Origin of the sequence: Primorskyibacter flagellatus (genome assembly GCF_048268605.1) — a bacterium.
GTDB lineage: Bacteria > Pseudomonadota > Alphaproteobacteria > Rhodobacterales > Rhodobacteraceae > Primorskyibacter > Primorskyibacter flagellatus.
Window position 1 is genome coordinate 1 of sequence record NZ_JBLWVF010000011.1, and the last position, 56,857, is coordinate 56,857.

Consider the following 56,857-nt stretch of genomic DNA (forward strand, 5'->3'; position numbering starts at 1 on the left):
GTTGATAAAGTCGGACATAAGGTCGGACTTACCATCAGATTGAGCCTGAGATCAGACGGCCGTCGCCGGAGGTTTACTTTTGAGGGTTTGCAAACCTTAATCACCTTAAGGGCATCGATGGTCTCAGAAACGAAGCCAGTGTCATCAACGTTGTATTTTCGACGTTAAGAGACTATATGCAAGATACGAAAGTTGCGGCTCTCTTCGGCATAGGCGCATTAGCCTGCCAGAGCGGACCACAACCCTCCATCATGAAAATTCAGCTGTCACGGCCTGTAGCAGGGCTCTGATGTTTGGGAAGGTTGCCGATGTCATCGCGCACGACCACGTCAGTTATGACATTTCATCATCAGTTTGTGGTCGCAGGATACACCGACGAACTGCCCGCGGGCGACCGCTGAGTGTTGGCAGACGATGATGTCATGCTCAGCCACAGCTTTGCGCCAGATCGACGGACAGCGACGTTTTTATTGATGAATTGGTCCGCTGGAAGTCAGGGCTGCGCGCAGTGCTCCACCGAGACCTAGAGTTGGCATTGGCGCATATCGGGCCAAGGCAATTACAAACGTAGTCAAAAATAGTGCGGCGGCGCTTTCTCCGTCAGAGGATTAAAAATGACATTTCCCGAATGGACGAAACCCGTTGTTTACGGCGCCTTGGTTGGCGCAGTTGCAGTCTCTATTCTTGGCTTTACATGGGGCGGCTGGACGACTGCAGGTAGTGCGGAGGAAATGGCTGATAGCTTTGCCGCAGAGCAAGTCACCTTGGCTATGGTGCCGGTTTGTCTAAGCCTTTCAGAAGCGGATGCGGAACGCGTTGAAATACTGGCAACGCTTCGAGAAACTTCCGGCTTTCAGCAGCGCAATGCGATGATGGAAACCGGCTGGGCCACGTTGCCGGGCACTAAAGCCCCGAGCCGGGATCTGGCCGACGCATGTCTTGCGAAGCTTGCCTTAGATGGGTCGTAAATCACAACTCACAGAGCCTCGCGGTCCATACCCAATCGCTGCCTTCGCTCTTACGCGAACACCATCAGTAATGGCCCTTTTTGTCGTTTCAATTTTCGCAGTCATGTTTTTTGTACTACCTGCCTTTGCCCAAACCGACACACATTCAATGCCTGAGAACGCCAGTGCCAAGAATTACAGTGAAGGATGGGAATGCAACGTTGGCTACCGGCTGAACGAAAATGCCTGCGTCGCTGTGATCGTGCCGCAAAACGCATTTGCCACGAACCGGACCTACGGTCCCGGATGGGAATGTCTTCACGGGTTTCGCAAAACCGATGACGTTGAATGTATTGCAGTCGACGTGCCCGAGGGTGGATTTTTGGACCCGTCGGGCGAACGTTGGCGTTGTTTACGAGGCTACATAAAGGTCGAGGATGCATGTAAGCAGATTGTTCTGCCAGCGAATGCGTATTTGGCAGATACGTCAGGTGGCTCTAGCTGGACGTGCGAACGTGGGTTTGAACCAGCTGGCGACCAGTGTACTGCCATTGCGGTTCCGGCCAACGCCTTTCTGAACGGATTAGGATACGGTCAGCCCTGGACATGTGAGCGCGGCTTCTTCGAACAGGACGGCCTGTGCGAAGCCGTCGTGATCCCCGACAACGCATATTTTGATGACACCACCTATGGCTCTGGGTGGAAGTGTGATCGTGGATATGCCGCCTCTGGCAAGACATGTGAGCTAACTGTTGTTCCTAAAAATGCGCATCTGGACAGATCGGGCGACCGCTGGGAATGCGACAGGAATTTTCAAAAATCGAAGGGGCAGTGCGTGCTGAAAAACTAGGCGCGAGCACGGCGCACCTACCCACTCCAAAATGCGCAGGTGAGGACGGTGCTGTCCTCCGCGCCAACGTATCAAGGGAAATCAAAATGGAAACCAAATCTGACACCGTGGATACCAACCGCGGCCCGACCAGGGAGGCGCAAGCGCCACGAAAAACACAGATCAACCCTGCAAGCCTGACGTCAGGCGGGCAGGTCTCAGGCTCACCGACGGCAGTCGTTTACTGTGAGGGAAATTTCGCGCAAATCGATGGCAAGACGGCAAATGGCCTTGTGCGCCATTCTCAAGCGTATCGCATCCTTTCCGTCATCGACAGCACCTATAGCGGGCAAGACAGCGGAACCGTCCTCGACGATACAAAGAACCACATACCGATCTTTCCTGATTTGGATGCTGCGGTTGCCCATGAAGCTGTCATTCCCGACGCGCTGATTTATGGGATGGCCCCCTCAACAGGGCGGCTCTCACCTGAGGATCGAAGCGTTGTTCTGAATTCGATCGGGCTTGGCATGAACATCGTGAGCGGGCTGCATGAGTATCTGAGCGACGACCACGAGATAACCACCGCCGCATCCGAACGGAATGTCACGATCCGCGACATCCGCAAGCCGAAACCCAGCAAGGACATGCGCCTGTTTGATGGCAGTGTTGCTGGTGTCAAAGCGCTGCGGATTGCCGTTCTGGGAACCGATTGCGCCATTGGAAAGCGGACAACGGCGACCGTATTGGCCCAGGCCCTGAATGCCAGGGGCATCAAGACGGTCCTTGTCGGCACGGGCCAGACCGGCCTGATGCAGGGCGCGAAATACGGTATCGCAATGGATGCCGTACCGCCCCAGTTTTGCTGTGGCGAGCTTGAAGGCGCGATTGTTGCAGCTTCTGAAGCGGAACAGCCCGATGTAATTTTGATCGAAGGTCAGGGTGCTTTGAGCCATCCCGCGTTTTGCACATCCGCCTTTATCTTGCGGGGGAGCCAGCCGGATGCTGTCATCCTTCAGCACGCGCCGAAACGTGCCCACCGCTGTGACTTTCCCAATATGCCGATGCCTTCTGCGGCAAGTGAGATCGCCTTGATCGAAGCCTTTGCCGACACAAAGGTCATCGGTGTCACGCTTAACCACGAAGGGATGTCTGAGGCGGAAATCACCGCCACCATTGCGGCCCAATCACTCAAACTTGGGCTGCCGGTCACCGATGCGTTGGCCCGACCTGTTTCACATTTGTTAGCGATGGTGGTCGCCGCATACCCCGGCTTGACACAAAGGCCTTCTATGGCCGCGATATGAGCTGCCCGCGGATCGAGGTGGATCTCAGTAAGATACGTCGCAACACGCAGACACTTGTCAAGCGCCTAGGCCCGCGTGGGATCGGCGTCACAGGCGTGACCAAGGCTGTCTGTGGGCATCCTGCGATCGCTCAAGCCATGCTCGATGGCGGAGCTGTGGGGCTTGCCGATGCGCGGATCAGCAATGTGCAAAGGTTACGTGCGGCAGGCATGACAGGCCCAATCACGCTGATCCGTTCGCCGATGTTAAGCCAGGCCGATCAAGTCATTCAGTCCTGCGAAGATAGCTATAACACCGAGATTTTGGTCATTTCGGCTTTGGCCGCTGCCGCGATCCGAAATCGTTCTGTCCACGGTATCGTCCTCATGGTCGAAATGGGTGATCTGCGCGATGGGATACTACCCGAGAACCTGAAAGGTATTGCACAGCAGGTCATGCAAATGTCAGGGGTTGCATTGAAAGGGATAGGCGCGAACTTTGGCTGTCTGAGCAGGCTTGCCCCTACTAGGTCGCAAATGTCCACTTTTTGCGACCTCGCGAATGAGATCGAGGGGGTATGTGGCCCGTTCCTCAAGGTCGTATCCGGTGGCAACTCAGCCAATTTGCCCTGGGCGCTTGGTGAACACGCGACGGGTCGCGTCAACGACCTTCGTCTGGGTGAGGCGATCCTACTGGGTGTTGAGCCAGTGTCTGGCGACCGGATCGACGGGATGTACACAGACGCCTTCACGCTTGTCGCAGAAGTCATTGAAACGGGTTCAAAACCTGCGCCTTCCGCCATCGCTCTGGTCAATCCAACTATGGCAAGACGTCGCATCGCGCACGCCAGTGGTGTTTCCAAGCGCTTTATCGTCGCTATGGGTCATCAGGACACCGACATTCTGGGGCTTTCAATGCCTTTTGGAAGCACATTGATCGGTGCGACCAGCGATCATCTTGTCATTGGAATGCCCGGCACCCTGCCAAAGATCGGTTCCGAGGTGAGATTCCAGATGAATTACAAAGCGTTGATGCATGCGATGGCTGCGCCGGACATCAAAGTGGAACTCATGGGCAATCCACCCACACGACCAACACGGCACACCCAAGACAAGGTCGACCACTTAGCGCTGGTTTGAAAGAGCTCGCTTGGTCCAGCTGACGCTAACCCAAAAAGGAAACTGAAAAATGACGAAACTCACAAAAAACAATCTGTTCAAGGTGTCTGACGCCAAACCGGAAACCCCGATAGATAAGACGACGCGTGTTGTCAGACAAATGGTCGACGAAGAAACGGAAAAACGTGACGCCAAGAATTCCCGACTGCGCGATGCTCGCCTTGAAAGAGATGCAAACACGCCACCTGTACCCAAAGATTCAGCAGCGTCAAAATTGCATCGCACGAAAGCCGCTTCAACGCAGTAGTTGAACTTCGGCGGTTTGCTAAGTGCTCCGCTGGAAAACCGGCACGTCAATCCGGCTGAAATCGGCCAAGGCTGTTCCCGGAACTTCCAATTGTTTCAGCCGATCATAAGGATCCATCCATGACAGACGCAGACCGTTCCCCAGAAAAAATCCACTATATCTGCCAGACCTATGTTGTAACCAAGGCTTGGCGCGATGGGCAAACAGGCCTGAAGATTGCCAAGCAATTTGAATATTCCACAGCGTCAGAAGCGACAAGCAGAGCCGAACGAGAGGCGCTATCCGAAGACTGCGCGGGTGCTGACGCCTACATGGTTACTGAAGATCCAGCGAGCGGAGAAGTCGGCGACCCAAGCTTCCTTGTTAGGCTAGGCAATTTTCCGGAATCTGACGAATTCTAGAAACCCGAAATTACTCACGGACTTCCCGAAGGCCGTAATCGACGCGGTATTCCTCGTTCCAAGTCCTGCGCACCAATAAAGCGGACATCTGTGCAAACGCGGCGAACTCTCACTTCGACCCACATTGCCGATCTTGGACCGCCAAAAATGCTGCGCCACCTACGAATGGCCGGAAGCTACTTCTTCATGCGCCTTTTAGATCCGGCCCTGTTGTCCGACTTGGTCCCAGAATGCGTGTTTGCGTGGAAACGAAAATCGTTTTCCACAGGAGGCCGTACTGATGGCGGTCCGACGTTTCTGCCGGTAAATGTTAAGATTTGTTAAGGTTCAAAATCTAAAAAGTACGACCTGCAATGTTGGTAAACTGAGTTAGTCCCCAAAATTAGGACACTTACGTAAGCTGCGATTTGTCGATTGCTGATCTTCAACGCAAGGAGCTCAGCAATGTCGAAACGGAATCTTGGGGACGATGAATCTTCACGAACTCCCGCCGCCTTCTCGCGGCACTCCATCGAATTGGCGTCTGGCTCTAGCTTCAACTTCGGGTCGCGATTCAGCTCGTCGGCGGACTATGTAGCGCCGCTGTCCAGCGCGGCCTCTCATGGAAGCGGTCCTGCTACTCGGCCCAGACACTGCGCACCTGCTCAATTTCGACACCGGCAGTCCTCGCGGAAACCAACGCTCGCGTCTTGGTCGTAAAGCCCTCCGGCTCAAAGCAATACTTCAAGCCAAAAAAAACACTCAAGCAGTCCCAAAACACGCGGAGCTACGCGAAAACGCTAAGGGGGATAATTGGGTGGATGAAGATTAAGATATATGAAAAAGATTCAACAAAAACAATAGGTTCATCTGATGATTTGGTGCCCAGGAGAGGACTCGAACCTCCACGGCCTTGCGGCCACTGGCACCTGAAGCCAGCGCGTCTACCATTCCGCCACCTGGGCAGGTGTCGTGGAGCAGGCGTTTAAGCCTGAGAGCAGGCCGTGTCAACGAGGTTTCTGAAGATATTTGCACGCGGTGCCTTGGCACCTTGTCTGCGACCTTGTGCATCGCTATTCAGGCAAGAGAATTGCTGTGCAAGGAGCCTACAGATATGACCAAGCTCGTGACCATCTATGGCGGATCCGGCTTTGTTGGCCGCTACATTGCTCTGCGCATGGCCAAGCTGGGCTGGCGCGTCCGGGTCGCGGTGCGGCGTCCGAATGACGCGATCTTCGTAAAGCCTTTCGGTGTGGTCGGACAGGTTGAGCCAGTTCTTTGCAACATCCGCGACGATGCGAGCGTGGCGTCGGTCATGCAGGGGGCTGATGCGGTGGTGAATTGCGTCGGGGTTCTGGCTGAGCGCGGCAAGAACAGCTTTGATGCGGTGCAGCACGAGGGTGCCGCGCGTGTTGCCAGGTTGGCTGCGCAGAACGGCGTAAAGTCACTGGTGCAAATCTCAGCCATCGGTGCGGATCCGGAAGCCAGCAGCGCGTATGGGCGTACCAAGGCGTTGGGCGAAGCTGCCGTGCTGGAGCATTTCCCGAATGCCGTGATCCTGCGCCCGTCAATCATTTTCGGACGCGAGGACGAGTTTTTCAACCGTTTCGCAGGCATGTCGCGCTTTGGCCCGGTCTTGCCGGTGATCGGAGGCGACACGAAATTTCAGCCGGTCTATGTCGATGACGTTGCTCGGGCCGCGGTGATGGGTGTGCAGGGCGAGGCGGCACCGGGCATCTACGAACTGGGGGGTCCCGATGTGATGAGCTTTCGGGCGCTGATGCAGGAGATGCTGAGTGTGATCCGCAAGCGTCGCCTAGTCCTGAATATCCCGTTTTTCTTCGCTAAAATCATCGCATGGGCTTTTGATTTGCTGGAGAAGGTGACTTTGGGCTTGATCCCCAACCCGGTTGCCACACGCGATCAGGTCAGAAATCTTGCGCATGACAATGTTGTTGCCGAGGGTGCCAAAGGGTTTGCCGAACTTGGGATAGAACCCATCGATATGGAGGCAGTGTTGCCCGACTACCTGTGGCGGTTCCGTCCATCCGGCCAGTATGACGCGATCAAGGAATCTGCGCGCAATCTTAAGGTTTGATCCACCGCGCCGCGCTACGGTTGTTCAGCATGAGTTCTGACATTGGTGCAGCAGATCGGCTTTATGTGCGACCATGGCCTTGGTCGCGGTGACGGGCTTCTGGAATACGCGCCGGTGGCCGCTTGCAGCGACCCATTCGGATATGGCATTTGCTGTCGCTATCAATGCGGGAAAGCCGCTTATTCTAGCAATAGCGTTCCGGCCCGATCCATTGTGCCTCAGTGTAGCGATCGCCATGCGCCCATCCGACTGGCAATGCGGCTTCGATACGCGCAAGTTCGGTGTCGGACAGTTCCATGCACGCTCCTGCGGCCAGTTCGCGCAAATGTGCCGGGTTGCGGGTGCCGGGTATCGGGATGACAGTCGGCGACTTTGCGATCAGCCAGGCGATGGCCAATGCGGCCGCACTGGTGCCGCTCTCTGCGGCCAGGCAACGCAAGGGCGCGCTTGCCGCGATGTTTGCGGAGAAATGCGGCTCGGTGAAGCGTGGGTTGCCGGCCAGAAACGCCGAGGCCGCGACGCGATCCTCGGTGGGAGGGCGATCGGTCAGCAAGGCCCGGCCCACGGGCGAGAAAGCCACCAACGCCGTGCCCTGACGTTCGCATTCCTGCACCAGTCCAAGTTCGGGGGCGCGTGTGGACAGCGAATATTCCGACTGCACGGCAGCGACCGGATGCACCGCAGCGGCGCGGCGCAACGTGGCGGGGGCGACTTCGGACAGGCCGATGGCGCGGGTTTTGCCCTTGCGGACCAGCGCTGCCATCGTGTTCGTTACTTCCTCGATCGGACGGGCGGCTTCGCGGCGATGGACGTAGAAAAGGTCCACGCACTCCACACCCAGCCGTATCAGGCTTTTGTCCAGTTCGGCTTCGAGATGTTCGGCGGAATTGTCGAAGTAGCGCACGCCAGAACCCGGATCACGCGTGATTCGGCTTTTGTCGCGATCAGAAAGGGGTTGCGGCCGCGACTGGCGATATAGCTGCCGATTATGGATTCTGATTTGCCCATCCCATAGATGTTGGACGTATCAAGATGGGTGACGCCAAGCTCGACCGCGGTATCCAGCAACGCGTGTGCCTCGGCCTCGGTGGTATCGCCGTAAAAGCCCGCGAAGGACATCGCGCCGATGCCGATGGCTGAAACCTGGGGCCCATGGCGTCCCAATCGTCGTGTCTGCATAAAGATCCCTCATGTTTCATGGGCACGGATGTTTCTGGCGCAGCGGCAAGCCAAATCGGCACCGAGCTATGGACAGTCTGGCTTGCTGATATATTACTATGTCAACAATAGCATGGCGACAACCGAGCCCTGCAAGCACGGTGTGGCTCGGGCCATGTCGCCGTTTGGCCAAAACGGTCAGGGACAGGGCGCGCCGGGTCTGGGTGTTGCCATGAACAGAAAGCACGAACATGTGTTCAGCATATTTTTCCTGCACGCAGGTCAGCAATGCTCGGCTGTTTAGAGGTGGCGTATGAACCAGTCGCGCAGTCTGCTTTCTGCGGCCATCGTCGCCATCATGGCGTTCGAGATCTGCGCGCGGCTCACAGGGCTGGATCCGCTGCGCTGGACGGCCTGGGCCGCTATGGGAGGCGTGATTGTCTTGTCGTTCCGGCACCTGAGCGGACGGGAATATTACCTGCTGGGCGCGAGCGTCTTGGCGACGGTCGTGGCGTTTTGGACCCCGTTCAACAAGCCGGGTGTGATAGAGGGCGCGCTGGATCAGGCGAGCTTTCTGATGGCCTTCATCCTGCTGCTGGGCTTGCTGCACGAAGCGGCTGCAACGTCGCCGTCGGTCAGCGAATTGGGCGGCTATCTGACGCGCCAGCCGCCGCGACGGCGCTACTATGCGTTGAACGGTGGCACGGCAATCATGTCGATCCTGTTCAACGTGGGTGTCGTCAGCTTTCTGGTGCCGTTGATCCAGCGCGGCATCCATCATGCGTCGCCCGGCGATCCGCTGAACCCGATCCGCGAGCGGCGTCAGCTAAGCGCCTTGCTGCGCGGTTTCGCCTGGAGCGTGATCTGGTCGCCTACCGCGATCGCGCCGCTGGTGTTGATGGAATTGATGCACGGCGTTGATCGCGGACGCTGGATTTTGTTGGGGCTTGGGACATTCTTTTGCGTGATGGCCTTGGGCGGCATCGAGGATCAGCTGCGCTACAGGCGAAGGCATGCGGCCCGACCGATGGTGCCACCCCCGTTCCCACGGCATGCCGCAGTGATGTTTCTGGCTGCGTGCTGCTGGTTGTTGGGCATGTCCGGAACGATAGCGTGGCTGACCGGCGATACCATCGTTTTTGGTCTTGTCGTATCCTGTCCGGTGATGCTGGTGGGCTGGTTATGGGCGCAAAACCGGGGCAGCGAAGGTTGGCCGTTCGTGCGGTCACGACTGGGCGGGATCTACCGCGACAGCTTGCCCAAGGCCGCGCCGGTTGCCGTGACGCTGGCCTGCTCGGGTTATATTGGCCGGATGTTGGCCGGGCTGATATCAGCACAGGAATTGGGGCAGGCGCTGGGGATCGACGCGGTGCCGGATTACGTCCTGTTGGGGCTGTTGCCGTCAGTCATTGCTTTGCTCAGCCTGTCCGCCCTCAGCCCGATTATGATGGCGATCTTTTTCGGCAGCCTGTTCGGCGCATTGCCGGTCATGCCCGCCGATCCAACCTTGATTGCATTGTCGATCTCCTGCGGATGGGCGCTGGCAATGACGTTTTCGCCGTTTTCAACGGTTGTGCTTCTGACCGGCCGGGTCAGCGGGCTTGCGCCAGTGACATTGACTTGGCGCTGGAACCTGACCTTCAGCCTGCTGGCCGCGGTGTTTCTGATTGGGGTGTTCCGCGTCCTGACGTTTCTCTGACTTTGTGGGCCGCCACTTGCGACCTTGCAAATCCTACAACTGTTCAGAAGTGAAATAGTCAGGGAATTCTTCTTGCAGCACGGAAATCCGCAGGATCGTCCCGGTCAGGTGTTTGCGCATCTGCTGCGCCGCGCCGTCGGCGTCACCCGCCTCTATCGCGTCCAGCACCGCCGTATGGCCGCCCAATATGCCGACCATTCTGCCCGCCTTGGGCAGTTCCAGACGCTGGCAACGCGCGAGATGGCCCAGCCTGCCTTCTAGATAATGGTGCAAGCCGATCATGCCGACGCCTGCGAACAGCGTCCGGTGAAATGCCTTGTCGAGATCGCTGAACATGTCGACCTGTTCCGGCCTGTCGCGCAACGCTTTCTGCATGTCCAAAAGCACTCGGGCGCGGTGCAAGGTCGGCGCATCCGGGTCAGTTGCAAGGCGTCGGACTACCTCGATTTCGACGGCGACGCGAAGGAACTGGGTTTCGTGCAACTGTTTGACGTCGATGCGGGCGACAACCGTGCCGGACTGCGGAAAAATTCGCACAAGCCCGTCTTGTTCAAGCTTTTGCATGGCCTCGCGAATCGGAGTCTGGCTGACGTTGTAATGCTTCGCCAATGCGTTGCGCGATAGGGTGCTGTCGGGTTTCAGCTCCAGGTTCACGATGCGCTGACGCAGGTTTGCGTAGACACGCTGGGCCGCAGACGCGCCGGGGCGCGCGCCGTCCGCAGCGGCAAAGAGGCCTTGTTCAGTTGTGCTGTGTGTCAGTTTCATGCGCGCCTCTCTACATCTCTGTGTCGCGCTTGTCCCGTGACCTAGGGCGAATGAGTCGTTGCCTAGCCTATCTCACTGATATATTAGTTGCCTAGTCGTTTCTGAAGAAAAGCCTGGAACGGATTGCAGGTGCGACGAGACTTTAGGGAGGAAACCAATGAAATCGTCTATGATTGTTTCGGTCGCTAAGGCCGTTACCCTGATTGCGGGCTTGACGCTTGCGGCCAACGCGGCAATGGCGGCGGATCGCACATTGAAGATCCAGACAAGTTCCAACGCCAGCCACGCATCGCTCGCCTATCTGAACGAGGAATGGGTGCCAAAGCTCGAAGCGATGACCGGCGGGTCCTTGTCGGTCGAATTGCTGCCGGTCGATGCCGTTGTGCCGCGCCGCGAAACGGCAGAGGCGATCGGGGTAGGGATCCTCGATGGTGATCTGACCTCGATCAATTATTTTGCCGGGATCGACCCTGCCTTTGCACTGATGGGCGACCTGATCGCGGGCTACGACTCTGCCGACCAGATCCAGGCGTTCTGCGCGCAGGGCGGCGGCAAGGAAATGCTGCAAAAGCTCTACGATGCCCACTTCCCCGGCGTGCATGTCGTGGGCTGCGGTGCCTATGCGAGAGAGGCTTTTGTCTCGAAAGTGCCGGTCAATGGCGTGGCTGACCTGAAGGGTTTGAAAATCCGCTCGCCCGAAGGCCTTGCCGCCGATGTGTTCAAACGCGCAGGCGCTGCTCCTGTGTCGATGTCGGGGTCGGAGACCTACGGCGCGCTTGAAAAAGGCGTGATCGATGCTGCGGATAACTCTGCCTATGCCAACAACGACTCCAACGGTATGCACAAGATCGCAAAGTTCCCGATCTTTCCGGGCATCCACTCTACCCCGATCCTGCAATTCACCGTGTCCGAGATGGTCTGGGAAGAGTTGACGGATGCGGAGAAGGCAGCGCTGGAGACGTGGTATCTGGCGGCCTATAACGGGCTGAGGCAGTATTTCGATCGTCTCGATCGCCAGTTGGTCGCGCGCGATAAGGCGGCAGGTGAACTGACGGTCATCGATTGGCCCCAGGCCGAGCGCGACAAGTTTCGCGTGATCGCTCAGGAAGCGTGGAGCGACTTTGCCGCGCAGACCGAACTGGCGCAGGAAGTCTATGATACGCATATCAAATTCATGAAAGATGCCGGGCTGCTATAATCTGACGTTGATGCAGGAAAACACCCGTCCCGGACTTGATCCGGGACCTCCTGTCAGCGAACACCGCCAGCGCGGAGGTCCCGGATCAAGTCCGGGACGGGTGACACGACGGATCGACTCGCCGGAACAGGTGGGCAACGGAGGCATCCGGCATGAGCCGTGAATATGACGAACATCTGGAGACGGCACCGCTGGAGGTGGCAGGAGATGACCCTCTGTACAGCGACGGAGATCTGAACCGCGACAACTACAATGTGGTCGACCATTTCAGTCACACATTGGGCATCGGCATTTCGGTGTTCTATCTGGTGGCAGCTGCCGCCACACTTTATGAGGTGTTCTCCCGCTACGCGCTGAACGCGCCCACCTACTGGGCCTTTGAGACGGTGATGATGCTGTGCGCTAGCGCCTGGATGCTGTCCTCGGGCTATATCACGCTGAAGCGGCGCCATATCGGCATCACCGTTTTTCATGTCATGGCGAGTGACCGGCAGCGCTGGTGGCTGGACCTGTTTGCGATGTTGGTTGGTATCGTGGCGCTTTACATGCTGCTCGCGGATGCGTCGATCCGGGCCTATGTCAGCATTGAGCGCGTCGAAAAGTCCGGTTCGGCCTTCAATTCCCCGCTGCCAATGGTGTTGAAGACCGTGATGGTCGCTGGTGCCTTCCTGTATCTCACCCAGTTGACGGTGAACCTGTATCGGCATGTGACATCCGGCGGGGCGCGACTGGCGGTCAAGCTGCTGGCTGGCTTCATGCTGATCTATTTTGTCTCGGCCTTGCTGGGGCATGCCTTTGATATTTCCTGGGCCGCGGCGATTTCGGATGGGTTTTCCGCCGTGGGCAAGGCGCTGGACCCGTCCAAGGCGCTGAACATGCGGGCGATGGATCTGGGCACCGTCTCGATCATCATGGTGCTGCTGTTGGTGACGCTGATGATGACCGGCATGCCGTTGGGCATCGTCACGTTGATCGTCTCGGTCATCATGGCGATCACCTTTTTCGGACCGCGTGGGTTGTTTCTGGTCAGTTCCAACGCCGCGGGTCTGCTGGAACACTACACGCTGGTCGCGGTGCCGTTTTTCGTGCTGATGGCGTCAATCCTGGAACGCGCAGGGATCGCCGAAGACCTGTTTGACGCGATGTCGATCTTTGCGGGCAATCTGCGGGGCGGTGTCGCGGTGCAAACCACCGTTGTGGCTGTCATCCTGGCCGCCATGTCCGGTGTGATGGGCGGCGAGATCGTGATGTTGGGCCTGGTGGCTCTGCCACAGATGTTCCGGCTGGGATATGACCGCAAGCTGACCATTGGCCTGATTTGCGCGGCGGGTGCGCTGGCGACGCTGATCCCGCCCTCGATCATTATGATCGTCTACGGGTTGTCGGCAGAGGTGGGCATCGGCGATCTGTTCATGGCGGGCGCGGTGCCGGGCATCATGCTGGCGGTGTTCTATGCTGGTTACGTACTGATCCGGGTCAACCTCAATCATTCGCTGGCACCCACCGCCGCCGAGGTTGCCGCCAAGACCGGCGGCGAGGAGAAACGCCTGTCCAAGGACCGGTTGACCGCGGTGATCCTGTGCATCCTGCTGATCGGCGCGGTGATGGGCTCTATCTATGGGGGCGTTGCATCGGTGACAGAGGCGGCTGCCGTGGGCTGCATCGGGTCGCTTGTCGTTGCGGCAGTGCGCAACCGCTTTAACTGGGAGGTGCTGTCGGCGGCGATGCTGGGCACAATGACCACGGTGGGCACGATCATCTGGCTGGTGCTGGGCGCGGTCAGCTTTGTCGGCATCTTCAATCTTGTCGGCGGCGCGGATTTCATGCGCTCGATGTTCCTTGGCCTCGGGCTTTCGGCGATGGGCACGATCATCGTGATGATGCTGATCCTGATGGTGCTGGGAACATTCATGGAATGGATCGCCATCGTCTTCATCACGGTCCCGGTTTTTGCGCCGGTGGTGATGACACTGGCACCCGAACTTGGTCTGACAGAGGATCAGGCAAAGATCTGGTTCGGCATCCTGTTCGTGATGAACATCCAGATCTATTTCCTGTCGCCGCCCTTCGGACCGGCCTGTTTCTGGCTGAAGTCGGTGGCCCCCAAGGATGTCACACTGCAAGAGATCTTTCTGGCCGTTTTGCCATTCATCGCCCTTCAGATCGTCGGTCTGGTGTTGGTGATGAGCTTCCCGCAAATTGCGCTCTGGCTGCCCGAAGCGCTGAACTGAGATGTGAATCAAGAAGGACGTTACACATGATTGGACGCGACTCTCGCGATGATATTGATGGCTATGGCAAGTGGCCGTGGATCGCCGGCGTCGTGCTGGCTGCTGTTCTGATCTGGGTGATGTTCACCTTCGCGACACCGATTTCCTGAGGTGATGATATGACCAAGACCAAAAAACCCGAAGACCTTCGTTCCGCGCGCTGGTTTGCGCCGGATGATCTGCGTTCCATGGGGCATCGCAGCCGTGCGATGCAGATGGGGTGGAACGCCGACGACTGGGAAGGCAAGCCGGTCATCGCCGTGATCAATACATGGTCGGACCTCTCACCCTGCCACCATCATCTGCGCGACCGCGCCGAATGGGTGAAGCGCGGCATCCTTCAGGCCGGTGGCACGCCGGTTGAAATGCCGGTGCATTCGTTCAGCGAACAATTCCTGAAACCGACGTCTATGTTGTATCGTAACATGGGCGCGCTGGAGGTCGAGGAAACGCTGCGCAGCCATCCGATTGACGGCGCGGTGCTGATGGGCGGCTGTGACAAGTCCACGCCGGCATTGGTGATGGGGGCGGTCAGCATGGGTATTCCGTTCATCTTCATGCCTGCGGGCGCGATGCTGCGTGGCAATTATGCGGGCGAGAAGCTGGGCTCTGGCACGGATGTCTGGAAATACTGGGATGAACGCCGTGCGGGCACCATCAACAAAGAGCAATGGGACGGTGTGCAGGGCGGCATTGCGCGCAGCTATGGCACCTGCATGACCATGGGCACTGCCAGCACGATGATGTCGATTGCCGAAGGCTTTGGCCTGACGCTGCCCGGCGCGTCCTCGATCCCTGCGCCGGATGCGGGACATAAGCGGATGGCGGCCGCCTGCGGGCGCCGCGCCGTGGAAATGGTATGGGAGGATCTGACACCTGACAAGATCATCACATGGGAAAGCACGCGCAATGCGGTGACCGTGGCGATGGCGACGGGGTGTTCCACCAATGCGATTATCCACCTGATCGCGATGGCGCGCCGCGCAGGCATCCCCCTGACGCTGGAGCATCTGGACGAGATCGGCCACACCACGCCGGTGCTCGCCAATATCCGTCCGACCGGCAAGGAATACCTGATGGAGGATTTCTTCTATGCCGGGGGGCTCCCTGCGCTGATGAAAGAACTGGGCGACAAGCTGGATCTGGGCGTGACCACAGTCACGGGCAAGACGCTGGGAGAGACCATCGCGGACGCGCAGAACTACAATGATGATGTGATCCGGCCGCTGTCGAACCCGGTCTATCACGAGGGCAGCCTTGCGGTGCTGAAGGGCAACCTTGCGCCCGACGGTGCGGTGATCAAGCCCGCCGCGATGGACCCCAAATTCCAGACGCATAAAGGCCCGGCCATCGTCGCCGACAGCTATGCCGAGCTCAAGAAGATCATCAACGACGAAGACTATCCGATGACGCCCGATCACGTGATGGTGCTGCGCAATGCAGGCCCGCAAGGCGGGCCGGGGATGCCGGAGTGGGGCATGATCCCGATGCCCAAGGCGCTGCTGAAGGACGGGCACCGCGACATGGTCCGCCTGTCTGATGCGCGTATGTCGGGCACGTCCTACGGTGCCTGCGTGTTGCATGTCGCGCCAGAGTCCTTTGTCGGCGGGCCGCTTGCCCTGATCGAAACGGGCGACTTCATCGAGATGGACATTCCAAACCGCAGCCTGAACGTCGTACTCAGCGAAGCAGAACTTGCCGAACGTCGTGCGCGGTGGCAGGCACCCGCGCCGCGCTACGAACGTGGCTATGGCAAGATGTTTTCTTCCCATGTCGAACAGGCCGACAAGGGCTGCGATTTCGACTTCCTCCGGACCGACTTTGGCGGCCCTGTGCCAGAGCCAGAGATCAACTGATGGCGGCTGCCCCGGTCACGGCGTCTCGCCGTTTTCACGGGATACCGAAAGAGATCGCGGGCGGGCGGATGCGCGTCCCTGATGGGCTTGGGTGGCGTTTAGCGTCGTTGACGCAGGCCTCCGACTGGACAGTAAGCCGCCGGGACAAGGTGCGGCTGTAAGATAATAACGGATGGTAGGACAATGAACACCGACACAATCGAACGGCTGCGCCAGGTTTCCGTCGCGACGTTGGCGACGGCACTGTACAAACGCGGACTTCGCAATCAGGTCATTCAGGACGTGCGCCCCGTGGCGCGCAAGGGCCGCAACATGGTCGGACCGGCGTTCACTCTGCGTTACATGCCCGCGCGTGAGGATCGCAACACTCTGGCAGAGTTCCGCAACCCCGAGCATCCCCAGCGGGTGGCGATCGAACAATGTCCCAAGGGGCATGTCCTTGTGATGGACAGCCGCAAGGATGCACGCGCGGCCAGCGCGGGTGACATTCTCATCACCCGTCTGATGATGCGCGGCGGAGAAGGCGTTGTAACGGATGGCGGTTTCCGCGACTCCATGTCGATCGCAGAGCTGGACATGCCAGCCTATCACAGCCGCGCGTCCAGCCCCACCAACCTGACTCTCAACGAGGCGATCGACATAAACGTGCCCATCGGTTGTGGCGATGCGGCAGTCTTTCCCGGCGACATCGTGGTGGGCGATGATGACAGCGTCATCATAATTCCGGCTGGTATTGCCGATGAGGTCGCCGTCGAGGCGACAGAGATGACCGCATACGAGGATTTCGTGGTCGAGCGTGTGCGTGACGGTCAGACGATAATCGGTCTCTATCCGGCAACCGACGAGGCCAACCTGGAACTGTTCGACGAATGGCGCAAGGCCAACGGCCGTTAAGTGCTGCTGATCTGAACCCGCAGGGAAACCGGGTTGACTCCGGCAGGTCGGTGGCACAGGTCTTGGGCAGGAAACCGTCACTGCCGCACTCTATCGAAGTATAATAGCCTTGCTCGACCAGTGCGGCGCGGGCATTCGACATGATATGAAAAGGAAGCGACCATGCTGGACAAATCGACATTCACGCCTCACGGCAAACATCTGATCGCAGGTGAGTGGGTTGCGGGCGATGCCACATTCTCTTCGGAACCGGCGCATGGCCCGGCGCATGACTACAGCGTCGGCACGCCTGCTTTGGTTGATGCCGCGTGCATCGCCGCAGAAGAGGCCTTCTGGAGCTATGGTTATTCGACCCGCGAAGAACGCGCAAAGTTCCTAAACGCCATCGCCGACGAGATCGACGCGCGCGGCGATGCCATCACCGAGATAGGCACGCAGGAAACCGGGTTGCCAGAGGCGCGGCTTCAGGGGGAACGTGGCCGGACCGTCGGCCAGTTGCGCCTGTTCGCTGATCACATCGTAAAGGGCGACTATCTCGACCGACGCCATGACAAGGCGCTGCCCGAACGCGAACCTCTGCCGCGCCCCGACCTGCAACTGGTGCAGCGTCCGATCGGACCTATAGCGGTGTTCGGCGCGTCGAACTTTCCGCTCGCGTTTTCGACCGCCGGCGGCGACACGGCCTCGGCGCTGGCGGCGGGCTGCCCGGTGGTGGTCAAAGGCCACTCCGCGCATCCCGGCACCGGCGAGATCGTGGCCGAAGCCATCCACGCCGCCATCCAAAGCTGCGGCATGCATCCTGGTGTCTTCAGCCTCATTCAGGGCGGCAAGCGTGACGTCGGCACAGCTCTTGTGCAGCATCCGCTGATCAAGGCGGTGGGCTTCACCGGGTCGCTGGGCGGTGGACGTGCGCTGTTTGACCTGTGCGCGCAGCGCGACGAGCCGATCCCGTTCTTCGGCGAATTGGGCAGCGTCAACCCGATGTTCCTGTTGCCCGAGGCGCTGAAGGCGCGCGGTGCGGCACTGGCGGAAGGCTGGGCCGGATCACTGACAATGGGCGCGGGCCAGTTCTGCACCAATCCCGGCATTGCCGTGGTGATTGACGGGCCGGACGCCGATGCCTTCATCGAAGCCGCAACCAAGGCGCTGGAGCCGATGGGCGCACAGACCATGCTGACCGACGGGATTGCGTCTGCCTACCGTCAGGGGCGCGACCGGGTTGCCGGTGTTACGGGTGTGCAGGAGCTTCTGACCTCGACCTGTGACAACCGCAATGCGACGCCCTATCTGTTTGCCACGACCGGCAAGGAGTGGATGGACAATGAGGCACTTGGCGAAGAGGTCTTCGGCCCGCTGGGTCTGGTCGTGCGCGCCGCCGATGTGGACGAGATGGTCACGATTGCCAAGTCTTTGAAAGGTCAGTTGACCTGCACGCTGCATCTTGAGGATGGCGATACCGAAGACGGCAAGAAGCTGATGCCGGTGCTGGAGCGCAAGGCGGGCCGTTTGCTGGCCAACGGCTTCCCCACGGGCGTCGAGGTGTCCGATACGATGGTGCATGGCGGGCCTTATCCTGCGTCCACGAACTTTGGCGCGACCAGCGTCGGCACGATGGCGATCCGGCGGTTCCTGCGTCCGGTCTGTTATCAGAACATGCCTGCCGCGCTGCTGCCCGGCGATCTGGCCTGACCCTTAACGACAATGCGGCCCGGAAATCCGGGCCGCATTCCAACGCACTCCCCGGAGACAGTGCCATGACTGACCTGCCGCGCAATCCTTTCAAACAGGCGTTGAAAGAGGGCGGGGTGCAGCTTGGCTTGTGGTCGATGATGCCCGATCCGTTCATTGCCGAGATGCTGGCCGAAACCGGCTATGACTGGGTTTTGCTGGATACAGAGCATTCGCCCTCGGATCTGCGTCTGGTGGCCAGCCAGTTGCAAGCGGCCCGTGGTGGATCTGCGCATATGGTTGTGCGTCCGCCGGTAAATGACCCGATAATTATCAAACAATTTTTGGACATTGGGGCACAATCTTTGTTGCTGCCAATGGTCAATACCGCTGAAGAGGCGCGCGCTGCCGTCGCGGCGACGCGTTATCCGCCTGAAGGCATGCGCGGTGTTGCCGGTGTGACGCGTGCGTCGCGCTATGGCAAAGTCAAGGATTACGCCCTCCATGCGGCCGAAGAGATCTGTGTTTTGGTGCAGGCAGAAACCCGTCAGGCGCTGGAGCAATTAGAGGATATCGCTGCGGTTGAAGGAGTTGATGGCATCTTCATTGGCCCCGCCGATCTGGCCGCAAGCCTTGGATTCCCCGGCCAGCCAACCCATCCCGAAGTGATGGACGTGATCGAGGACGCCACCGCACGCATCGCTGCTGCGGGCCTGCCTGCGGGCATCCTGACTTTTGATGCCGGTTTAATCCGGCGCGTGACCGCGCGTGGTGCTCGTTTCGTTGCGGTAGGTGTGGATATTTCGCTGTTGCAAGCATCGGCAGAGCAATTGGCGCAGAGTTTTTCTGATTTGAAAACGTGAACGCATATATTTTGTAGCTCCGCTCCTGCCCGTTTCGGCGGCAAGATACAGAACTTGGCAAAAATCGGGCCAAGCTTGCGGAAATATTATTCCGCGGATCAAAAATGACGGCTTTGTGCGCTCGCCTTAATGGAGTATTATTGTTTTGAGTTAATTTATTGCGGTTGTATGGGTTATTGACACGTTCACTCCGCATCTGGACGATGATGGTTCGGGTGTATTGCCCGGAAAAATAAGGAATACCTGACATGACCACGCTCTCTGCGGGTGATATTGCATTCATTGGATACACTGGGGAAAGCGTTTTAAGTTCGCTGGATGACAGTTTCGCCTTCGTGCTGTTGCGTGATGTAGATGCATCGACCGTCATCAATATCACCGATAGTGAGTATCAGGCCGGCGTCTTGCGCGGTGACGAAGGCAATATCCGCTGGGTGTCCGGGACTGCGCTGACGGCGGGGACCGTGGTCTCGATTGCTGCAAATGCAAATGCCAACACAATCTCCGCCAGCGTCGGAAGTGCTTCTTTTGATAGCAATGGCGGCTTCTTTCTCAACAGTTTCTCCTCGTCCACTGCGGGTGACCAACTCATCGCCTTCCAGGGCAACGCAGGCGCGGGCGAGACGCCGATCGCGGCGCTCAACACCCGCCCGTCTGGCTGGGATCTGGCCGCGACTGGATCGGATTCGCAGCTTCCTCCGGGTCTGACCGATGGCGTGGATGCGCTGCATTTTATTGATACCGGCGTGGTCGATGAATTCGACAACGGCTATTACAACGGGCCAACCAGCGGCACTGCCGAATTTCTGCTGGCCGCGATCAACACGGCAAGCAACTGGGTCGGTCAGAACACGGCTTACCCGACATCGCCGTTTGTCACGGCATTCTCGATCTCGGCCGATCTGCCGCCGCAGGAAATTGCCATTCTGGGCGGCGCGAACGAGATTGTCGACGGCGATTCCACACCCACCATCGTTGATGGCACAGTCTTTGGCGCGGTAGAGGTGACCGGCGGAAACGCAAGCCGCAGCTACTCTGTCGCGAACCAGGGGGGGGATCCGCTGAACGTGTCCTCGATCCAGATTACCGGGGCGCATGCCAGTGACTTCTCGGTCACAACGTCGCCGGTGGGGGCTATCGCGGGATCTTCCAGCGCGCTGCTGACAGTGCAGTTCAACCCATCGGCCGGCGGCGCACGCACCGCCACGATCACCGTCAACAGTGATGACGCGGACGAGCCGAGCTACAGCTTCGATGTCTATGCGTCCGGTGCCAATCCCGGCTCTGCCACCACGCTTGCTGCGGGCGATATTGCCTTTGTCGGGTATAACGCGGATCAGCCTGACGCATTCGCCTTTGTTCTGATGACCGATGTGACGGCGGGTACCACGATCAAGTTCACCGATGGCGGCTGGACCGGAACGACGTTCCGTTCAACGGAAGGGGCGGTGCAATGGACCGCGCCGTCGGATCTGAGTGCAGGCACCGTGATTACCTATGATGATGTTTCCGAAAATGGCGGGTTGGATTTCTCCGAGGCGGATACCGGATATTTTACGGGTAGCTTCGATATTGGCACCTCGGGCGACCAGATCATTGCCTATCAGGGAACGGCGAATGTGGCGGGCAATGCCAGCACGAACATCGCCGCGATCCACTTCGATTCGGACACGTTCGACAACGTCTATGTAGACGGGACCGGTGCCTCGCTTCTGCCGACCGGATTGGTTGACGGCGATACTGCGATCTCTTTCGGCAATGGTGCGTCAGAGTTTGACAGCGGCGTTTGGACACCCTCTGCCCAGGCGACCGAGGATCTGCTGCGCCAGTCGCTCAACAACGACAGCAACTGGACCGGTTCGGATACGCCACAAACGTTGCCTGCGGGGCCTTATGTGCCGACCGGCGGGCCGGTCGCACCGGAGATTGATGTGCTTGGAAATGCCGTTCCGATCGCTTTGGGCGACAGCACGCCGTCATGGGACGATGCCACGATATTTTCTCCCGTCGGGGTCGATGACGGCGGGGTCACGGCGACCTACACGATCCGCAACACCGGCAGCGGAACGCTGAACATCGCCTCCGTTGATGTGAGCGGTGCCGATGCCGCACAATTTTCCATCACAAGTGCCCCGGCATCCAGCGTGGCTGCTGGGGCCTCGACCACTGTGACGGTCACGTTCGATCCGTCAGCCGCCGGGCGGCAGGATGCAACAATCACGGTCAACTCTGACGACGCCGACGAAAGCGCCTACAGCTTCGACATCAGTGGCACCGGAATCGCCGCAGGTGGTGGAACGGCATTGTCGGCTGGCGGTGCCGCGATCATTGGCTATAACTCTACGGGGGCTGACAATTTCGCCTTTGTTCTGCTGAATGACGTGGTTGCGGGGACCGAATTGCGGTTTACCGATGGTGGCTGGACCGGGACGACCTTCCGTTCCGGCGAAGGTGCGGGGCGCTGGATCGCGCCCACGGATCTGTCTGCGGGCACTGTTATCACCTATGACGATCTGCTGACCAATGGCGGCGAGGATTTCTTTCCGGTCCTCAACGCATATTTCTCGGGATCGTTCGGCCCGTCGAGTGCTGGCGACCAGATCATGCTGTATCAAGGCGTCGCAGACGTCACCGGAGCATCTGTCAGCAACGTCTATGCGCTGCATTTCGATGCCACCAATTTTGATACAATCTACGCTGATACAACTGGAAATTCCCTTGTGCCGACGGGGCTGATCGACGGGGTCAACGCAATCTCTCTGGGCGAGAATCCAGTCGTCTCGATTCCCGAATATGAAAACGGCGTTTATTCAGGTCCCACCAACTTGTCATTTCCTGCATTACTGCTTGCGATCAGTGACGAGACCAACTGGACGCTCTCGCACACTGTTGCACAGACTTTGCCATCAGGCCCACTCGGCGACACCGCACCGACGGTAGATGTAAACACTGGGCTGGCTGTCTCGGAAGAGGCGAGCGTCACCCTGACGACCGCCATGTTGCTGGCTACCGATGCCGAAGGCGACACGCTGACCTATACCGTCACCAGCCTGCCCGCCGCCGGTACGCTGACGCTGTCGGGAACGCCGCTGGCAGCGAATGACACGTTCACGCAACAGGATATCATTGACGGCAACGTGGCTTGGGCCGATGGCGGTGCCGGGATTCTGTCGACCTATGACATTGTGCTGTCCCTGTCGGACGGGAGCAACGTGCAGGCTGTGACGGTGAATGTTGCGGTGACGCTGACAGATGATGTGCCACAACTGGCCGGATTGACCCCGGATCTGAGCGTTGCCGAAGATACCGTCGTAGGTCTGGACCTTAGTCAGCTTGACTATTCCGACGAAGAAGATGCGATCAACACCCTGACGATTGACGCCGCGACCGGCACGTTCCAAAGCGTCGCGGACGGGGCCGGGCTGGGCGTTACCGAGGTTCTGGTGGATGCTAATACCGTCACGCTGAGTGGCACGCAGGCCGCGATAAATGACTATCTGAACGTCGCGGGCAACATCCAATATCTTGGTCAGTCTGACTTGTCGGGTGACGATGCCGACGCGCTGAGTTTTGCCGGTTTTGACGGCGTCAACACGACACCACTGGGAAGCGTCGCGATTGACATCGTGAACGATCCCGAGCTTACGCTTACAATCGATCAATCCTCCATTTCCGAAAATGGCGGCACGGCCACCGGAACGGTGACTCGCGATGGTGCGACCACCGATGCGTTGATTGTCACGCTCGGGACAGATGATCCTAGCGAAACCTCTGTTCCGGCTACAGTGACGATCCTTGCGGGAAACAGTTCTGCAACATTCTCTGTTCAGGGCGTTGATGACGCGGTGTTGGACGGCACGCAGACCGCAACGCTCAGCGTGTCCGCCACTGGCTATACGGGCGACAGCGAAACGCTGGATGTGACCGATGACGACGTTCTGACGGCTGTTGATGACCTGTTCACCTTTGCCGATACGGTGACAGGGGTCGTCGCGGGGCTGGATGTCTTTGCCGCCAATCCCACGCTGATCGACGTGTTCGCGCCGCTTGGCGGGGTGGTGACGCAGGTCAATGGCAGTGCCCTTGGCGTCGGGGCGGATGTTTCGCTGGGTTCGGGGAACACCGTCAATCTGGGGTCCGACGGACAGCTGACCTACACGATCAATGCGGATAATGAATGGCTGCCCGTCGGCGATGTCCTGACCGAGACCTTTACCTATCAGCTTGGCGGACTCAGCACCGCGACCGTGACATTGCGCATCGAAGGTGTAGACAACGACGACCTGTTCACGCCGACTTCCGGTGCCGATACGTTCGATGGGGGCATGGGCACGAACAGCATTAGCTACGCGGCCGTAACGGCCGGAGTTGTTGTGGACCTTGCCAACTCTGCCAACAATGGCGGCGCAGCGCTGGGTGACGTGCTGGCAAATTTCCAGATCATCACTGGCAGTACCTATGACGACGTGCTTAGCGGTTCGGGCGGTGCGGAAGTGATCAACGCCCTGAGTGGAAATGATGTGCTGCAAGGGCGCGGCGCAGGGGATACGCTGAACGGCGGCGATGGGCTTGACTGGCTGTCCTATGCGGATTCCGCCTTCGGCGTAACAGTCGACCTGGGCGCCGGGACCGCCACCGGCGGAGATGCCGCTGGTGACAGTTTCACTGGCATCGAGCGCGTTCTGGGCAGCGCCCAAAGCGACACCCTGACCGGTTCTGCCGAGGGCGATACCTTGCGTGGCGGTGGCGCAGGCGACAGCATCGTCGGCGGTGACGGTCGCGACTGGGCCGATTATCGCGGCGCGGGCGGTGCCGTGCAGATCGATCTCAACGCCGGGACGGCTGCTGGTGCGGCGGGCAACGATACGCTTGCAACCATTGAAAACCTGATCGGTACCGGTTTTGCTGACGATCTGACCGGCAATAGCGACGCGAATGTCTTGCGCGGCGGGCTGGGCGCAGACAGGCTTTTCGGTATGGCAGGTGCCGACTGGGCAGACTATCGCGACTCCGGTGTTGCCGTCTCAGTGAACCTGGCCACCGGCGTGACGACCGGTGGCACTGCTGCCGGCGACGTGTTTAACAGCATCGAGAACCTTCTGGGTTCTGATGGCGATGACACGCTGACCGGGGACACCCTGGTTAATGTCCTGCGCGGCGGGGCAGGGGCCGATGTCCTGACGGGCACGGGCGAGGATTGGCTGGATTATCGCGGCTCAGATGCCGTGACCGTCAACCTGCTGACTGCGACTTTCCTGGGCGGCGACGCTGTCGGAGATACGGTTTCCGGACTTCCGAACCTGTTGGGAACCGCCGAAGCGGACAGCCTGACAGGCGATGCGAATGACAACATCATTCGTGGCGGCGGCGGCCATGATACGATGGACGGCGGCGCGGGGTTCGATTGGCTTGATTACCGCGATGCATCCGCAGCCGTCATGATCGACACGGGTACGTCGGTCGCAGCGGGTTGGGCGACTGGCGACAGCTTTACCGGTTTCGAGGGCGTCATTGGGTCAGACTTTGCCGATAATTTGACCGGGTCCAACTCTGCCGCCGTCGACGAGGTCTTTCGTGGCGGTTTGGGGGCCGACACGCTGGACGGCGGGCTTGGAATCGATTGGCTGGATTATCGTGGCGGCGCAGGGCCGGTAAGCGTTTCGCTGGATGCCGGGGTCGGCACGGACGGCGATGCCGCCGGAGACGTGGTGTCAGGTTTTGAAAACCTCATCGGCACCGGCTTCGGTGATACGCTCGAAGGCGATGGGAACGCGAACCTTATCAGGGGGGGCGACGGGGCGGACGAGATCAACGGTCTTGGTGGTGATGATACGCTGATGGGTCAAGATGGAGACGACACGTTTATCTTCGGGGCAGGCAGTGACGATATTTATGGTGGGGCCGGCACGGACACATTAAATGTGTCGGGCCGTAATTCTGCGGACTTCACGATTGTCACCAACAGCGCTACCCATGTCACAATGACCGACCTTACGTTCGGAGATGTGGACGAGCTTTACTACGTTGAAAGCATCGTATTCGCCGATACCACCCTGCTGATCTGACGAGATGACATTGCGCTTGGAGCATATACCAAAGCGCCAGGCGCAATGTGTCAGTGCGTGTTTCGGAAATCGCCGCTGTCCAACACCGGTGCCACATCCAGTTCTGCCGCATCCAGCATCGCCGCGATACGTTCCAAAGACGAGATCAACTGCGCCTGCTCCCATTCCTGCAATGCCTCGAACTGCCGCACATAGCGTTGTTGCAGAGCGTCCGGCGCAGTATCCACGGTTTCTACTCCGCGCGGTGTCAGCGTGATATTGATCTGTCGCCGATCCGCTTCGGATTTGGTGCGACACACCATGCCCTGCTTTTCCAGCTTGTCGATCAATGATGTGATGGTCGCTTGCGACACGCCCATCTGCTTGGAAATGTCCTTTGGCGTCATCATGGCATTTTCGGACACGATTTGAAGCACGCGGAACTGCACGGCGGTCAGCCCTGCGGCCGAGGCCAGTTTCCGCCCATAAAGCTCTGTCGCGCGCAAAATCTTGCGCAGCGCGATCAGGCTGATGTCAGTCCGGTTCATCTTCGCCAACTCTCTGCTAACCTGCTCTATCGTGGCAGAAGCAGTAGAATGTTTCAATTCAGCGAAGTGATTTGACAGTCGTTTGTGTTCGTTTTGTTGCATCATGGCCTAAAGCTAAGGAGTTTTGCGATAATTTCAAATAGTTTAAGCATTAAACGCAAAATATACTTTGCTTCTTGAAATTTCAGACCTCACACTATATTTAGCTAATCGAAGGAAATAATGAGAGCGTGAACTTATGACCAAGCAGCTAGAATTCCGTAAGCCGACAGCCAAGGACGGGTCCGACATCTGTGACCTCATTGAGGCGTGCAAGCCGCTCGACGAGAATTCAATGTACTGCAATCTGATCCAGTGCGACCATTTCGCCGACACTTGCATTGTCGCGGAGCAAGACGGTCAAATCGTGGGTTGGATCTCGGGGCATATTCCACCTTCGCAAGATGACACGCTCTTTGTCTGGCAGGTTGCCGTTCATCCGGACGCGCGCGGGATCGGTCTTGCTGGCCGTATGCTGGCAGATCTGATCGAACGTGACGAATTGGATGATGTAAAGCAAATCCAGACGACGATCACCGGGGACAATGATGCGTCCTGGGGCCTGTTCAAGGGCTTTGCAAAGCGCATCGGTGCGGACGTTTCGGACGAACCGCATTTCACACGCAAGGATCACTTTGACGGACGGCACGCGACCGAGCACATGGTCACCATCGCCTTCCGCGAGGCTCTGCGCAAAGCAGCCTGATCCACCTCTCACCCCCCAGTCTTTTCACTCGATTGCACAATCGAAGGATACCCCATGTCTACTGAAAACATCGCCGACACCACAATTTATACACGCCGCGAATCTGAAGCGCGCAGCTACTGCCGCAGCTTCGATACGGTGTTCGCCTCTGCTTCTGGTTCGGAAATGACCGATTCCAAGGGCGAAACCTATATCGATTTTCTCGCCGGCTGCTCGTCGTTGAACTACGGGCATAACGACCCGGATATGAAGGCTGCGCTGATCGACCATATCAGCCGTGACGGGATGAGCCACGCGCTCGACCTGCACACCGATGCCAAATCGCAGTTTCTGGAGGCGTTCGAGCGCCTTATTCTGAAACCGCGCGATATGGACTACAAGGTTATGATGACCGGTCCGACCGGCACCAATGCCGTTGAGGCCGCGATGAAGCTGGCCCGCAAGGTCACTGGTCGCCGGAACATCATCGCCTTCACCAATGCGTTCCACGGCATGACCATGGGCGCGCTTAGCCTGACCGGGAACTCGTCCAAGCGCGGTGGCGCTGGCGGTGGTCTTTTGGCTGACGTGACGCACATGCCCTATGATGGCGCTTTCGGTGAGGGCGTGGATACGCTGGCGCAGATCGAAATGATGCTGTCCAACGGATCGAGTGGTATTGATGCCCCGGCCGCGTTTATTGTGGAGCCTGTCCAGGGCGAGGGTGGTCTGAACGCCGCATCGACCGAGTGGATGCAGGGCATCGCGCGTCTCGCCAAGGAACATGGCGCATTGCTGATTGTCGACGACATTCAGGCGGGTTGTGGCCGTACCGGCACGTTCTTCAGCTTCGAGAAAATGGGGATTGAGCCGGATCTTATCCCGATGGCCAAATCCTTTTCCGGCATGGGCCTGCCATTCGCGGCACTGCTGATCAAACCAGAGCATGACATCTGGAAGCCGGCTGAACACAACGGCACCTTCCGTGGCAACACCCATGCCTTCGTGACGGCACGCGTCGCGATCGAGAAATTCTGGGCCGATGACGCTTTCCAGCAAATGCTGGGCGAAAAGGCGATGATGCTGACCAGCGGATTGCAGGCCATTGCCGAGGAAGTTCCGGGCGCGTCACTCAAAGGGCGCGGTCTGATGCAGGGCATCGACGTCGGCTCTGGCGAGCTGGCCTCTGAAATCTGCGCCCGTGCCTTCGAAATGGGCCTCATCATCGAAACATCGGGTGCCGAAGACGAAGTCGTCAAGGTTCTCGCGCCGCTGACCACGCCGAACCAACTGTTCCGCAAGGGTCTGGATATTCTGCTCGACGCCACCCGCGCCACCGTGGCGGGCCACCGTCTGGCAGCACAGTAAGAAGGAAAGCCGACAATGATTGTTCGTGACTTCAACAAGATCGTAAAAGACGAAAAGACCCGTGTGGTTTCTGATGCTGACTGGACATCCGTGCGGATGTTGCTGGCAGATGATGGCATGGGGTTTTCGTTCCATATCACGTTTCTCGACGCAGGCTCGGAGCACACGTTCGAGTACAAGAACCATTTTGAGAGCGTGTATTGCATGAAGGGCGAAGGTTCGATCACCGATCTCGCGACCGGCGAGACGCATGAAATCCGCCCCGGCGTGATGTATGCTCTCGACAAGCACGACCGTCACGTTCTGCGCGCCGAGAAAGAGCTGGTCATGGCCTGCTGTTTCAACCCGCCTGTGACCGGCAAGGAAGTGCACCGCGAAGACGGGTCTTACGAGCTCGTCGACTCTTGAACGCCAGAAAAGGCCCCATCGGGGCCGGGATGGATCAACTGATGACCAAAACATCGCATACTGTCGAGAAAATCGGCGGCACATCTATGAGTCGCGTGAAAGAGCTGCGCGACACACTGATCGCCGGACCGCATCGTCAGAACAACCTGTATAACCGAATCTTCGTGGTCTCTGCCTTTGGCGGGATCACCGATCTGCTGTTGGAACATAAGAAGTCCGGAAAGCCGGGTGTCTACGCATTGTTTTCCAATGCTGATGACGATCACGGTTGGCTGGATGCGCTGACAGAAGTTGGTCGCGAAATGTCCAAGGCGCATATGGATGTGCTGGATCACGCGGCGGATCGGCAATCGGCCGATGAATTTGTGCGCGACAGGATCGAAGGCGCCCGTAGCTGCCTGTTCGATCTTCAGCGGCTGTGCTCTTACGGGCACTTTCGTTTGTCGCACCACATGATGGTGATCCGCGAGCTTCTGTCCGGTCTGGGCGAAGCGCATTCGGCGTTTGTGACCTCGCTGCTGTTGCAGCGGCATGGCGTGAACGCGCGGTTTGTCGATCTGTCAGGCTGGCGCGACAGTGCCGAGGTTGATCTGGAAACCCGGATCAAGCAGGGTCTGGCGGATGTTGACCTAACGACTGAATTGCCGATCGTCACCGGGTACGCCCAGTGTTCCGAAGGTTTGATGAAGGAATTTGACCGCGGCTATTCCGAGGTTACATTCTCCAATCTTGCGGCACTGACCGACGCGAAAGAGGCGATCATCCACAAGGAGTTTCACCTCTGTTCCGCCGATCCGCGTCTTGTGGGCGAGGAAAACGCCCGCAAGATCGGTCGCACGAATTATGATGTGGCGGATCAGTTGTCGAATATGGGGATGGAAGCGATCCATCCGAAAGCTGCCAAGATCCTGCGCCGGGCTGAAGTACCGCTGCGGGTCACCAACGCGTTTGAACCCGAAGATCCCGGCACGCTGATTGACGAAGCCCCCGCAGATGTGCCGTCGGTCGAGATTGTGACAGGTCTGGACGTGGTTGCGCTGGAACTGTTCGAGCCGGATATGGTCGGGGTCAAAGGCTATGACACTGCGGTGCTGGAAGCGCTGCGCCGTCACAATGTCCGGATCGTTTCAAAGACGTCGAATGCCAACACGATCACGCATTATGTCGAGGCGTCGCTGAAAACCGTGCGCCGCGTGTCTGCCGATCTGGAAAAGCTCTACCCGTCAGCCGAGCTGCAGGTGCGTGCGCTTGCCATTGCTTCGGTCATCGGGCGCGATCTCTCCGGATTGAAGGTTCTGTTGCGTGGTCTGACCGCGATGGACCGCGAAGATATCGAGGTTCTGGGTGCCCATCAGGGGCCACGCCGTGTGGACGTTCAGTTCGTCATCGGCCGCGACCATCTGGGCGCTGCGATCAAGACCCTGAATGCCGAATATATCGGCCAGGCCGAGCTGCATGATGCAGAGGCGAACCTGGTCAAAAAGCGCGCCGCCTGACACGCGCGCCTTTTGGACAAACAAAAAGAAAGACCGCGCCGGATTATCTCGGCGCGGTCTTTTTTTTCGTTACGCTACAGCGCAGACCGGCGTGGTCGCTTGCCTAGCTGCGGATGCCCGAGAACTGCTCTTGCCAGCCTTCGCGCTCTTCATCCGAGATTTTTCGGAAAGTCACGTCGGGGACGGTGAAGGCGTGGCCGGGGGTCAGCAGTTGCAGGGCGCCGGGCACATCGTCGGGCCAGCTGTCATCCTCGGTCTGCATCGCCTCCATCATCTGCGCTGACGCGTCGGGGATGAAGGGCGCTGACAGCACCGCATAAAGCCGGATCAGGTTCAGCGCGAGGCGGATCTGCATCGCAGCGGCCTCGGGGTCTGTCTTGAAGGTCGTCCAAGGCGCGGCGTCTTGCAGGTATTCATTCCCCGCCACCCAGATTGCCCGCAATTCGCCAGCCGACTTGCGGACATCCATTGCCTCCATATGGGCCTCATAGGCGCGGATGCGGGTGCTCAGAGTCTCGATCAGCGCCTCTTCACGCGGGCCGTAAGCGCCGCCTTCGGGCACGGCTTCGGAGAATTTCGAGCGACAGAACTTGGTCACGCGGCTGACGAAATTGCCCAGCACATCCGCCAGGTCCTTGTTCACCGAGGTCTGGAAATTCTCCCATGTAAACTCGCTGTCGCTGCTTTCTGGCGCATGGCTGAGCAGCCACCAGCGCCAATAATCCGCAGGCAGGATTTCCAGCGCCTGATCCATGAACACACCGCGGCCCTGCGAGGTGCTGAACTGACCACCGTCATAATTCAGGTAGTTGAAGCTCTTGATGTAATCCACCAGCTTCCACGGCTCGCCCGACCCCAGAATGGTCGCGGGGAAGCTGAGCGTATGGAAGGGCACGTTGTCCTTGCCCATGAACTGGGTATAGCGCACGTCGTCGGCACCCTTGTCGGTCCGCCACCAGCGTTCCCAATCGGTGCCTTTGCCCGCATCCACCCATTCCTGCGCGGCGGCGATATATTCAATCGGCGCATCGAACCAGACGTAGAAGACCTTGCCTTCCATGCCCGGCCAATCCTCGGTGCCCTTCTTGACCGGAACACCCCAGGCCAGATCGCGGGTGATGCCCCGGTCCTGAAGCCCGTCGCCGTCGGTCAGCCATTTCTTCGCGATCGAGGTGGTCAGGATCGGCCAGCCCTCGCGCGTGTCGATCCACTCTTCCAGCTGATCCTTCATCTGCGACTGGCACAGATACAGATGCTTGGTCTCGCGGACTTCCAGATCGGTTGATCCTGAAATGGCGCTGCGCGGGTCAATCAGATCCGTGGGATCAAGCTGCTTGGTGCAATTCTCACACTGGTCGCCGCGCGCCTTGTCGTAGCCGCAGTTCGGGCAGGTGCCCTCGATATAGCGGTCAGGCAGGAAGCGCCCGTCGGTGTTGGAATAGACCTGTTTTTCGCTGACTTCGCGGATCAGCCCCGCATCGGCCAGACGTCCGGCGAAATGCTGCGTCAACACCTTGTTCTGCTCGCTGGAGGATCGCCCGAAATGATCAAAGGACAGCCGGAAGCCGTCGGCGATGCCTGATTGGACCGCGTGCATCTCTGCGCAATATTCGGCCACCGGCTTGCCGGCCTTCGCGGCGGCCAGTTCGGCAGGGGTTCCGTGTTCGTCCGTAGCGCACAGAAACAGCACCTCGTTGCCGCGCGCGCGTTGAAACCGGGCGTAAAGGTCTGCGGGCAACTGGCTGCCCACGAGGTTGCCGAGGTGCTTGATCCCGTTGATATAGGGGATCGCCGAAGTGATAAGATGGCGTGCCATGAAAGTCCTTGTCTTCAGTCCGCCTTCCTCTAACGTCTAACGCGGCCAAGGACCAGAGGGCAGGGCGGGCAACCGTCCCGCCCTTTCGCGGAAACCGCCATCAGTCGTTCGATGACAACGCTGGCGCGCGGCGCATAGACAGCGCGGGTGGGGCCGTCCGATTCAGGTCACGGGCATTGGTGCCAGAGCGAAGCAGGGATGCGACAGCGATCAACGGCGTCAGGGTGCTACTTGTGCAATTGCGCCGCCCAGGTCTTGCCCGACCCTGACAGTGTGATCCGGGGCGGGTGATTTCTTGGCAATCGCGACCAAAGCGGCCTTGCCAAGCTGAAGCTGTCCGGCACATCCTTCAGGGGAGCGTCATTTTATTGCAAGGAGTCCCGTCGTCGATGGAAAACCTGCCGCCTCTTTGCCTTACGCGTTCGGCGAGGTAGACCCGCGGCATGGCATTTCTTGGTCCAGATGAATGGCAGGCGGTAGCGCTGTCGCTGAAGGTGGCCTGTCTGGCGGTCGCGGCCAGCCTGCCATTCGGGCTGGGCGTGGCGTTGCTTTTGGCGCGTGGGCGGTTTCCGGGGCGTCATCTGCTGAACGGGATCGTGCATCTGCCGCTGATATTGCCACCTGTCGTGACCGGCTATGTGCTGCTTCTGGGCTTTGGCAGGCGCGGGCCAATCGGTGGCTTTCTGGAAAGCGCCTTTGGCATTGTATTGGCGTTCCGCTGGACGGGTGCTGCACTCGCCGCGGCGATCATGGCGTTTCCGCTGATGGTGCGCGCCATGCGACTGGCGATTGAAAGCGTCGATCCAGGGCTGGAAGAGGCAGCCGCGACGCTGGGTGCGTCGCGCCTGCGCGTGTTTTTCACGGTGACGCTGCCGTTGATCCTGCCCGGCGTGATCGCCGGTGCGATCCTCGCTTTTGCCAAGGCAATGGGAGAGTTCGGCGCCACGATCACCTTCGTGTCCAACATCCCCGGCGAGACGCGCACGGTGCCGTCGGCCATCTACGCCTTCCTGCAAGTGCCGGGCGGCGAGGCTTCTGCATTGCGGCTGGTCGTCGTGTCGGTCGTCGTGGCGATGGCGGCGCTGGTGGTATCAGAAGTAATGGCGCGCAGGGTCACGGCACGGGTCGCGGGAAGATGAGCCTGTCCGTCGCGATACGCCACAGCTTTGCGGGTTTCGCGCTGGATGTCGGCTTTGCCGCGCCTGCCGGTGTCACAGTGCTGTTCGGTCATTCGGGATCGGGAAAATCGACCGTGGTGAAGGCCGTCGCGGGGCTTCTCCGGCCAGATGCCGGGCGGATCAGCGTCAATGGCCGTGTGTTGCTGGACACGGCGACGCGGGTCTCTGTCCCTGTGCATCGGCGTGGGCTAGGCTATGTTTTTCAGGACGGTCGGCTGTTTCCGCACATGACTGTGCAGGGCAACCTGACCTATGCGCGTCGTGCGACGGGTGACAGGTTTGACAGCGTTGTCGATATTCTGGGACTGGGCCGTCTGCTGGATCGGCGTCCCGGCGCATTGTCCGGCGGCGAGGCACAGCGAGTGGCCATTGGCCGCGCGCTTCTGTCCGACCCCGCGATGCTGTTGATGGATGAACCGCTGGCCGCGCTGGACGCCCCGCGCAAAGCCGAGATCCTGCCCTTTCTGGACAGGCTTTGTTCCGAATCCGGCGTTCCGATCTTATATGTCACCCACGCCGTGGCAGAGGTCGCGCGCCTGGCAAATCACATCGTCCTGCTGGAAAACGGCCGGGTGCTGCGATCTGGTCCGGCGGCGCAACTACTGGCCGATCCCGCGTTGGTGCCGCATATGGGCGTGCGCGATGCGGGCGCGCTGCTGAATGCGCGCGTGGTCGCACATCATCCCGACGGGCTGACCGAGCTGGCCGGCCCCGGAGGGCCGCTGTTCCTGCCCGGTGTCAGTCGCGCGCCGGGCGACCGCATACGCGTGCGCATTCTTGCGCAGGACGTCATCCTGACGAGGACCCGGCCGAAAGGTCTGTCGGCGCTGAATATCCTGGAAGGCACGATCCGCACCATGCATCACGGGGACGGTCCCGGCGTGGTGGTTCAGCTTGCCGTGGGTGACGAACATTTGCTGGCGCGGATCACCCGCCGCAGTGCCGAGACGTTGGAACTGGCCACAGGACAGACGTGCTTTGCCGTGTTGAAATCCGTCGCCGTGTCGCAGGTCGATATAGCCGAGCCCGCACCAAACCCGTAACACGACCGCTGTCGCCAGAGCCACTCCGGCCAATGGTATCGGACGGCGCATTCGCAATTCAAACCCGGCGCGGCTCACCTTATGGTCTGCCGGGTTCGCAACAGGAGAATGACAGAATGAAGATGAAGCCGCTCGGCCGCACCGGTCTTAGCGTGTCAGAGTTTTGCCTCGGAAGCATGACCTTTGGCGTTCAGACGCCGCAGGACGAGGCGCATGCGCAGATCGACCGGGCGCTGGCCGCAGGTATCAACTTCATCGACACCGCAGAAATGTATCCGGTGAACCCGGTCAAGGCCGAAACCATCGGCCTGACCGAAGAGATCATCGGCACCTGGTTTGCCCGCACGGGCCGCCGACAAGAGGTGATCCTGGCCACCAAACATTCCGGCGAAGGGCAAAAGAAGGTCCGGGATGGCGCGCCGATTTCCGCAAAGACGATCCGCGAGACACTTGAGGGATCGCTGAAACGGCTGAAGACCGATTATGTCGACCTTTATCAATTCCACTGGCCCAACCGTGGCAGTTATATGTTCCGGAAAAACTGGCACTACGATCCGTCCGCGCAAAACAAGACCGATACCATCGCGGACATGGAAGAATGTATCGACGCGTTGCAAAAAGAGGTCGTGCGCGGCACGGTCCGGCATTTCGGCATGTCCAACGAAAGCGTTTGGGGCACGATGATGTGGAACGCCATCGCCGACCGGATGGGCGGCCCGCGCATTCAGACGGTTCAGAACGAATATTCACTGCTTTGCCGGTTGGCCGACACCGATCTGGCAGAGATGTGCGTCAATGAAGATGTGGGACTTTTGCCGTTTTCGCCCTTGGGATGCGGCTATCTGACCGGCAAGTATCAGGGTGGCAAGATCCCCGAAAAGTCGCGTATGTCGCTGAACCCGGACATGGGCGGACGCCGGAATGATCGTGTATTGACCGCAGTTGAGGCCTATCTGGACGTCGCGCGCAACTTTGGGTTGGATCCGGTGCATATGTCGCTGGCCTGGTCGGCGCGGCGTCCGTTTGTGGTTTCCTCAATATTTGGAGCAACGACACTTGCACAGTTGGATCACCTGTTGGGGGCGGCTGATGTGACGCTTTCGTCCGAGCTGCTCGACGCGTTGGATGTTGCGCATCGCGCGCATCCAATGCCTTACTGAGATTTGCCCCGGAATTGTGCAAGTTACGCCGAGACGGCGCGAGAGCTGCGACCGGTCTCGTGTTCTGAACACGATGTCTGGATTGCTCTGGCCAAGCCTCTGAAATCAAGGCAATAGAACCGGATGGAACCTTGGATAATCCTGGCGGTCGCGGCGGCGGCCTTTCAGACATTGCGCTTCATGCTGCAAAAGCACCTCAGTACCGGCACGCTGTCTTCGGGCGGGGCGACGCTGGCGCGGTTTGCCTATTCGTTGCCATTCATTTCCGCGTTGACCCTGGGCTATATCGTCTGGACCGGTGCGGACGTGCCGCAGCTGACGGGCAAGTTCTGGGCCTACGCGTTGACCGGCGGTCTGGCGCAGATCCTGGCGACATGGTGCGTGGTGGCGCTGTTTGCACAGCGCAACTTTGCCGTCGGGATCACCTTCAAGAAAACCGAAGTGATCCAGACCGTTCTGGTCGGGTTGCTGGTCCTGGGCGACCGGGTCAGCTTGCCAGCCTTCGGTGCCATCGTGCTGGGGCTGGTCGGCGTTCTGGTGCTGTCCGACAGCGCGGCAATGGCCGGGGGCTGGACGCGGCGGTTGTGGAACCGGGCGGCGGGGCTTGGGCTGGCGTCCGGTGCGTTCTTTGCGATCTCTGCCGTGGGCTATCGCGGTGCGACGCTGGAGGTTGCCAGCGACGATCCGCTGTTGCGCGCCGGGGTGGCGTTAGCGGTTGTGACCGTGGCGCAGACACTGGCGCTGGGTCTGTGGTTGAACTGGCGCGAACCGGGACAATTGGTGGCGTTGTGGCAAGCCCGGCGCACCGCCGTCTGGATGGGGATCACCGGCATGGCGGGTAGCCTGTGCTGGTTCACCGCATTCACGCAGCAAAACGCGGCCTATGTTTTCGCGGTTGGCCAGATTGAGGTGATCTTCTCGCTCGCGGCCTCTGTTCTGGTGTTCCGCGAAACGATCAGCCGTCGCGAGGGGATTGGCATCGGTCTGCTGACCGCCAGCATTCTGGGCCTTATTCTGCTGAACTAGGGGGGCGGCCACGCAGGCGCAAAAACAGGCTTTCCTCGTTATCGTCCCGGAAAAACGGCACGGAACTCGGCGGATTGCTGTCGTGAAGGCGCGCGGCAACCTCTGCCAGCACCACTTCGGTGATGAAGGGCAGGTCGAAATTCCGCACGTCGCTGAGCGAGATCCACTGAAGATGGCTTAGCTCGTCGCAGGCCCCGTCAAAAGAGTCCGGATCAGAGGCAAGCGCTTCGGCCCGCAACAGGAAGAAACGCGCATCGAAACGGCGCGGGCGTCCCGGCGGCGTTATCGCACGGAACACGAATTGCAGCGCCTGCGCGTCGGGTACATGGCCGGTGGCGGCAAAGCCCTGCCAATCGGCAGGCGGAGGGAAGGGCCAGTCACCGGGCAGGCCCAGAATCTGACCTGTTTCTTCCCATAATTCGCGGATCGCAGCCGCGGCCAGGCCAGCGGCGGTGCCCGGCGCGGCATCTTCTTCCAGCCGGTTGCGACAAACGGCGCTGAGCGTTGCCGCCAGCGGCACTTGCGCGTCACCAGCATCAACCGCGCCGCCCGGAAACACGAACTTGTTGGGCATGAAGGCGGCCTTGGCACCGCGTTGTCCCATCAACACGCGCGGCCCGTCTGTGCCGTCGCGCACCACAATCACCGAGGCCGCGTCGCGCAGGGCCGTCTTGTCCGCCATCTCGTTCACGTTGTCGCCTTCCCATGCCAAGAGGTTCAGACGCGGGAGAATCCGTGCATGTACCGCGCCCATTGAAAGCCCACGATCATGCCCTTGAGCCTGGGCAAAAGATAGAGTGATAGCCCAACGCAGCCAACCGCCAATATCGTGAACAGTATCAGGGGTTCGGGCCGGAACCTGACAAAGGCGACATGCATGACCGGAGCCATCAGATGGGCAACGATCAGGATCGTCAGATAGGCCGGGCCATCATCGGCACGGTGATGATACAGCTCTTCGCGGCAGACGGGGCAGGTGTCACGCACCTTCAAGTAGCCGCTTAGCAAGGGGCCATTGCCGCATTTCGGGCAACGCCTGCGCCAACCCTTCATAAGGGCGGGCATGGTGGGGCGCTCTGCCGCCACATTTACATCATCGAATGCCATTGCAAATCCTTGTGACTCAAGCGCCAAAAATGGTCAAAGCGCACCGCAAATAAAAGTGGACATCCTGTCCTTGCGTCCGGATGTCGCAAATCACGGCCACGTCATCGGTCGTGATGAAGAAAGCTGCGGATTACCGACGGAATGCCGCGGCCACGGCGTATCAGTTTCCAGTAAGCCGATCGGAAGGCCGGTTTCGAAGCCGTAAGACAAAGGAAAATGACGATGAAACGCACCACAATCTTCACGACACTCACCGCCGTTGCAATTGCAGTCGGCACCGCCGCTGTTGCCCATGGCGACGGACATCGCGGTGGCAACGGCCTGATGATGGACCGGCCTGATTTTTCCGAACTGGACACCAATTCGGACGGCGTACTTAGTCCGGAAGAGCTGGCCGCGCCGCATGCCGCCCGTTTTGCGCAAGCGGACGGCAATGGTGACGGGATGCTGAGTGCTGAAGAAATGGCTGCCCATGCCGAAACGATGCGCCAGCAGCGCGCTATTCGCGGTGCTGAACGGATGATCGAACGAATGGATGCCAATGACGACGGGCAGCTCAGCGTCGAAGAAATGACCGTGCGTGCGGATGGCAAAAGCATGTTCGACCGTCTGGACAAGGACGGGGACGGCACGATCTCGGAAGAGGAATTCGCTGACGCCGGCAAAGGTGGCAAGCGGATGCGCGGCCATGACGGCGGACACCGTGGCGATCATGGTGGCAAGAAGCGTCACGGTCACGGCGACGACTGAGCCCACCGGGTCGGGCCGCAAATGGCCCGGCCCGCATTGCACCAACGCCCAACACAGGCTAGCCCTTGACGGACAATGGACATGCCCTTTGACGCCATGAGTGAGGTTTCTGACGATGCGCTGCTGGTGCTTTACGCCAATGGCGATGCCGCCGCGGCGCGCGCGCTGACCACACGTCTGACGCCGAAGGTTCTGGGCCACGCTTACCGGATGCTGGGCGACCGGGCCGAGGCCGAAGACGTCGCCCAAGAGGCGATGCTGCGTCTTTGGCGGATCGCAGCAGAGTGGCGGCAGGGTGAGGCGAAGGTCACGACCTGGCTTTACCGCGTCGTGGCGAATCTCTGTACGGACCGGCTGCGAAAGCGGCGCTCTGTCGATATCGACTCTGTGCCGGAACCCGAAGATCCGGCGATCGGTGCCGAACAGGGCTTGCAGCAGGTGGCGCGCGCCGAAGCGCTCCAGGCCGCGCTGGACAGCCTGCCAGAGCGGCAGCGCGAGGCAGTGGTGTTGCGACATATCGAAGGTCTGGGCAATCCCGAGATTGCCGAGATCATGGACATCAGCCCGCGCGCGGTCGAAAGCCTGACCGCGCGGGGCAAACGGGCACTGGCCGAGGTCTTGGCCGGGCGACGGGAAGAACTGGGGTATCAAGATGACTGACAAACAGCAGGATAGCGACGGGCTGGAAGCGTTCTTTGACGCGGCCCGCAATACCGCGCCCGACCCCGATGCAGCCTTCATGGCGCGCATTCTGGACGATGCGTTGTCGGTCCAGGCCGAGGCTGTGGCACCCCCCCGGCCAGCCACGAAACGCGAAGGCCCTTTCAGCCAGATCCTGCGCGGCATCGGTGGCTGGCCTGCCCTGACCGGATTGGCCGCGGCGACAGTCGCCGGAGTGTGGGTCGGGGTAAACCCGCCTGCGGCCGTGTCGGATCAACTGGCCTCGCTGATCGGAACGGGCAGCGTCAGTACCGATGCGGACAGCGATTGGTTGCTGGATCCGCTGACCGAATATGACATTGCGATGACGGGGGGCTGAACCATGAGCGACATCAAAGAACCTTCGGACGGAAGTGGACAACGCAGGATTTGGCTGCGGGTTTTGCTGTTTGTTTCGCTGGCGCTCAACCTGCTGATCGTCGGCATTGTGTGCGGCGCGATGCTGCTGAAACCGGATCACGGTCGGCGCGGCGGCCCGCGCGACATGGTTGCCCCCTATACGCGGGCGCTGAGCGACGCCGATCGTAGCGCGCTTGGCAAGCGTTTGCGCGAAGGTCTGGCCTCTCGCCATGAAGAGCGGGGGCTTCTGGCTGAAGATTACCGCGCGGCGTTGGAAATACTGCGGACAGAACCGCTTGATCAGACGGCATTGGACGAGGTGCTTTCGCGTCAGTCCGAACGCGCGCACCAGCGCAAGCTGATGGGACAGCGCGCCTTGTCCGAAAGGCTTGCCGAAATGTCCCCCGATGAGCGCGCCGGCTTTGCCGACCGGCTGGAGGATGCGCTTGATCGGCTGGCGAAAGGCGGCGATCGGTCTTGGCGCCCTCACGATCGCTGACCCGCTTGCCGGCGCGGGATGGCGTCGGGGCTGCATGAAATCAGTTCGCTTTGATCCGCGCGAATGGCATTGGCTGCGGATGAACGTCAGACGATCGGCCTATTGCACACCAAGCGCTCAGGCGGCATCCCGGCTCAGCGTGACCTTGTTACGTCCGTCCGCTTTGGACGCATAAAGCGCACGATCGGCGAGTGTCAGCAGGTCGCTGTCATCGCAGCCGCGCCCGGCGGTGAAAAGTGGTCCCATCGCCATGCCGATGCTGGCTGTCGCGCGGATCGGGACATCGTGACCGGGCGCAAGAAACGGCGTATGGCGGATCACTTGACACAGTCTTTGTGCCGTGCGGCGGGCGCGATGGCTGCCGGTGTCGGGCAGCACGATCAGGAATTCCTCGCCGCCGATGCGCGCGACCAGATCCACGGCACGCAGGTTCTCTTTCAACTGACGTGCCACGCCGGTCAGAACGGCATCGCCCGCAGCATGGCCATGCAGATCGTTGATCTGCTTGAAGTGATCAAGATCAGCGATCAGAACGGCAAAACGGCGGCCCGAACGATGCGCCTCTTCCGAAATGCGCGCCAGATGCGGCAGGGCATAACGACGATTATACAGTCCGGTGAGCGGGTCCGTCACCGCCGCGTGTAATCCATCGCGCATGGTGGCGCGCAGCCTGTCGGCGGTACGTTTGCGGGAGATCTGGTTTTCCAGCCGCAGGGCCAGCTCGTCGGGGTCGAAGTCCCCGGCCAGAAGGTCATTGCCGCCCAGATCCAGCGCGCTTGCGGCTGCCTGTCGCGTCTCGCGGTCGCATAGAACCAGCATCGCGCAGTGTCGCGTCGCGCTGCGGGAGCGCAATTCCGACAGCGTGCCCAGCCCGGTTTCGGGGATCAAACGAGGCAGGGTGACGATACAAACATCCGGAGCCTTGGTGCCGCCTGTATCTTGCGCCAGCATCTCTCGGGGACTGCGGATCTCTATGCGATGGGACACGCGTGCCTTCAGTTGCTCCAGCCACAGCTCGACCTCGGAAGGCTGGTCGGTTACCACAGTCACCCACGCGGGCATCTCGAACCCGGCGCGCGGTTCGGCAAAACCGAGCGCGCGTTGCGTTCCGTCGCGCAGACGCAATTCGCGTTCGGCATCCCGGTCGCGCAGCAGGTTGCGGATCCGGGCCAGCAACATCATTTCGCTGACCGGGTGGGACAGGACGTCATCCGCCCCGGCTTGCAGTGCCTCAACGCGGGCGCGCATGTCATCGGGCGGCGTGAGAAAGATCAGCGGCACCGTTTCGGTTCTGGGGTCGGCGCGCAGCCGCCGCGCGAAGTCGCTGGCCTGCATGCTGCCGACCTGGCCCAGAAGGATGACATCGGGGACTTTTTTCGCACAGGCCGCAAGCGCATCGGTCCCTGACGTGACCTGTTTCACAGAGTAATATGCCGCCGCCAGCTTGACGCGCAATACGATCCTGTTGGTAGCAACTTCATCCACTATCAGGACCGTCTGAGGCATTTCGAGTTCCATCCGTGCTTGCATCCAGGCTTGGGTAAGTTTTTATTCGAATTGGTTAAGAATACCTTTCCGAAGGATGAACTAATGGCACTCTCGAAAGACCGGGCAGAGATCGTCGGCGTGCAGGCGCTCGGCTGGCTGGCGGGCAATGAAGAGCTTCTTCCGATCTTCCTGGGATCGACGGGCGCAAGCACAGAGGATCTGCGCGCCAACGTGCAGGAGCCAGAGTTTCTGGGCTCGGTGCTGGATTTCGTGCTGATGGATGATGCCTGGGTTGTCGCGTTTTGTGACGCAGCAGGTATAGATTACAATGACATAGCCAATGCCCGCGCCGCCCTTCCGGGTGGAGAGCAGGTCCATTGGACATGACATTGCGCGCTGATGCGATCCTGTTTGACAAGGATGGCACGCTGTTTGATTTCCGCGCTACCTGGGATGTGTGGGCGGGTGGGGTGCTGGAACGGCTTGCAAAGGGCGACGCGGAACGGCTGGAATGGTTAACCGCTGCCATCGGATACGATCCCGTGATCGGCGGATTCTTGCCGGAAAGTCCGGTGATCGCAGGCACCAACCGGCAGGTGGCAGCACTGATGTTGCCGGGACTTGACGGATGGACCCTCGGCGGGCTGGAACGATTCCTTTCCGAGGCTGCTGAAACAGCGCCTTTGGTCGAGACGGTGCCGCTGCCGCCGTTGCTGGCGCGATTAAGGCAGGCCGGCCTGTCGCTTGGCGTGATGACCAATGACAGCCAGCGAACGGCGCACGCGCATCTGGTCGCCGCCAATATCGGAGATGCGTTTGACTTCGTCGCGGGTGCAGATAGCGGGTTCGGCGCAAAACCGTCGCCGGACCCTTTGCTGTCTTTTGCATATGCGGTGGAAAAGGCACCGGAGCGGGTGGTGATGGTCGGTGACAGCGCCCATGACCTTATGGCAGGGCGTGCGGCCGGGATGCAGACGGTGGCTGTTCTTACTGGCCCGGCCACGCGGGCAGAGCTTTCGCCGCTTGCGGATGTTGTGCTTCCGAACGTCGGAGCGTTGCCGGACTGGCTGGGGCTGGCACATGCCAACGCATCTTAGCTGTCCGTAACCGAACTTTATTGCTTGTGCGGGCGGAAATGGCTGACCCTGCTGTGTGATAGTGCGTACACGGGCTCGGGCCTCGAAGATGCTTGCCGGTTGGTGAATGGGAGCACATGTCCCTTACCGTCCGCTCAGGCAGGCATACGCGAAACGGATCATACTTTTGTCAACTCCGCTTCGAGCAATTGCACGAAGCTTTCGCAAACCGGCGTCATCGGGCGATCCCGTTTGCGGATGAGTTGATATGGCGACAGGATCAGGCTTTCCTTCATGTCGAGTACGGCCCAGTTGCTGGTGTTGTTTGGAACCAGAAGCTCATAGACCTCCTGCGTGATCGCGGCGATTGCATCGGTGTCCTTGAGATAGGCAAGGGCCACCATCAGGGAGGACGTATCGATCGTATCTCCCGGTATGCGCAGACCACGATTGGTGAACGCCTGATCGACGGCTTCGCGGACCGGCATTCCACTGGCCTGAATAACCCAGCGCAATCCGGCGAGTTCATCAAGTGCCAACCCGGACAGCCCGACAAGCGGGTGCCCGGCCCGAACCAGAAATCTTATTTGTTCAACACGGCCGGCGCGGATCAGGAACGGGCGTGCGTCGGCATGGCGCGGCAGGCGGCACAAGGCAATGTCCAGATCGCCGCGCAGCAGATGTTCGATCAGATCGACACTTGGCGCAATATCGACGCTGACCGTGGCCAGACGGGCCATGGCTTTCAGCTTTTGCACCGCTGGCACGACAAAGCCAACCGCCGCGCCGGTGACGGCACCTATGCGCACCACACCCGCCGTGCCTCGGCGAAACGCATCGACCTCGATGGCAATCCTGTCAATATCTCCCACCAGTGTCGTGGCATGGCGCATGATGACCTCTCCGATCAGGGTCGGGCGCATACCTTTCGCGTGGCGTTCGAACAGCGGCTCGCCGATGATGCGCTCGATCTCGGCAAGGGTTCGCGACGCGGCGGGCTGGCTGACCGCAAGTTGCGTGGCGGCGGTGGAAATCTGGCCGGTCTCGGCGATGGCCTGCACCAAGCGAAAATGTCGGAGCCGAAGCTGGGAGGTCAAAGTCATCATATGCATGATATACCTGAATTGGTATGAAAGTCGCCAAATCTTTCATTTGAATGTTATGTCGAAACCTCTTTAGGATTTCGATATCCGACAGCACGTCGGGTCAAATCAATAAAGTCAGGTGCCCTGGCAGTGACATGCGTGGCGCCATGGGAGGACATGATGAAGAAAATTTCAGCAGGGCTCGCCGCCCTCGCGCTTGGCGTTGGCCTTGCGGCCGCGCCGGCCATCGCACAGGATAAGGGCACCATCGGAATTGCCATGCCGACAAAGTCGTCGGCGCGCTGGATTTCGGACGGCGAATCCATGGTCGAGCAGTTCGAGGCGGCCGGTTACACCGCTGATCTGCAATATGCCGAAGACGATATTCCGAACCAGTTGAACCAGATCGAGAACATGATCACCAAGGGCGTGGACGTTCTGGTGATCGCGGCGATCGACGGCACCACGCTGTCCAACGCGCTGGAGAACGCGCATTTCGCGGGCATCAAGACAATCGCCTATGACCGCCTGATCCGCGACAGCGAATATGTGGACTATTACGCCACCTTCGACAACTTCAAGGTGGGCGTGCTGCAGGCGACCAGCCTTGTGGACGGCATGAAAGAGCGTTTTCCGGACGTGAAACCCTGGAATGTCGAACTGTTCGGCGGATCGCCCGACGATAACAACGCCTATTTCTTCTATAATGGCGGCATGTCGGTTCTTCAGCCACTGATCGACGATGGCACGATCAACATCGTGTCAGGCCAGATGGGCATGGACACCGTAGGCACATTGCGCTGGGATGGCGCGGTCGCGCAGTCCCGCATGGATAACCTGCTGTCGGCGCATTACACCGATGCTGTCGTGCACGGCGTTCTCAGCCCCTATGACGGCCTGTCCATCGGGATCCTGTCGTCGCTGAAAGGCGTGGGCTATGGCTCTGGCGATCTGGCAATGCCCATCGTGTCCGGTCAGGATGCCGAATTGCAGTCGATCAAGTCGATCATTGCGGGCGAGCAATATTCGACCGTGTTCAAGGACACGCGCGAACTGGCCCGCGTGACCGTCGGGATGGTCGATGCGTTGTTGCAGGGTGGCGAGCCCGAGATCAACGACACCACCACCTATGACAACGGTGTCAAGGTCGTACCGTCCTACCTGCTGGAGCCGGTCTCGGTCGATGGGTCGAACTACGAAGCCATCGTGATCGATTCCGGGTATCACAGCAAAGACGATCTCTGATCCTTGCCAACACCCGCCTGCACGTCTGTGCGGGCGGGACGTGACGCATTGATCAGGCGATACCTTGGGAGGGGGAATTTTCGTGCAGACGCTGCTGGAAATGCGCAATATCACCAAGACCTTTCCGGGGGTCAAGGCGCTGGACGACGTCAATCTGAAAGTCACCGAGGGCGAGATTCACGCCTTGGTGGGCGAGAATGGCGCGGGCAAGTCCACGTTGATGAAAGTGCTGTCGGGCGTCTATCCCAAAGGCACCTATGACGGTGAAATTCACTATGATGGCCAGTTGGCCGGGTTCGCGGGTATCTCGGACAGTGAAAAGCTGGGCATCATCATCATCCACCAGGAGCTTGCGCTGGTGCCGTTGCTGTCGATTGCCGAGAACCTGTTTGTCGGCAACGAATGCGCGAAGGCAGGTGTCGTCAACTGGCACGAGACATTCCGGCGGACCGAAGGGTTGTTGAAAAAGGTCGGACTTAACGAACCTCCTGCGGCGCAGGTCGACAGCCTCGGCGTCGGCAAACAGCAATTGGTGGAGATTGCCAAGGCCCTGTCCAAGGACGTGCGGCTGCTGATCCTCGACGAGCCCACGGCGGCGTTGTCGGAATCCGACAGTCAGGCCCTGCTGGATTTGCTGCTGGAACTGAAGGCCCAGGGCGTCACCTCGATCGTGATCAGTCACAAGCTGAACGAGGTGCGGCGCATCGCCGACACGATCACGGTGATCCGCGACGGCGCGACAGTCTCGACGCTGGATGCGCGCAAGGAGCCGATTACAGAAGACCGCATCGTGCGCGATATGGTCGGTCGGGATATGTCGCAGCGCTATCCCGAACGGCCCCGCCGCGCCGGGGATATGCTGCTGGAGGTACGGGACTGGAACGTCTGGCATCCCGAGCATGCCGCGCGGCAGGTGATCCGGGACATCAACTTTCACGTCCGTGCGGGCGAGGTCGTCGGCATTGCCGGGCTGATGGGGGCCGGACGCACCGAACTGGCAATGAGCCTGTTTGGCAAAAGCTACGGTCGCAACATCTCGGGCAGTGTCGAGCTGCGCGGCAAGGCAATCGACACGTCAACGGTTGCGGCGGCCATCCGCAGCGGGCTGGCCTATGTGACCGAGGACCGCAAGGAACTGGGCTTGATCCTCGAAGAAAGCATCCAGCGCAATGTGACGCTGGCCAATCTGAGCGATGTGTCCAAGTCCGGCGTGATCAACGAGGCCGAAGAGACCAAGGTTGCCGAACGTTACCGCGCCGCCATGAACATCCGCACACCCAGCGTGTTTCAGAAGGTGATGAACCTGTCGGGCGGCAACCAGCAGAAGGTCGTTCTGTCCAAATGGCTGTTTGCCGGGCCGGAAGTGCTGATCCTGGATGAACCCACCCGCGGCATCGACGTTGGTGCCAAGTTCGAGATCTACGGCATCATCAACGAGTTGTCGGCCGAAGGAAAAGGCGTGCTGATGATCAGTTCCGAAATGCCGGAACTCTTGGGCATGTGCGACCGCATCTATGTCATGAACCAGGGCAGTTTTGTCGGCGAGCTAAGCGCCGATGACGCCAGCCAAGAGCGCATCATGTCGCTTATCGTTACCGAATAGGAAGGCCCGCGAAATGACTGACACCGCCTCGCAAGCCCGGAATGCCGACAAGGCCAAAAGCATCTCCGGCTATCTTGCCAGCCACCTGCGCGATTACGGCCTGCTCTTTGCGCTGATCGCGATCATGGTGTTTTTCCAGATCGTGACCGACGGCACGCTGCTGCGGCCCGTCAACATCACCAACCTGTTCCTTCAGAACAGCTATATCATCATCATGGCCCTGGGCATGCTGATTGTCATCGTGGGCGGCCATATCGACCTGAGCGTCGGATCGGTGATGGGGTTCGTCGGCGCGCTGGCGGCGGTGATGATCGTCAACTGGAACGTGCCGGTGGCCTTGACCATCCCGGCCTGTCTGGTGGTGGGCATCCTGATCGGCGCGGCGCAGGGTTACTGGGTGGCCTATTGGAAGATCCCCAGTTTCATCGTCACGCTTGCCGGGATGCTGGTGTTTCGCGGCCTGTCGCTGTGGCTGCTGGAGGGGCAATCCGTCGGTCCGTTCCCTAGGTCCTTCCAACTGCTGTCGACGGGGTTCATACCTGACGTCTTTGGCGTCGGGCGTCCCAATGTCACCGCATTGGCGGTCGGGATTGTTGCTGCCGCCGCGATTGTCTGGATGGTTCTGCGCAAGCGGGCGCGCAACAAGGCCTACGGGATCGAAGACGAACCCACCGCCTTTTTCCTCCTGCGCAACGCGATTGTCGCAGGCGCGCTGTTGTTCGTGATGTACAAGCTGTCGACCTTTCGCGGGTTGCCCAACGTGCTGGTTACCATGGGCATCCTGACGATCATCTATGCCTTCCTGACCGAACAGACCACGATCGGCCGCCGTATCTATGCGCTTGGCGGCAATGAAAAAGCGGCGAAACTGTCGGGCATTCCGACAGAACGGCTGACATTTCTGACCTTCGTGAACATGGGCATGCTGGCCGCACTGGCGGGGCTGATCTTTGCGGCACGGTTGAACACCGCAACGCCAAAGGCGGGTTTCGCGGTGGAACTGGACGTGATCGCGGCGGTGTTCATTGGCGGTGCGTCAATGTCGGGCGGCGTGGGCAAGATTGTCGGTGCGGTGGTCGGCGCGTTTATCATGGGTGTGATGAACAACGGCATGTCGATCATGGGGATCGGCATTGATTACCAGCAGGTGATCAAGGGGCTGGTGCTGCTGGCTGCTGTTATTTTCGACGTCTACAACAAGCAGAAACAGGGCTGAGAGCGACGGCAGGTTTGCGCTGTCCCCACGCCGGGACCCGGTTGGTGCCGTGAGATAAATTCAGGAGAGTAAGATGACCTTCAAGCCAGCCCAGTGGCCCCGCAAGATGCGCTCGCAAGAGTGGTATGGCGGCACCAGTCGCGACAATATCTACCATCGCGGCTGGTTGAAAAATCAGGGCTATCCCGACGATCTGTTCGACGGGCGGCCGGTGATCGGCATTCTCAATACATGGTCCGAACTGACGCCCTGCAACGGTCATCTGCGTGAATTGGCCGAAAAGGTGAAGGCAGGCGTGTGGGAGGCCGGGGGCTTTCCGCTGGAGGTGCCGGTCTTTTCGGCGTCCGAGAACACGTTCCGCCCCACCGCGATGATGTACCGAAACCTTGCCGCATTGGCGGTCGAGGAGACCATGCGCGCGCAGCCCATCGACGGGGCGGTGCTGCTGGTCGGCTGCGACAAGACCACGCCCTCGCTGATCATGGGCGCGGCCTCCACCGACCTGCCGTCGATTGTCGTCACCGGCGGGCCGATGTTGAACGGCTGGTTCCGGGGCGAGCGCGTCGGCAGCGGCACCGCGCTTTGGCAGATGTCCGAGGACATCAAGGCCGGCAAGATGAGCAAGGAAGATTTCCTTGAAGCCGAACAGGCGATGAGCCGGTCTTCGGGCACCTGCAACACGATGGGCACGGCCAGCACCATGGCGTCGATGGCCGAAGCTCTGGGCATGGCCTTGTCGGGGAATGCCGCAATCCCCGGTGTCGATGCGCGCCGCCGGGTGATGGCGCAGCAATCCGGGCGTCGCATCGTGCAGATGGTCAAGGACGATCTCAAACCATCCGATGTGATGACGCGCGACGCGTTCGAAAACGCGATCCGGGTCAATGGCGCGATTGGCGGGTCGACCAATGCGGTCATTCACCTGATGGCAATTGCCGGCCGCGTCGGGGTCGATCTGACACTGGAAGACTGGGACCGTCTGGGCCGTGACATTCCCACCATCGTCAACCTGATGCCGTCGGGCAAATACCTGATGGAGGAGTTTTTCTATGCGGGCGGTTTGCCGGTCGTGATCAAACGTCTGGGCGAGGCCGGGATGCTGCACAAAGAGGCGCTTACCGTGTCCGGGCTGGCCGTCTGGGACGAGGTCAAGGACGCCAGGAACTGGAATGAGGACGTGATCCTGCCCGCCGACAAGGCGCTTGCCCAACAAGGCGGCATCGCGGTGCTGCGCGGCAATCTGGCACCGCAAGGCGCGGTGCTGAAGCCCTCGGCCGCCAGCCCATCGCTGATGGCCCACCGGGGCCGCGCCGTCGTGTTTGAGGATATTGACGACTACAAGGCCAAGATTGTGCGCGACGATCTGGATATCGACGAGACCTGCGTGATGGTGCTGAAAAACTGCGGTCCGCGCGGCTATCCCGGCATGGCGGAGGTCGGCAATATGGGTCTTCCGCCCAAGGTTCTGAAGAAGGGGATCACTGATATGGTGCGCATCTCGGACGCGCGGATGTCTGGTACGGCCTATGGCACCGTGGTGCTGCACACCAGCCCCGAGGCGGCGCGCGGCGGTCCGCTTGCAGTCGTGCGCGATGGCGACATGATCGAGCTGGACGTGACCAACCGACGGCTGCATCTGGATATTCCAGAGGCCGAGTTGCAGGCCCGGCTGGACGCGTGGCAGCCAGAAGATACAAGGCCCGCCAGCGGGTATGCACAGATGTTCCACGACCATGTGCAAGGCGCCGAAACCGGGGCCGATTTTGATTTTCTCGTCGGAAATCGTGGATCCGCCGTGCCAAAGGATTCGCATTGATGCCCCATCAGATTGCCATTGTCGGCGTCGGCAAGATCGCCCGAGATCAGCATTTGCCTGCGATTTCTGCCAGCCCGGATTTCGACCTTGCCGCGACGGCCAGCCGCAACGCTCAGGTCGGGGGCGTGCCCGCGTATAATGATCTGGCCAGTCTGTTAGAGGCGCAGGACCACGTCAGCTGTGTGTCGCTCTGCACACCGCCGCAGGTCCGCTACGGGGATGCGCGTCTGGCACTGGAGGCGGGGCGTCATGTGATGCTGGAGAAACCGCCCGGCGCCACGCTGAGCGAGGTTCAGGACCTGATTGATCTTGCCGCAGCCAAGGGGCTTACGCTTTATGCGACATGGCATTCCCGGCACGCGGCGGCGGTTGCAGAAGCGAAGGCATGGCTTGCGGACAAAGCCATTCACAAGCTGGATATTCAGTGGAAAGAGGACGTGCGTTATTGGCATCCGGGGCAGGACTGGATCTGGCAAGCGGGCGGTCTGGGCGTGTTCGATCCCGGCATCAATGCACTGTCGGTGCTGACCGAGATCTATCCGCGCGCGCTGCACCTGTCGGGGGCAGAGCTTCGGTTCCCGGAAAACCGCGACACGCCTGTCGCCGCCGATCTGACGTTCTATGATGCGGGGGGCGCGCAGGTCACTGCCGCGTTCGACTGGCTGCATGCCGGGCCGCCCTGCTGGGACATTCATATCGAGACCGATGCAGGGACCGCTCTTCTGTCAGAGGGCGGGGTCACGTTTGCCATTGGCGGCAATCCGACACAGATCGGGGCAGAGATGCCGGGCGAATACCCGTCGCTTTATGCGCGATTTGCCGATCTCATCGCTGCTGGCCAAAGCGAGGCCGACCTCTCGCCGATGCGGCATGTGGCCGATGCTTTTACCCTCGGCCGACGGACGGTGGTGGCACCGTTTGAATGGTAAAACGCTGTGTTGTGGCCTTCCCTTTGATTGCCGACTTGGCAAAGGGCAGGCCGTAAATCACACCATGTCGGGACGCTCGCGCGGGGCGGGCCGCGCCCAGGGTTCCGCGCCTTGGGCGTTGACGAAGACCCGGTAGACCGATGTCGTGGCCGTGATGAACATCCGGTGGCCGTCATGGCCGCCAAAGCACAGGTTGGCGACGGTTTCGGGGACAAGGATCTTGCCCAGCAGGGTTCCGTCCGGCGCAAAGCAATGAACGCCATCCTTGGCCGATGACCACAGGTTTCCACCTGTGTCGACTCGAAACCCGTCTGGCAACCCGCAATCCAACGTGGCGAACACGCCGCGATCCACAAGCGTTGCGCCGTCCACATCAAATTGCCGGATCACGGCCGGAACGCTGTCATCATGACTCGACCCGCTCTCGCTGATATAAAGCCGCGTTTCGTCACAGGAAAAGGCAAGGCCGTTGGGCTGGGTGAAGTCAGACACCACTGCGCTTACCACGCCGCTGTCCGGGTCGCGGCGGAAAACGTGCCGGGCTGTCTGCTCGGGCGGTGCCTCATACCCTTCGAAATTCGACAGGATCCCGTAGGTCGGGTCGGTAAACCAAACGGCACCGTCGGATGAGACCACCACATCATTCGGCGAATTCAGCGGCTTACCCTCAAACCTGTCGGCGAGCACGGTCAGCGATCCGTCAATTTCCGTGCGCACCACATCGCGCGTGCCGTGACGGCATCCGATCAGGCGGCCTTGCCTATCACGGGTGTTGCCGTTGTTGAACTCCGAGTTCGCGCGAAAGACAGTGGTGCCCTCTGTTTCGCTCCACCGCATCAGCCTTTGCGATGGAATGTCCGAGAATAGAAGGCAGTTGTGATCGCCGAACCAGGCCGGCCCCTCGGTCCAGGTGAACCCGGTCGCGATCTGCTCCAGCTGCGACACCGGATGGATAAGATGTGCAAAGCGGTCGTCATACGCTTCGAGATGCGGGGGCAGGGGTATCATGTGCGGATCCTCCGGGTGCTGGCGGCAACGACAATGCCGATGATAATAAGGCCGGTCAGCATCATGCGCACACCGGCACCCAGCCCGTATGAGTTGAGCATCGAGACCACCAAGAACATGAATAGCGACGCGCCCCAGACGCCGGGGACGTTTGAAAACCCGCCGGCAATCGAGGTACCACCGATGACGACAACCGCGATGGAGGTCAGCAGATATTCCTGCCCCATGTTAAGCGCGGCCCCGCCCGAAAAGCTGGCCAGCAAATAGCCCGCGATGGAGGCGAAGACCGCCACGGTGACATAGGTCGTGGCGCGCACCAGCTCGACCGGGATGCCGGCAAGCCGTGCCGCGCGCAGGTTCTGCCCCGAGGCCAGAAGCCAACGGCCGAAGGTCGCGCGCTCCAGCACCAGCCAGACGATGATCGACAGGACAATGCCCACCAGGGCCACGTTTGGAATGCCGACCGTGCGTCCTGTTGCGAAATCGGCCAGCCCCGCTGGCGGTTTGACCCGCAGGCCCCGGTTGGACCAGATCGCGATGGATTGAAACACCAGCGATGCCGACAAGGTCGCGATGATAGGGGGCAGACGCAGCAAGTAGATCAGTGCAAAGTTTGCCAGCCCCGCCCCGACGCCTGCCGCGATTGCGATCAGCAAGCCAAGCGCGGCGGTGTTCGGGTCCGATCCCATCGCCTTGAGCGAAAGCGTGCCGGCCAGCGTCATAACTGCCGGAATGGACAAGTCCACATTGCCGGGGCCAAGCGTTATCACCAGCATCTGGCCAAGCCCTACAATCGCGGCGAATGCGCCAAAGGACAGGGCGGCATAGGCCAGCTCGCCAGCGCCGCGCCCCTGCGTCAGCGCCATGACCATGACAAAGGCAGCTGCGGCGGCGACCCATGACCAGATCCACGGGCGTGAAATAACAGTGCTCAACATCCGGGTCATCCTTCCTGTCCGTCGCGGCGGGTAAAGATCAGCCGTGCTGTCAGCACGAGGATCAGAATGGCACCCTGCGCGCCGATCTGCCAATCCGGGCTAAGCCGCAGGAACGACAGAAACGATGCCGCCAGCGCCAGCGTCAGCGCGCCGATCACGGCACCCACCGGGCTGACCTTGCCGCCGATGAATTCGCCACCGCCCAGAATGACGCCCGCAATGGACAACAGCGTGTAGCGCAGCGCGATATTGGCATCCGCCGACGTTGTCAGCCCAACCAGTGCCATGCCCGCAAGCACGCCGAACAAACCGGCCAACGCATAGGCCAACGCCTTGAGGCGCAGCACCGGCCAGCCAGCCCGCGCCACGGATGCGGCATTGCCACCGACGCCACGCAGGACAGTGCCGATGCCGGTCCGGATGATCAGGAAATGGGTCACGGCGGCAATCAGAACGGCCGCCACAACCGCCATTGGAACAAGCGGCGGCTTGACCGTCATCAGGCTGCGGATCCACGGCGGCGCGGTCCCGCCGGGCGAGGGCAGGATGCTGAGCGCAAGGCCGCCCCAGACAAAGGACATGCCCAGCGTCACCACGATGGCGGGCAGTTCGAACCTGTGGATCAGGACGCCAAGCCCGGCATAGGCGGCGATCAAACCTGCCAGTATCAACACGCCCAAGACCGGCGTGTCATGTAGAAAGGTTGCTGTCACGCAGGCGACAAGGCTGACAAACGCGCCCAGTGACAGATCAATATCATTGACCATGATGATCATCATCTGCGCAACGGTCGCCAGCGCGATCGGAACGGCGAGATTGAACAGCAAGTTGACGCCGAAATAGCTCATGGCCCGCGGTTGCATGTAGAAGGTCGCCGCAAGCAGAACCGCCAGCGACAGGATCGGCAGCAGGATACGGTGGCGCGCGAACAGACGGGTCATGCGTCCACCCCTTGCATTTCAAACGAGGCTTCCAAGATGCGGTCTTCGGTAATGTCCGCGCCGGTCAACTCGGCCGAGATCGCCTCGTCGCGGAACACGAACACCCGGTCGCATTGGCAGACTTCATCCGTCTCTGTGGAATACCACAGGAAGGTGCGGCCCTTGGCGGCCTCGGATCGGATCATGGCGTAGACATCCTGCTTGGTTCCCACATCCACGCCGCGCATGGGGTCGTCCATGACGACCACCGGCGCTTTTGAGGCCAGCGCGCGGGCGAACAGAACCTTTTGCTGATTGCCGCCCGACAGGGACAGGATATTGTTGGTCACGTCGGCGGTGCGGATGCCGATGCGCGCTTTCCATTCGGCGGCAATGCGGGTTTCGGCGGCGCGGTCGACAATGCCCCGACGCGCGATCTGCGGCAGGATCGACACGGTTGCGTTGCGCAGGATCGACCAGAGCGGCAGAATACCGTCGCGTCCGCGATCTCCTGCGACAAACACCATGTTCGAGCCTTTTCCGGCGCGCCAAGACGACGTGTGTTCAAAATAAAGCTGTGCGAGCGCCTCGGCCTGACCGTGACCTGCAAGCCCCGCAAGTCCCACGACCTCGCCCTTGCTGGCGGTCAGCCCGGTTTTGCTGTTCAGAATGTCCGCGCCGAATGCCGGGCGGGAGGTGGCAGCCTTTTCGGCCTCGGGCCCGGCGACATGACCCATCGCCTCGACCAGCGAGGCGCGGGTGAAGTCTGCAGTCGGGTGGGAAGCAACGATCTTGCCGTCCTTCATCACCACGATGGTCGAGGCGACATCGAAAATCTCGCCCATCATATGTGAGATAAACAGCACCGCGCCGCCTTGGGCGCAAAACTGCCGGATATGGGCCAGCAACTGTTCCGCAATGGCGGCATCCAGGGAAGAGGTCGGCTCGTCCAGAATGACCAGCCGGGCCTGCGTGCCGCGCGGGGCGAAACCGATGGCGATTTCAACCATTTGACGTTCAGCGATGGTCAGGCGGTCCACGGTGATATTCGGGTCGATGCCGTGATCGGGGAAAACGGTATCGAGGCTTTTGAGGATCTCGGCATGCGCCCTTGTGCGCCAGCCAAAACCGGTCAGATCGGCATGCGAAATGCGCAGGTTTTCGGCAACGGTCAGATTGGGGCAGAGCGACAGTTCCTGAAACACGGACCGCACGCCAGCCTCCAAAGCGCGCGGCGCGCCTGTGGCCGGGAAGCTCACCGTGCCTGCCGAAGGCATCAGCCCGCCATTCACCAGATTGACCAGCGTGGATTTGCCCGCGCCATTATGGCCGACCAGCCCGATGCATTCGCCCGGAACGATCGACATACTCACACCGTCAAGCGCCCTGACCGCACCGAAGTGTTTTTCGGCATTGGTCAGGGCGACAAGGGGTGTGCCGGTAACTTTGGCACTGTTCATTTCAGATTACATCGCTCCGGCGATAACGCCCTTGGCATCGTCGAGGCTGTAGTCAGTCGTTGCAACCGACCCTTCGGGCGTAGAGGCAAGCGTTTCCTCAAGGGTGTCTTGCGTCACTTTGAGGAACGGCACGTTCAGATCCTTGGGCACTTCGGCACCGTCAAGAACCTGTTGCGCAACCCAGAAGGCCAGCGATGCAACGCCCGGTGCAATTGAGACCGAAAGGGTTTCATAGCCGTTCTCGGCGTGCTGCTCTGCCCACCAGGCCATTTCGTCCTGCCGGTTGCCCAGAACGATCAGCGGCGTGTCGCGACCCGCGGCGGCAAATGCCTGCGCCGTGCCGTAGCCGTCGCCACCCTGCGTGGCAACACCGACGATTTCGGGCAGCGATGGCAGAATACCGGCAACCGCCTTTTGCGCCACGTCCTGCGCCCAGTCACCATGCACCGAGCCGACAATCTCGAATTGCGGGTTTTCCTCGACACCTTTGTGGATGCCGGCCGAGATTTCGTCATCGACAAACACGCCAGCAAGGCCGCGCAGTTCAAGCAGGTTGCCACCATCGGGGATGCGGCTTGCGAGGTATTCAACCTGCAAACGGCCCATTTCAGCGAAATCGACAGCGATCCGCCATGCGCAAGGCTCTGTCACGATCCCGTCGAAGGACACGACGGTCAGGCCCGCATCGCAGGCTTCCTTGATGGCACCGTTCAGCGCCGTGGGCGATGCGGCATTCACCACGATGGCGTCATAGCCCTGAAGGATCATGTTCTGGATCTGCGCGGCCTGTTCGGTCGCCTGGTTTTCAGATGTGGTGAACGCGTCCGCCGCCGCGACGGTCCCGGACGACACGGCAGAGGCAGAGACGTCTTCCCAGGATTGCAACATCGCCTGACGCCAGGAATTGCCGGCATAGTTGTTGGACAGGGCGATGCGTTTGTCGGATGTATCGGCAAATACGGCGGGCGCAGCCATGGCGATGGCCGCCGCGCTCAGCAGCAGTGATTTCATTTTGGGTCTCCTCCCGGTCAAGGCGCGATCATTAGTGCCGCGCGCGTCTTAAGCGTGCAGCCTTCCTCTGGGCTGACCACTTCGGCACATGCTCGCGATGCGGTGACCTCATGTAAAGCGCACAAGCCGCAAACCTTTTGCGGGTTCCCGCAAATTAGCTGCGGGCATTCCGGTTCTCAGCTGCCGTGATCCGCGCTAGGCTGGTCCAAGGGAACGCGCGGCCCGCGCAGGGAGGAAACATGAACGAGATGGCGACATCGGCGCACCCGTCCGCATACCACAGGGATATTTTCCTTCGTATTTCCAACCACCTCGCCCGCGTGACCGAGATCCAATCCGCCTTGTCTGCGGTGGCGCAGGAAGTGGCCACCGTGCTGCCGTTCACGCATTTCGATATTTGCATGATCGATGGGGAGGATTGGCTTGTCTCCTACGAGGTCGGTATCCAGACACGCTGGTCACGGCGCAGGGCCCGACTGATCAATTCGCCTGTGCGCGACGTTCTGACCGGAGAGCTGGACCATATGATCTGCTCCGACGCGATGCTTGATCCGCGCCAGATCTTTCCGAACAGCGCCAGCGAGCCGATCTTCAACCATAATCTGCGGTCGCGCGTGCATGTCGGCATGAAGGTGATGGGGCAATTGATCGGCACGCTGAACATCTCGCATAGTCAGGCGGACCGGTTCGACGAAGAAACCCTGCATTTCGCCCAGCATCTGGCCGATTTGCTCGCCCCCTATTTCCACGCCTTGCGCGCGATCGAGAAGGCCCAACGCGATGCGCAGGCCCGTTCAGAGATGCAATCGCGCGAAGAGGGCTTGCGGCAGGGCGCGTCCAGTCTGACACAGGCGCTGGAACAGGAACGTCAGCGCATCGGCATGGACCTGCACGACCAGACGCTTGCGGATCTGACCCGGTTGCTGCGCGTCGTGACAAACGAGGCGCAGGACATCGACCGGACCTATCTGGGCGACACGCTGACAACCTGCATCCACGATCTGCGGCGCATCATCGACGAGGCGGTGCCATCGCAGCTTGAACTGTTTGGGTTCAGCCATGCGGTGTCCACCCATCTGCAAAAGGCGGCGTCGGCCGATAGGGGGGGCGCAGAAACGCTGACCACCACGGTCGAGAACTGCACCAGCGTTGATATTGATGCGATGTGTTCGACGGTGCGCACCGCGATCTACAGGATCACGCAAGAGGCGATCAACAATGCCGTCAGCCATTCCGACGCCAGCAATATTGTCGTCACGATTGGCGATGACGCGGCGGGGGCGCTGACGATCAGCGTCCGCGATAACGGCCGTGGCTTTGCAAGGCGTCCCGACACGCGCCAGTCAGGCCTGATGCATATGGAAACACGCGCGCGCCTGATCCTCGCGGATTTGAAAATAACGGATCATGGCGGAACATCCGTGACGCTGACCGTGCCGCAATCCGCCCAGACCGGGGTTCCGATATGAAACTGTTGATTGTTGAGGATGACCAGTTTCA

The 56,857-nt window shown here is 60.1% G+C and carries 51 protein-coding genes and 1 tRNA gene (1 of these 52 cut by a window edge); 37 read left to right on the forward strand and 15 right to left on the reverse strand.

Annotated features, from left to right (window positions below):
* Positions 1-614 precede the first annotated feature (614 nt).
* From ACN0WV_RS12680 to ACN0WV_RS12705, 6 genes are all read left to right on the forward strand, one after another.
* Positions 615-968: a hypothetical protein gene (locus tag ACN0WV_RS12680; RefSeq protein WP_417606230.1), complete on the forward strand. Its 354-nt coding sequence runs from the start codon at positions 615-617 to the stop codon at positions 966-968.
* A 70-nt stretch (positions 969-1,038) separates the two neighbouring features.
* Positions 1,039-1,797, forward strand: a complete 759-nt coding sequence (locus ACN0WV_RS12685) for a hypothetical protein (RefSeq protein WP_417606232.1) — start codon at positions 1,039-1,041, stop codon at positions 1,795-1,797.
* A gap of 86 nt (positions 1,798-1,883) precedes the next feature.
* Positions 1,884-3,083, forward strand: coding sequence for an N-acetyltransferase DgcN family protein (locus ACN0WV_RS12690; RefSeq protein ID WP_417606233.1), 1,200 nt, complete (start codon positions 1,884-1,886; stop codon positions 3,081-3,083).
* Positions 3,080-4,201, forward strand: coding sequence for an alanine/ornithine racemase family PLP-dependent enzyme (locus tag ACN0WV_RS12695; RefSeq protein WP_417606234.1), 1,122 nt, complete (start codon positions 3,080-3,082; stop codon positions 4,199-4,201). The genes ACN0WV_RS12690 and ACN0WV_RS12695 overlap by 4 nt, the downstream gene beginning before the upstream one ends.
* 49 nt (positions 4,202-4,250) lie before the next feature.
* A complete protein-coding gene (locus ACN0WV_RS12700) occupies positions 4,251-4,487 on the forward strand; it encodes a hypothetical protein (RefSeq protein WP_417606236.1) in 237 nt (78 codons plus the stop codon).
* Positions 4,488-4,606: 119 nt separating this feature from the next.
* Positions 4,607-4,888, forward strand: coding sequence for a hypothetical protein (locus ACN0WV_RS12705; RefSeq protein WP_417606237.1), 282 nt, complete (start codon positions 4,607-4,609; stop codon positions 4,886-4,888).
* An 858-nt stretch (positions 4,889-5,746) separates the two neighbouring features.
* On the opposite strand, the gene ACN0WV_RS12710 is transcribed toward ACN0WV_RS12705, so the two are convergent.
* Positions 5,747-5,832, reverse strand: a tRNA-Leu gene (locus ACN0WV_RS12710).
* A gap of 149 nt (positions 5,833-5,981) precedes the next feature.
* On the opposite strand from ACN0WV_RS12710, the gene ACN0WV_RS12715 reads away from it, so the two are divergent.
* A complete protein-coding gene (locus ACN0WV_RS12715) occupies positions 5,982-6,965 on the forward strand; it encodes a complex I NDUFA9 subunit family protein (protein WP_417606238.1) in 984 nt (327 codons plus the stop codon).
* A gap of 184 nt (positions 6,966-7,149) precedes the next feature.
* On the opposite strand, the gene ACN0WV_RS12720 is transcribed toward ACN0WV_RS12715, so the two are convergent.
* The gene (locus tag ACN0WV_RS12720; protein ID WP_417606239.1) at positions 7,150-7,869 is read right to left on the reverse strand and encodes an aldo/keto reductase; all 720 of its coding nucleotides are present in this window, start codon (positions 7,867-7,869) and stop codon (positions 7,150-7,152) included.
* Positions 7,812-8,144: an aldo/keto reductase gene (locus tag ACN0WV_RS12725; RefSeq protein ID WP_417606240.1), complete on the reverse strand. Its 333-nt coding sequence runs from the start codon at positions 8,142-8,144 to the stop codon at positions 7,812-7,814. The genes ACN0WV_RS12720 and ACN0WV_RS12725 overlap by 58 nt, the downstream gene beginning before the upstream one ends.
* Before the next feature lie 292 nt (positions 8,145-8,436).
* Between ACN0WV_RS12725 and ACN0WV_RS12730 the strand changes: the two genes are divergently transcribed.
* Positions 8,437-9,822, forward strand: a complete 1,386-nt coding sequence (locus tag ACN0WV_RS12730; protein WP_417606242.1) for a hypothetical protein — start codon at positions 8,437-8,439, stop codon at positions 9,820-9,822.
* 33 nt (positions 9,823-9,855) lie between these two features.
* Here ACN0WV_RS12730 and ACN0WV_RS12735 read toward each other — a convergent pair whose 3' ends face one another.
* A complete protein-coding gene (locus tag ACN0WV_RS12735; protein ID WP_417606244.1) occupies positions 9,856-10,587 on the reverse strand; it encodes a GntR family transcriptional regulator in 732 nt (243 codons plus the stop codon).
* A 157-nt stretch (positions 10,588-10,744) separates the two neighbouring features.
* Between ACN0WV_RS12735 and ACN0WV_RS12740 the strand changes: the two genes are divergently transcribed.
* The 8 genes from ACN0WV_RS12740 to ACN0WV_RS12775 all read left to right on the forward strand — a co-directional run bounded on the left by ACN0WV_RS12740 (position 10,745) and on the right by ACN0WV_RS12775 (position 25,401).
* The gene (locus ACN0WV_RS12740) at positions 10,745-11,785 is read left to right on the forward strand and encodes a TRAP transporter substrate-binding protein (RefSeq protein WP_417606246.1); all 1,041 of its coding nucleotides are present in this window, start codon (positions 10,745-10,747) and stop codon (positions 11,783-11,785) included.
* A 152-nt stretch (positions 11,786-11,937) separates the two neighbouring features.
* The gene (locus ACN0WV_RS12745; RefSeq protein ID WP_417606248.1) at positions 11,938-14,016 is read left to right on the forward strand and encodes a TRAP transporter large permease subunit; all 2,079 of its coding nucleotides are present in this window, start codon (positions 11,938-11,940) and stop codon (positions 14,014-14,016) included.
* Between the two features lie 26 nt (positions 14,017-14,042).
* Entirely contained in the window at positions 14,043-14,165 is a 123-nt protein-coding gene (locus ACN0WV_RS12750; protein ID WP_417606250.1) for a dihydroxy-acid dehydratase, read from the forward strand.
* Positions 14,166-14,174: 9 nt separating this feature from the next.
* Complete coding sequence (araD, locus tag ACN0WV_RS12755; protein WP_417606252.1) at positions 14,175-15,911, forward strand: L-arabinonate dehydratase; 1,737 nt, start codon at positions 14,175-14,177, stop codon at positions 15,909-15,911.
* A gap of 183 nt (positions 15,912-16,094) precedes the next feature.
* Positions 16,095-16,805 carry a ribonuclease activity regulator RraA gene (locus ACN0WV_RS12760; RefSeq protein WP_417606254.1) on the forward strand — a complete coding sequence of 237 codons (711 nt, stop codon included), beginning with the start codon at positions 16,095-16,097 and terminating at the stop codon, positions 16,803-16,805.
* 162 nt (positions 16,806-16,967) lie between these two features.
* The gene (locus ACN0WV_RS12765; protein ID WP_417606256.1) at positions 16,968-18,494 is read left to right on the forward strand and encodes an aldehyde dehydrogenase (NADP(+)); all 1,527 of its coding nucleotides are present in this window, start codon (positions 16,968-16,970) and stop codon (positions 18,492-18,494) included.
* Between the two features lie 65 nt (positions 18,495-18,559).
* Complete coding sequence (locus tag ACN0WV_RS12770) at positions 18,560-19,336, forward strand: HpcH/HpaI aldolase family protein (RefSeq protein WP_417606258.1); 777 nt, start codon at positions 18,560-18,562, stop codon at positions 19,334-19,336.
* A 248-nt stretch (positions 19,337-19,584) separates the two neighbouring features.
* Positions 19,585-25,401: a choice-of-anchor D domain-containing protein gene (locus ACN0WV_RS12775; RefSeq protein ID WP_417606260.1), complete on the forward strand. Its 5,817-nt coding sequence runs from the start codon at positions 19,585-19,587 to the stop codon at positions 25,399-25,401.
* 50 nt (positions 25,402-25,451) lie between these two features.
* Here ACN0WV_RS12775 and ACN0WV_RS12780 read toward each other — a convergent pair whose 3' ends face one another.
* Positions 25,452-25,928, reverse strand: a complete 477-nt coding sequence (locus ACN0WV_RS12780; RefSeq protein WP_084353952.1) for a MarR family winged helix-turn-helix transcriptional regulator — start codon at positions 25,926-25,928, stop codon at positions 25,452-25,454.
* A gap of 238 nt (positions 25,929-26,166) precedes the next feature.
* Here ACN0WV_RS12780 and ectA point away from each other — a divergent pair, with 238 nt between their 5' ends.
* Genes ectA through ACN0WV_RS12800 form a run of 4 tightly spaced genes read left to right on the forward strand, consistent with a single transcriptional unit; the run spans position 26,167 to position 29,924 of the window.
* Positions 26,167-26,673 carry a diaminobutyrate acetyltransferase gene (gene ectA, locus ACN0WV_RS12785; protein WP_417606262.1) on the forward strand — a complete coding sequence of 169 codons (507 nt, stop codon included), beginning with the start codon at positions 26,167-26,169 and terminating at the stop codon, positions 26,671-26,673.
* Between the two features lie 54 nt (positions 26,674-26,727).
* Positions 26,728-28,020 carry a diaminobutyrate--2-oxoglutarate transaminase gene (gene ectB / locus ACN0WV_RS12790; protein ID WP_417606263.1) on the forward strand — a complete coding sequence of 431 codons (1,293 nt, stop codon included), beginning with the start codon at positions 26,728-26,730 and terminating at the stop codon, positions 28,018-28,020.
* Positions 28,021-28,035: 15 nt separating this feature from the next.
* Positions 28,036-28,428: an ectoine synthase gene (locus ACN0WV_RS12795; RefSeq protein ID WP_084353955.1), complete on the forward strand. Its 393-nt coding sequence runs from the start codon at positions 28,036-28,038 to the stop codon at positions 28,426-28,428.
* Positions 28,429-28,469: 41 nt separating this feature from the next.
* Complete coding sequence (locus ACN0WV_RS12800; RefSeq protein WP_084353988.1) at positions 28,470-29,924, forward strand: aspartate kinase; 1,455 nt, start codon at positions 28,470-28,472, stop codon at positions 29,922-29,924.
* Between the two features lie 103 nt (positions 29,925-30,027).
* Here ACN0WV_RS12800 and metG read toward each other — a convergent pair whose 3' ends face one another.
* The gene (metG, locus tag ACN0WV_RS12805) at positions 30,028-31,740 is read right to left on the reverse strand and encodes a methionine--tRNA ligase (protein WP_417606265.1); all 1,713 of its coding nucleotides are present in this window, start codon (positions 31,738-31,740) and stop codon (positions 30,028-30,030) included.
* Positions 31,741-32,183: 443 nt separating this feature from the next.
* Between metG and modB the strand changes: the two genes are divergently transcribed.
* From modB to ACN0WV_RS12825, 4 genes are all read left to right on the forward strand, one after another.
* On the forward strand, positions 32,184-32,879 hold the full coding sequence (modB, locus tag ACN0WV_RS12810; protein WP_417606267.1) for a molybdate ABC transporter permease subunit: 696 nt from the start codon (positions 32,184-32,186) through the stop codon (positions 32,877-32,879).
* Complete coding sequence (gene modC / locus ACN0WV_RS12815; protein ID WP_417606269.1) at positions 32,876-33,961, forward strand: molybdenum ABC transporter ATP-binding protein; 1,086 nt, start codon at positions 32,876-32,878, stop codon at positions 33,959-33,961. Before modB ends, modC begins: the two co-directional genes overlap by 4 nt.
* A gap of 116 nt (positions 33,962-34,077) precedes the next feature.
* Positions 34,078-35,121: an aldo/keto reductase gene (locus ACN0WV_RS12820; RefSeq protein ID WP_417606270.1), complete on the forward strand. Its 1,044-nt coding sequence runs from the start codon at positions 34,078-34,080 to the stop codon at positions 35,119-35,121.
* 123 nt (positions 35,122-35,244) lie between these two features.
* Entirely contained in the window at positions 35,245-36,147 is a 903-nt protein-coding gene (locus ACN0WV_RS12825; RefSeq protein ID WP_417606271.1) for an EamA family transporter, read from the forward strand.
* Here the strand turns inward: ACN0WV_RS12825 and ACN0WV_RS12830 are convergent.
* Positions 36,131-36,829 carry an NUDIX hydrolase gene (locus ACN0WV_RS12830; protein WP_417606362.1) on the reverse strand — a complete coding sequence of 233 codons (699 nt, stop codon included), beginning with the start codon at positions 36,827-36,829 and terminating at the stop codon, positions 36,131-36,133. The two genes, ACN0WV_RS12825 and ACN0WV_RS12830, sit on opposite strands and share 17 nt — an antisense overlap.
* 35 nt (positions 36,830-36,864) lie before the next feature.
* Positions 36,865-37,254, reverse strand: coding sequence for a DUF983 domain-containing protein (locus tag ACN0WV_RS12835; protein WP_084353961.1), 390 nt, complete (start codon positions 37,252-37,254; stop codon positions 36,865-36,867).
* Between the two features lie 222 nt (positions 37,255-37,476).
* Here ACN0WV_RS12835 and ACN0WV_RS12840 point away from each other — a divergent pair, with 222 nt between their 5' ends.
* The 4 genes from ACN0WV_RS12840 (at position 37,477) to ACN0WV_RS12855 (ending at position 39,562) form a co-directional block, all read left to right on the forward strand.
* A complete protein-coding gene (locus ACN0WV_RS12840) occupies positions 37,477-38,004 on the forward strand; it encodes an EF-hand domain-containing protein (protein WP_417606273.1) in 528 nt (175 codons plus the stop codon).
* A 75-nt stretch (positions 38,005-38,079) separates the two neighbouring features.
* Positions 38,080-38,664, forward strand: coding sequence for an RNA polymerase sigma factor (locus tag ACN0WV_RS12845; RefSeq protein WP_417606274.1), 585 nt, complete (start codon positions 38,080-38,082; stop codon positions 38,662-38,664).
* Positions 38,657-39,043, forward strand: a complete 387-nt coding sequence (locus ACN0WV_RS12850; protein ID WP_417606276.1) for a hypothetical protein — start codon at positions 38,657-38,659, stop codon at positions 39,041-39,043. The genes ACN0WV_RS12845 and ACN0WV_RS12850 overlap by 8 nt, the downstream gene beginning before the upstream one ends.
* A gap of 3 nt (positions 39,044-39,046) precedes the next feature.
* Positions 39,047-39,562: a periplasmic heavy metal sensor gene (locus tag ACN0WV_RS12855; RefSeq protein WP_417606277.1), complete on the forward strand. Its 516-nt coding sequence runs from the start codon at positions 39,047-39,049 to the stop codon at positions 39,560-39,562.
* 117 nt (positions 39,563-39,679) lie between these two features.
* On the opposite strand, the gene ACN0WV_RS12860 is transcribed toward ACN0WV_RS12855, so the two are convergent.
* Positions 39,680-41,047, reverse strand: coding sequence for a diguanylate cyclase (locus ACN0WV_RS12860; RefSeq protein ID WP_417606279.1), 1,368 nt, complete (start codon positions 41,045-41,047; stop codon positions 39,680-39,682).
* Between the two features lie 105 nt (positions 41,048-41,152).
* Here ACN0WV_RS12860 and ACN0WV_RS12865 point away from each other — a divergent pair, with 105 nt between their 5' ends.
* Both ACN0WV_RS12865 and ACN0WV_RS12870 read left to right on the forward strand, forming a co-directional pair.
* Complete coding sequence (locus ACN0WV_RS12865) at positions 41,153-41,437, forward strand: DUF3572 domain-containing protein (RefSeq protein ID WP_116599235.1); 285 nt, start codon at positions 41,153-41,155, stop codon at positions 41,435-41,437.
* Entirely contained in the window at positions 41,434-42,147 is a 714-nt protein-coding gene (locus ACN0WV_RS12870) for an HAD family hydrolase (protein WP_417606281.1), read from the forward strand. Before ACN0WV_RS12865 ends, ACN0WV_RS12870 begins: the two co-directional genes overlap by 4 nt.
* A 158-nt stretch (positions 42,148-42,305) precedes the next feature.
* Here ACN0WV_RS12870 and ACN0WV_RS12875 read toward each other — a convergent pair whose 3' ends face one another.
* Positions 42,306-43,229, reverse strand: a complete 924-nt coding sequence (locus ACN0WV_RS12875) for a LysR substrate-binding domain-containing protein (protein WP_417606283.1) — start codon at positions 43,227-43,229, stop codon at positions 42,306-42,308.
* A 162-nt stretch (positions 43,230-43,391) separates the two neighbouring features.
* Here ACN0WV_RS12875 and chvE point away from each other — a divergent pair, with 162 nt between their 5' ends.
* From chvE to ACN0WV_RS12900, 5 genes are all read left to right on the forward strand, one after another.
* On the forward strand, positions 43,392-44,456 hold the full coding sequence (chvE, locus tag ACN0WV_RS12880) for a multiple monosaccharide ABC transporter substrate-binding protein (protein WP_084353969.1): 1,065 nt from the start codon (positions 43,392-43,394) through the stop codon (positions 44,454-44,456).
* 82 nt (positions 44,457-44,538) lie between these two features.
* Entirely contained in the window at positions 44,539-46,059 is a 1,521-nt protein-coding gene (mmsA, locus tag ACN0WV_RS12885) for a multiple monosaccharide ABC transporter ATP-binding protein (protein ID WP_417606285.1), read from the forward strand.
* A 13-nt stretch (positions 46,060-46,072) separates the two neighbouring features.
* Positions 46,073-47,275, forward strand: a complete 1,203-nt coding sequence (mmsB, locus tag ACN0WV_RS12890) for a multiple monosaccharide ABC transporter permease (protein ID WP_417606287.1) — start codon at positions 46,073-46,075, stop codon at positions 47,273-47,275.
* A 73-nt stretch (positions 47,276-47,348) separates the two neighbouring features.
* Positions 47,349-49,091 carry an L-arabinonate dehydratase gene (gene araD, locus ACN0WV_RS12895; protein WP_417606288.1) on the forward strand — a complete coding sequence of 581 codons (1,743 nt, stop codon included), beginning with the start codon at positions 47,349-47,351 and terminating at the stop codon, positions 49,089-49,091.
* A complete protein-coding gene (locus ACN0WV_RS12900; RefSeq protein ID WP_417606290.1) occupies positions 49,091-50,020 on the forward strand; it encodes a Gfo/Idh/MocA family protein in 930 nt (309 codons plus the stop codon). The genes araD (ACN0WV_RS12895) and ACN0WV_RS12900 overlap by 1 nt, the downstream gene beginning before the upstream one ends.
* A gap of 57 nt (positions 50,021-50,077) precedes the next feature.
* On the opposite strand, the gene ACN0WV_RS12905 is transcribed toward ACN0WV_RS12900, so the two are convergent.
* The 5 genes from ACN0WV_RS12905 to ACN0WV_RS12925 are packed head-to-tail and all read right to left on the reverse strand — an operon-like array spanning position 50,078 to position 55,357.
* Positions 50,078-51,028 (reverse strand): SMP-30/gluconolactonase/LRE family protein, encoded by a 951-nt coding sequence (locus ACN0WV_RS12905; RefSeq protein WP_417606292.1) that lies wholly within the window; start codon positions 51,026-51,028, stop codon positions 50,078-50,080.
* Complete coding sequence (locus tag ACN0WV_RS12910) at positions 51,025-51,966, reverse strand: ABC transporter permease (protein WP_417606294.1); 942 nt, start codon at positions 51,964-51,966, stop codon at positions 51,025-51,027. The genes ACN0WV_RS12905 and ACN0WV_RS12910 overlap by 4 nt, the downstream gene beginning before the upstream one ends.
* A 5-nt stretch (positions 51,967-51,971) precedes the next feature.
* Positions 51,972-52,907 (reverse strand): ABC transporter permease, encoded by a 936-nt coding sequence (locus ACN0WV_RS12915; protein WP_417606295.1) that lies wholly within the window; start codon positions 52,905-52,907, stop codon positions 51,972-51,974.
* Positions 52,904-54,346 (reverse strand): sugar ABC transporter ATP-binding protein, encoded by a 1,443-nt coding sequence (locus ACN0WV_RS12920; RefSeq protein WP_417606297.1) that lies wholly within the window; start codon positions 54,344-54,346, stop codon positions 52,904-52,906. Before ACN0WV_RS12920 ends, ACN0WV_RS12915 begins: the two co-directional genes overlap by 4 nt.
* 6 nt (positions 54,347-54,352) lie before the next feature.
* Positions 54,353-55,357, reverse strand: coding sequence for an ABC transporter substrate-binding protein (locus ACN0WV_RS12925; protein WP_084353976.1), 1,005 nt, complete (start codon positions 55,355-55,357; stop codon positions 54,353-54,355).
* 239 nt (positions 55,358-55,596) lie between these two features.
* Here ACN0WV_RS12925 and ACN0WV_RS12930 point away from each other — a divergent pair, with 239 nt between their 5' ends.
* Positions 55,597-56,826 carry a GAF domain-containing sensor histidine kinase gene (locus ACN0WV_RS12930; RefSeq protein ID WP_417606299.1) on the forward strand — a complete coding sequence of 410 codons (1,230 nt, stop codon included), beginning with the start codon at positions 55,597-55,599 and terminating at the stop codon, positions 56,824-56,826.
* Positions 56,823-56,857: the 5' portion of a response regulator gene (locus ACN0WV_RS12935; protein ID WP_417606300.1), read on the forward strand. Its footprint extends 685 nt past the window's final position; 35 of the gene's 720 nt are visible here — the first part of the coding sequence; it begins with the start codon at positions 56,823-56,825; its stop codon lies off the right edge, out of view. Before ACN0WV_RS12930 ends, ACN0WV_RS12935 begins: the two co-directional genes overlap by 4 nt.

What these genes read in the sequence shown, in the direction of transcription:
- ectA (WP_417606262.1), top strand. Translation starts at nt 26,167, where the DNA reads ATGACCAAGCAGCTAGAATTCCGTAAGCCGACAGCCAAGGACGGGTCC.
- ectB (WP_417606263.1), top strand. Translation starts at nt 26,728, where the DNA reads ATGTCTACTGAAAACATCGCCGACACCACAATTTATACACGCCGCGAA.
- ACN0WV_RS12905 (WP_417606292.1), bottom strand. Translation starts at nt 51,028, where the DNA reads ATGATACCCCTGCCCCCGCATCTCGAAGCGTATGACGACCGCTTTGCA.
- ACN0WV_RS12760 (WP_417606254.1), top strand. Translation starts at nt 16,095, where the DNA reads ATGAACACCGACACAATCGAACGGCTGCGCCAGGTTTCCGTCGCGACG.
- modB (WP_417606267.1), top strand. Translation starts at nt 32,184, where the DNA reads ATGGCATTTCTTGGTCCAGATGAATGGCAGGCGGTAGCGCTGTCGCTG.
- ACN0WV_RS12695 (WP_417606234.1), top strand. Translation starts at nt 3,080, where the DNA reads ATGAGCTGCCCGCGGATCGAGGTGGATCTCAGTAAGATACGTCGCAAC.
- ACN0WV_RS12685 (WP_417606232.1), top strand. Translation starts at nt 1,039, where the DNA reads ATGGCCCTTTTTGTCGTTTCAATTTTCGCAGTCATGTTTTTTGTACTA.
- ACN0WV_RS12775 (WP_417606260.1), top strand. Translation starts at nt 19,585, where the DNA reads ATGACCACGCTCTCTGCGGGTGATATTGCATTCATTGGATACACTGGG.
- ACN0WV_RS12900 (WP_417606290.1), top strand. Translation starts at nt 49,091, where the DNA reads ATGCCCCATCAGATTGCCATTGTCGGCGTCGGCAAGATCGCCCGAGAT.
- ACN0WV_RS12745 (WP_417606248.1), top strand. Translation starts at nt 11,938, where the DNA reads ATGAGCCGTGAATATGACGAACATCTGGAGACGGCACCGCTGGAGGTG.
- ACN0WV_RS12920 (WP_417606297.1), bottom strand. Translation starts at nt 54,346, where the DNA reads ATGAACAGTGCCAAAGTTACCGGCACACCCCTTGTCGCCCTGACCAAT.
- ACN0WV_RS12925 (WP_084353976.1), bottom strand. Translation starts at nt 55,357, where the DNA reads ATGAAATCACTGCTGCTGAGCGCGGCGGCCATCGCCATGGCTGCGCCC.
- ACN0WV_RS12700 (WP_417606236.1), top strand. Translation starts at nt 4,251, where the DNA reads ATGACGAAACTCACAAAAAACAATCTGTTCAAGGTGTCTGACGCCAAA.
- ACN0WV_RS12740 (WP_417606246.1), top strand. Translation starts at nt 10,745, where the DNA reads ATGAAATCGTCTATGATTGTTTCGGTCGCTAAGGCCGTTACCCTGATT.
- ACN0WV_RS12875 (WP_417606283.1), bottom strand. Translation starts at nt 43,229, where the DNA reads ATGACTTTGACCTCCCAGCTTCGGCTCCGACATTTTCGCTTGGTGCAG.
- araD (WP_417606288.1), top strand. Translation starts at nt 47,349, where the DNA reads ATGACCTTCAAGCCAGCCCAGTGGCCCCGCAAGATGCGCTCGCAAGAG.
- ACN0WV_RS12850 (WP_417606276.1), top strand. Translation starts at nt 38,657, where the DNA reads ATGACTGACAAACAGCAGGATAGCGACGGGCTGGAAGCGTTCTTTGAC.
- ACN0WV_RS12705 (WP_417606237.1), top strand. Translation starts at nt 4,607, where the DNA reads ATGACAGACGCAGACCGTTCCCCAGAAAAAATCCACTATATCTGCCAG.
- ACN0WV_RS12795 (WP_084353955.1), top strand. Translation starts at nt 28,036, where the DNA reads ATGATTGTTCGTGACTTCAACAAGATCGTAAAAGACGAAAAGACCCGT.
- mmsB (WP_417606287.1), top strand. Translation starts at nt 46,073, where the DNA reads ATGACTGACACCGCCTCGCAAGCCCGGAATGCCGACAAGGCCAAAAGC.
- ACN0WV_RS12930 (WP_417606299.1), top strand. Translation starts at nt 55,597, where the DNA reads ATGAACGAGATGGCGACATCGGCGCACCCGTCCGCATACCACAGGGAT.
- ACN0WV_RS12840 (WP_417606273.1), top strand. Translation starts at nt 37,477, where the DNA reads ATGAAACGCACCACAATCTTCACGACACTCACCGCCGTTGCAATTGCA.
- ACN0WV_RS12680 (WP_417606230.1), top strand. Translation starts at nt 615, where the DNA reads ATGACATTTCCCGAATGGACGAAACCCGTTGTTTACGGCGCCTTGGTT.
- chvE (WP_084353969.1), top strand. Translation starts at nt 43,392, where the DNA reads ATGAAGAAAATTTCAGCAGGGCTCGCCGCCCTCGCGCTTGGCGTTGGC.
- ACN0WV_RS12725 (WP_417606240.1), bottom strand. Translation starts at nt 8,144, where the DNA reads ATGCAGACACGACGATTGGGACGCCATGGGCCCCAGGTTTCAGCCATC.
- ACN0WV_RS12735 (WP_417606244.1), bottom strand. Translation starts at nt 10,587, where the DNA reads ATGAAACTGACACACAGCACAACTGAACAAGGCCTCTTTGCCGCTGCG.
- ACN0WV_RS12865 (WP_116599235.1), top strand. Translation starts at nt 41,153, where the DNA reads ATGGCACTCTCGAAAGACCGGGCAGAGATCGTCGGCGTGCAGGCGCTC.
- ACN0WV_RS12730 (WP_417606242.1), top strand. Translation starts at nt 8,437, where the DNA reads ATGAACCAGTCGCGCAGTCTGCTTTCTGCGGCCATCGTCGCCATCATG.
- ACN0WV_RS12750 (WP_417606250.1), top strand. Translation starts at nt 14,043, where the DNA reads ATGATTGGACGCGACTCTCGCGATGATATTGATGGCTATGGCAAGTGG.
- ACN0WV_RS12855 (WP_417606277.1), top strand. Translation starts at nt 39,047, where the DNA reads ATGAGCGACATCAAAGAACCTTCGGACGGAAGTGGACAACGCAGGATT.
- metG (WP_417606265.1), bottom strand. Translation starts at nt 31,740, where the DNA reads ATGGCACGCCATCTTATCACTTCGGCGATCCCCTATATCAACGGGATC.
- modC (WP_417606269.1), top strand. Translation starts at nt 32,876, where the DNA reads ATGAGCCTGTCCGTCGCGATACGCCACAGCTTTGCGGGTTTCGCGCTG.
- ACN0WV_RS12915 (WP_417606295.1), bottom strand. Translation starts at nt 52,907, where the DNA reads ATGACCCGTCTGTTCGCGCGCCACCGTATCCTGCTGCCGATCCTGTCG.
- ACN0WV_RS12765 (WP_417606256.1), top strand. Translation starts at nt 16,968, where the DNA reads ATGCTGGACAAATCGACATTCACGCCTCACGGCAAACATCTGATCGCA.
- ACN0WV_RS12835 (WP_084353961.1), bottom strand. Translation starts at nt 37,254, where the DNA reads ATGGCATTCGATGATGTAAATGTGGCGGCAGAGCGCCCCACCATGCCC.
- ACN0WV_RS12825 (WP_417606271.1), top strand. Translation starts at nt 35,245, where the DNA reads ATGGAACCTTGGATAATCCTGGCGGTCGCGGCGGCGGCCTTTCAGACA.
- ACN0WV_RS12780 (WP_084353952.1), bottom strand. Translation starts at nt 25,928, where the DNA reads ATGAACCGGACTGACATCAGCCTGATCGCGCTGCGCAAGATTTTGCGC.
- ACN0WV_RS12820 (WP_417606270.1), top strand. Translation starts at nt 34,078, where the DNA reads ATGAAGATGAAGCCGCTCGGCCGCACCGGTCTTAGCGTGTCAGAGTTT.
- ACN0WV_RS12690 (WP_417606233.1), top strand. Translation starts at nt 1,884, where the DNA reads ATGGAAACCAAATCTGACACCGTGGATACCAACCGCGGCCCGACCAGG.
- ACN0WV_RS12870 (WP_417606281.1), top strand. Translation starts at nt 41,434, where the DNA reads ATGACATTGCGCGCTGATGCGATCCTGTTTGACAAGGATGGCACGCTG.
- ACN0WV_RS12715 (WP_417606238.1), top strand. Translation starts at nt 5,982, where the DNA reads ATGACCAAGCTCGTGACCATCTATGGCGGATCCGGCTTTGTTGGCCGC.
- ACN0WV_RS12800 (WP_084353988.1), top strand. Translation starts at nt 28,470, where the DNA reads ATGACCAAAACATCGCATACTGTCGAGAAAATCGGCGGCACATCTATG.
- ACN0WV_RS12910 (WP_417606294.1), bottom strand. Translation starts at nt 51,966, where the DNA reads ATGTTGAGCACTGTTATTTCACGCCCGTGGATCTGGTCATGGGTCGCC.
- ACN0WV_RS12770 (WP_417606258.1), top strand. Translation starts at nt 18,560, where the DNA reads ATGACTGACCTGCCGCGCAATCCTTTCAAACAGGCGTTGAAAGAGGGC.
- araD (WP_417606252.1), top strand. Translation starts at nt 14,175, where the DNA reads ATGACCAAGACCAAAAAACCCGAAGACCTTCGTTCCGCGCGCTGGTTT.
- ACN0WV_RS12845 (WP_417606274.1), top strand. Translation starts at nt 38,080, where the DNA reads ATGGACATGCCCTTTGACGCCATGAGTGAGGTTTCTGACGATGCGCTG.
- ACN0WV_RS12830 (WP_417606362.1), bottom strand. Translation starts at nt 36,829, where the DNA reads ATGGCGGACAAGACGGCCCTGCGCGACGCGGCCTCGGTGATTGTGGTG.